At 33.1% G+C, this 57,671-nt stretch carries 52 protein-coding genes and 3 pseudogenes (2 of these 55 cut by a window edge); 46 read left to right on the plus strand and 9 right to left on the minus strand.

Features of this window, described 5'->3' with window-relative positions:
- The 4 genes from B6K90_RS05890 to B6K90_RS05905 form a co-directional block, all read left to right on the plus strand.
- Positions 1-567, plus strand: the 3' portion of a protein-coding gene (locus B6K90_RS05890; protein WP_088011804.1) for a glycosyltransferase family 2 protein. It extends 138 nt beyond the left edge of the window; 567 of the gene's 705 nt are visible here — the last part of the coding sequence; the start codon falls outside the window, past its left edge; its stop codon occupies positions 565-567.
- Positions 568-643: 76 nt separating this feature from the next.
- Positions 644-952 (plus strand): lipid-A-disaccharide synthase N-terminal domain-containing protein, encoded by a 309-nt coding sequence (locus B6K90_RS05895; RefSeq protein ID WP_088011805.1) that lies wholly within the window; start codon positions 644-646, stop codon positions 950-952.
- Between the two features lie 249 nt (positions 953-1,201).
- Complete coding sequence (locus B6K90_RS05900; protein ID WP_088011806.1) at positions 1,202-2,521, plus strand: UDP-glucose dehydrogenase family protein; 1,320 nt, start codon at positions 1,202-1,204, stop codon at positions 2,519-2,521.
- A gap of 426 nt (positions 2,522-2,947) precedes the next feature.
- Positions 2,948-3,499: an NADPH-dependent FMN reductase gene (locus B6K90_RS05905; RefSeq protein ID WP_088011807.1), complete on the plus strand. Its 552-nt coding sequence runs from the start codon at positions 2,948-2,950 to the stop codon at positions 3,497-3,499.
- A gap of 66 nt (positions 3,500-3,565) precedes the next feature.
- On the opposite strand, the gene B6K90_RS05910 is transcribed toward B6K90_RS05905, so the two are convergent.
- Complete coding sequence (locus tag B6K90_RS05910; RefSeq protein ID WP_088011808.1) at positions 3,566-4,192, minus strand: trimeric intracellular cation channel family protein; 627 nt, start codon at positions 4,190-4,192, stop codon at positions 3,566-3,568.
- Between the two features lie 174 nt (positions 4,193-4,366).
- On the opposite strand from B6K90_RS05910, the gene B6K90_RS05915 reads away from it, so the two are divergent.
- The 7 genes from B6K90_RS05915 (at position 4,367) to B6K90_RS05945 (ending at position 10,935) form a co-directional block, all read left to right on the plus strand.
- Positions 4,367-5,578 carry a serine hydrolase domain-containing protein gene (locus B6K90_RS05915; RefSeq protein WP_088011809.1) on the plus strand — a complete coding sequence of 404 codons (1,212 nt, stop codon included), beginning with the start codon at positions 4,367-4,369 and terminating at the stop codon, positions 5,576-5,578.
- Between the two features lie 221 nt (positions 5,579-5,799).
- Positions 5,800-6,405 (plus strand): undecaprenyl-diphosphatase, encoded by a 606-nt coding sequence (locus tag B6K90_RS05920; RefSeq protein ID WP_088011810.1) that lies wholly within the window; start codon positions 5,800-5,802, stop codon positions 6,403-6,405.
- Positions 6,402-7,076, plus strand: a complete 675-nt coding sequence (locus tag B6K90_RS05925) for a response regulator transcription factor (RefSeq protein ID WP_088011811.1) — start codon at positions 6,402-6,404, stop codon at positions 7,074-7,076. The genes B6K90_RS05920 and B6K90_RS05925 overlap by 4 nt, the downstream gene beginning before the upstream one ends.
- A gap of 100 nt (positions 7,077-7,176) precedes the next feature.
- Positions 7,177-8,406 (plus strand): sensor histidine kinase, encoded by a 1,230-nt coding sequence (locus tag B6K90_RS05930; RefSeq protein ID WP_167555287.1) that lies wholly within the window; start codon positions 7,177-7,179, stop codon positions 8,404-8,406.
- Between the two features lie 28 nt (positions 8,407-8,434).
- The gene (locus B6K90_RS05935; RefSeq protein WP_088011813.1) at positions 8,435-9,085 is read left to right on the plus strand and encodes a VTT domain-containing protein; all 651 of its coding nucleotides are present in this window, start codon (positions 8,435-8,437) and stop codon (positions 9,083-9,085) included.
- Positions 9,086-9,227: 142 nt separating this feature from the next.
- Positions 9,228-9,800, plus strand: a complete 573-nt coding sequence (locus B6K90_RS05940; RefSeq protein WP_088011814.1) for a hypothetical protein — start codon at positions 9,228-9,230, stop codon at positions 9,798-9,800.
- Between the two features lie 31 nt (positions 9,801-9,831).
- A complete protein-coding gene (locus B6K90_RS05945; RefSeq protein ID WP_088011815.1) occupies positions 9,832-10,935 on the plus strand; it encodes an MGDG synthase family glycosyltransferase in 1,104 nt (367 codons plus the stop codon).
- A gap of 64 nt (positions 10,936-10,999) precedes the next feature.
- Here B6K90_RS05945 and B6K90_RS05950 read toward each other — a convergent pair whose 3' ends face one another.
- Positions 11,000-11,701 carry a polysaccharide deacetylase family protein gene (locus tag B6K90_RS05950; protein WP_088011816.1) on the minus strand — a complete coding sequence of 234 codons (702 nt, stop codon included), beginning with the start codon at positions 11,699-11,701 and terminating at the stop codon, positions 11,000-11,002.
- 140 nt (positions 11,702-11,841) lie between these two features.
- Between B6K90_RS05950 and B6K90_RS23340 the strand changes: the two are divergent.
- From B6K90_RS23340 to B6K90_RS05980, 7 genes and pseudogenes are all read left to right on the plus strand, one after another.
- Positions 11,842-11,955, plus strand: a pseudogene (locus tag B6K90_RS23340) (ATP-binding protein); the annotation flags it as partial.
- A 312-nt stretch (positions 11,956-12,267) separates the two neighbouring features.
- Positions 12,268-12,588, plus strand: coding sequence for a YbjQ family protein (locus B6K90_RS05955; RefSeq protein ID WP_088011817.1), 321 nt, complete (start codon positions 12,268-12,270; stop codon positions 12,586-12,588).
- 1,048 nt (positions 12,589-13,636) lie between these two features.
- Positions 13,637-13,969: a sugar-binding domain-containing protein gene (locus tag B6K90_RS24065; protein ID WP_328588105.1), complete on the plus strand. Its 333-nt coding sequence runs from the start codon at positions 13,637-13,639 to the stop codon at positions 13,967-13,969.
- Positions 13,970-13,973: 4 nt separating this feature from the next.
- On the plus strand, positions 13,974-15,536 hold the full coding sequence (gene lsrK, locus B6K90_RS05965; RefSeq protein ID WP_088011818.1) for an autoinducer-2 kinase: 1,563 nt from the start codon (positions 13,974-13,976) through the stop codon (positions 15,534-15,536).
- Between the two features lie 19 nt (positions 15,537-15,555).
- Entirely contained in the window at positions 15,556-15,924 is a 369-nt protein-coding gene (locus B6K90_RS05970; RefSeq protein WP_088011819.1) for a cupin domain-containing protein, read from the plus strand.
- A 3-nt stretch (positions 15,925-15,927) separates the two neighbouring features.
- Entirely contained in the window at positions 15,928-16,719 is a 792-nt protein-coding gene (gene lsrF, locus B6K90_RS05975) for a 3-hydroxy-5-phosphonooxypentane-2,4-dione thiolase (RefSeq protein WP_088011820.1), read from the plus strand.
- 1,170 nt (positions 16,720-17,889) lie between these two features.
- Positions 17,890-18,084: a DUF2187 family protein gene (locus B6K90_RS05980; protein ID WP_088011821.1), complete on the plus strand. Its 195-nt coding sequence runs from the start codon at positions 17,890-17,892 to the stop codon at positions 18,082-18,084.
- Between the two features lie 376 nt (positions 18,085-18,460).
- Here the strand turns inward: B6K90_RS05980 and B6K90_RS05985 are convergent.
- Positions 18,461-19,506, minus strand: a pseudogene (locus B6K90_RS05985) (FUSC family protein).
- Between the two features lie 388 nt (positions 19,507-19,894).
- Entirely contained in the window at positions 19,895-20,467 is a 573-nt protein-coding gene (locus tag B6K90_RS05990; RefSeq protein WP_088011822.1) for a hypothetical protein, read from the minus strand.
- A gap of 516 nt (positions 20,468-20,983) precedes the next feature.
- Between B6K90_RS05990 and B6K90_RS05995 the strand changes: the two genes are divergently transcribed.
- The 15 genes from B6K90_RS05995 (at position 20,984) to B6K90_RS06065 (ending at position 42,684) form a co-directional block, all read left to right on the plus strand.
- The gene (locus B6K90_RS05995) at positions 20,984-23,932 is read left to right on the plus strand and encodes a fibronectin type III domain-containing protein (RefSeq protein WP_088011823.1); all 2,949 of its coding nucleotides are present in this window, start codon (positions 20,984-20,986) and stop codon (positions 23,930-23,932) included.
- Between the two features lie 266 nt (positions 23,933-24,198).
- Positions 24,199-25,554 carry a glycoside hydrolase family 28 protein gene (locus tag B6K90_RS06000; protein WP_088011824.1) on the plus strand — a complete coding sequence of 452 codons (1,356 nt, stop codon included), beginning with the start codon at positions 24,199-24,201 and terminating at the stop codon, positions 25,552-25,554.
- 295 nt (positions 25,555-25,849) lie between these two features.
- Positions 25,850-26,797 carry a carbohydrate ABC transporter permease gene (locus B6K90_RS06005; protein ID WP_088011825.1) on the plus strand — a complete coding sequence of 316 codons (948 nt, stop codon included), beginning with the start codon at positions 25,850-25,852 and terminating at the stop codon, positions 26,795-26,797.
- On the plus strand, positions 26,778-27,632 hold the full coding sequence (locus B6K90_RS06010) for a carbohydrate ABC transporter permease (RefSeq protein WP_235821727.1): 855 nt from the start codon (positions 26,778-26,780) through the stop codon (positions 27,630-27,632). The genes B6K90_RS06005 and B6K90_RS06010 overlap by 20 nt, the downstream gene beginning before the upstream one ends.
- Positions 27,633-27,672: 40 nt before the next feature.
- Positions 27,673-29,010 carry an ABC transporter substrate-binding protein gene (locus B6K90_RS06015; protein ID WP_235821728.1) on the plus strand — a complete coding sequence of 446 codons (1,338 nt, stop codon included), beginning with the start codon at positions 27,673-27,675 and terminating at the stop codon, positions 29,008-29,010.
- 144 nt (positions 29,011-29,154) lie between these two features.
- Positions 29,155-30,273 carry a glycoside hydrolase family 88/105 protein gene (locus B6K90_RS06020; protein WP_088011828.1) on the plus strand — a complete coding sequence of 373 codons (1,119 nt, stop codon included), beginning with the start codon at positions 29,155-29,157 and terminating at the stop codon, positions 30,271-30,273.
- A gap of 480 nt (positions 30,274-30,753) precedes the next feature.
- Positions 30,754-32,322, plus strand: coding sequence for a sensor histidine kinase (locus B6K90_RS06025; protein WP_167555288.1), 1,569 nt, complete (start codon positions 30,754-30,756; stop codon positions 32,320-32,322).
- A 4-nt stretch (positions 32,323-32,326) separates the two neighbouring features.
- Positions 32,327-33,907: a response regulator gene (locus B6K90_RS06030; RefSeq protein WP_088011830.1), complete on the plus strand. Its 1,581-nt coding sequence runs from the start codon at positions 32,327-32,329 to the stop codon at positions 33,905-33,907.
- An 84-nt stretch (positions 33,908-33,991) separates the two neighbouring features.
- Complete coding sequence (locus tag B6K90_RS06035; RefSeq protein ID WP_088011831.1) at positions 33,992-35,308, plus strand: MATE family efflux transporter; 1,317 nt, start codon at positions 33,992-33,994, stop codon at positions 35,306-35,308.
- A gap of 132 nt (positions 35,309-35,440) precedes the next feature.
- A complete protein-coding gene (uxaC, locus tag B6K90_RS06040; RefSeq protein WP_088011939.1) occupies positions 35,441-36,913 on the plus strand; it encodes a glucuronate isomerase in 1,473 nt (490 codons plus the stop codon).
- Between the two features lie 36 nt (positions 36,914-36,949).
- A complete protein-coding gene (locus tag B6K90_RS06045) occupies positions 36,950-37,948 on the plus strand; it encodes a LacI family DNA-binding transcriptional regulator (RefSeq protein WP_088011832.1) in 999 nt (332 codons plus the stop codon).
- A 72-nt stretch (positions 37,949-38,020) separates the two neighbouring features.
- Positions 38,021-39,490: a tagaturonate reductase gene (locus B6K90_RS06050; protein WP_088011833.1), complete on the plus strand. Its 1,470-nt coding sequence runs from the start codon at positions 38,021-38,023 to the stop codon at positions 39,488-39,490.
- Between the two features lie 15 nt (positions 39,491-39,505).
- A complete protein-coding gene (locus tag B6K90_RS06055) occupies positions 39,506-40,999 on the plus strand; it encodes a UxaA family hydrolase (protein WP_088011834.1) in 1,494 nt (497 codons plus the stop codon).
- Positions 41,000-41,229: 230 nt separating this feature from the next.
- Positions 41,230-42,054, plus strand: a complete 825-nt coding sequence (locus B6K90_RS06060) for a sugar phosphate isomerase/epimerase family protein (protein ID WP_088011835.1) — start codon at positions 41,230-41,232, stop codon at positions 42,052-42,054.
- Positions 42,055-42,453: 399 nt separating this feature from the next.
- A complete protein-coding gene (locus B6K90_RS06065) occupies positions 42,454-42,684 on the plus strand; it encodes a hypothetical protein (RefSeq protein ID WP_170927388.1) in 231 nt (76 codons plus the stop codon).
- Between the two features lie 51 nt (positions 42,685-42,735).
- Here B6K90_RS06065 and B6K90_RS06070 read toward each other — a convergent pair whose 3' ends face one another.
- A complete protein-coding gene (locus B6K90_RS06070) occupies positions 42,736-43,803 on the minus strand; it encodes a pyruvate kinase (RefSeq protein ID WP_088011837.1) in 1,068 nt (355 codons plus the stop codon).
- Between the two features lie 215 nt (positions 43,804-44,018).
- Here B6K90_RS06070 and B6K90_RS06075 point away from each other — a divergent pair, with 215 nt between their 5' ends.
- Positions 44,019-44,579: a class I SAM-dependent methyltransferase gene (locus tag B6K90_RS06075; RefSeq protein ID WP_088011838.1), complete on the plus strand. Its 561-nt coding sequence runs from the start codon at positions 44,019-44,021 to the stop codon at positions 44,577-44,579.
- 74 nt (positions 44,580-44,653) lie between these two features.
- Here B6K90_RS06075 and B6K90_RS06080 read toward each other — a convergent pair whose 3' ends face one another.
- Positions 44,654-45,070 carry a hypothetical protein gene (locus tag B6K90_RS06080; RefSeq protein ID WP_088011839.1) on the minus strand — a complete coding sequence of 139 codons (417 nt, stop codon included), beginning with the start codon at positions 45,068-45,070 and terminating at the stop codon, positions 44,654-44,656.
- Positions 45,071-45,247: 177 nt separating this feature from the next.
- Here B6K90_RS06080 and B6K90_RS06085 point away from each other — a divergent pair, with 177 nt between their 5' ends.
- The 5 genes from B6K90_RS06085 to B6K90_RS06105 all read left to right on the plus strand — a co-directional run bounded on the left by B6K90_RS06085 (position 45,248) and on the right by B6K90_RS06105 (position 49,590).
- On the plus strand, positions 45,248-45,793 hold the full coding sequence (locus tag B6K90_RS06085) for a GNAT family N-acetyltransferase (RefSeq protein ID WP_088011840.1): 546 nt from the start codon (positions 45,248-45,250) through the stop codon (positions 45,791-45,793).
- Between the two features lie 435 nt (positions 45,794-46,228).
- Positions 46,229-46,651, plus strand: a complete 423-nt coding sequence (locus tag B6K90_RS06090) for a VOC family protein (protein WP_088011841.1) — start codon at positions 46,229-46,231, stop codon at positions 46,649-46,651.
- A gap of 12 nt (positions 46,652-46,663) precedes the next feature.
- Positions 46,664-47,158 carry an arsenate reductase/protein-tyrosine-phosphatase family protein gene (locus tag B6K90_RS06095; protein WP_088011842.1) on the plus strand — a complete coding sequence of 165 codons (495 nt, stop codon included), beginning with the start codon at positions 46,664-46,666 and terminating at the stop codon, positions 47,156-47,158.
- Positions 47,159-47,179: 21 nt separating this feature from the next.
- Positions 47,180-47,749 carry a GNAT family N-acetyltransferase gene (locus B6K90_RS06100; protein ID WP_088011843.1) on the plus strand — a complete coding sequence of 190 codons (570 nt, stop codon included), beginning with the start codon at positions 47,180-47,182 and terminating at the stop codon, positions 47,747-47,749.
- A 395-nt stretch (positions 47,750-48,144) separates the two neighbouring features.
- On the plus strand, positions 48,145-49,590 hold the full coding sequence (locus B6K90_RS06105) for a DEAD/DEAH box helicase (protein WP_088011844.1): 1,446 nt from the start codon (positions 48,145-48,147) through the stop codon (positions 49,588-49,590).
- Positions 49,591-49,701: 111 nt separating this feature from the next.
- Here the strand turns inward: B6K90_RS06105 and deoD are convergent, their stop codons facing one another.
- Positions 49,702-50,412: a purine-nucleoside phosphorylase gene (gene deoD / locus B6K90_RS06110; RefSeq protein WP_088011845.1), complete on the minus strand. Its 711-nt coding sequence runs from the start codon at positions 50,410-50,412 to the stop codon at positions 49,702-49,704.
- A gap of 387 nt (positions 50,413-50,799) precedes the next feature.
- On the opposite strand from deoD, the gene B6K90_RS06115 reads away from it, so the two are divergent.
- Together B6K90_RS06115 and gpmA are read left to right on the plus strand one after the other, a co-directional pair.
- Positions 50,800-51,534: a GntR family transcriptional regulator gene (locus B6K90_RS06115; protein ID WP_088011846.1), complete on the plus strand. Its 735-nt coding sequence runs from the start codon at positions 50,800-50,802 to the stop codon at positions 51,532-51,534.
- A 108-nt stretch (positions 51,535-51,642) separates the two neighbouring features.
- Positions 51,643-52,434, plus strand: a complete 792-nt coding sequence (gene gpmA / locus B6K90_RS06120) for a 2,3-diphosphoglycerate-dependent phosphoglycerate mutase (protein WP_088011847.1) — start codon at positions 51,643-51,645, stop codon at positions 52,432-52,434.
- A 49-nt stretch (positions 52,435-52,483) separates the two neighbouring features.
- On the opposite strand, the gene B6K90_RS06125 is transcribed toward gpmA, so the two are convergent.
- On the minus strand, positions 52,484-53,833 hold the full coding sequence (locus B6K90_RS06125; RefSeq protein WP_088011848.1) for an MATE family efflux transporter: 1,350 nt from the start codon (positions 53,831-53,833) through the stop codon (positions 52,484-52,486).
- A 107-nt stretch (positions 53,834-53,940) separates the two neighbouring features.
- Between B6K90_RS06125 and B6K90_RS06130 the strand changes: the two genes are divergently transcribed.
- The 5 genes from B6K90_RS06130 (at position 53,941) to B6K90_RS06145 (ending at position 57,592) form a co-directional block, all read left to right on the plus strand.
- Positions 53,941-54,633, plus strand: a complete 693-nt coding sequence (locus B6K90_RS06130) for an SDR family oxidoreductase (RefSeq protein ID WP_088011849.1) — start codon at positions 53,941-53,943, stop codon at positions 54,631-54,633.
- A gap of 68 nt (positions 54,634-54,701) precedes the next feature.
- Positions 54,702-54,863, plus strand: coding sequence for a hypothetical protein (locus B6K90_RS23620; RefSeq protein ID WP_167555289.1), 162 nt, complete (start codon positions 54,702-54,704; stop codon positions 54,861-54,863).
- Between the two features lie 268 nt (positions 54,864-55,131).
- Positions 55,132-56,064, plus strand: coding sequence for a manganese-dependent inorganic pyrophosphatase (locus tag B6K90_RS06135; RefSeq protein ID WP_088011850.1), 933 nt, complete (start codon positions 55,132-55,134; stop codon positions 56,062-56,064).
- 79 nt (positions 56,065-56,143) lie between these two features.
- Positions 56,144-56,659, plus strand: a complete 516-nt coding sequence (locus B6K90_RS06140) for a YfiT family bacillithiol transferase (RefSeq protein WP_088011851.1) — start codon at positions 56,144-56,146, stop codon at positions 56,657-56,659.
- A 237-nt stretch (positions 56,660-56,896) separates the two neighbouring features.
- Positions 56,897-57,592 carry a helix-turn-helix transcriptional regulator gene (locus B6K90_RS06145; RefSeq protein WP_088011852.1) on the plus strand — a complete coding sequence of 232 codons (696 nt, stop codon included), beginning with the start codon at positions 56,897-56,899 and terminating at the stop codon, positions 57,590-57,592.
- Positions 57,593-57,650: 58 nt separating this feature from the next.
- On the opposite strand, the pseudogene B6K90_RS06150 reads toward B6K90_RS06145, so the two are convergent.
- A pseudogene (locus B6K90_RS06150) lies at positions 57,651-57,671 on the minus strand (LysE/ArgO family amino acid transporter) (it continues 592 nt past the right edge of the window).

A 57,671-nucleotide genomic window follows, 5' to 3' on the forward strand; every position in this document is an offset into this window, starting at 1 on the left:
AACAGTGCAAAACTAATTAATCAGTTAGCACAAGCAGATCCCCATGTCAAAGCCGTATATTTTAAAGATAATTGTGGTCAGACGGCTGCACTTTGGGCAGGAATGAGGGAAGCTAGTGGTGAGTATATTTCATTAATTGATGCAGATCTTCAAACGGATCCTCGTGATATATTCACTTTAATGCCTTATATGGAAGATTATGATTTCGCGAATGGGATGAGGGTTAGAAGACAGGATACATATATAAAAAAGATCTCCTCTCGAATTGGAAATGGCGTGCGAAATAAATTAACGAACGATACAATCTATGATACTGGTTGTCCAATGAAATTAATGAAACGAGAAGTTGCACAAAGCTATTATTTACATGAGGGAATGCATCGTTTTTTACCAACTTTAGCTAAAATGAATGGGTTTAAAGTCATTGAAGTTGCAGTAAACCATAAAGAAAGAGAATTTGGAGTTTCAAAATATGGTGTTTTTGATAGAGCATTTGTCGGACTTATGGATGCAATTGTAATAGGTTGGTTAAAAAAACGGGTGATTAAATACAAGATGAAGTCATAAAATATTATTTCATTCTCCGTAGCATCATCAAGAATGCAGTAGGTAAAATATAAAAGATAGGAGAGTGTAATATTAAATGGCTATTCCAATTAGAGAATTAATTTGGATTACTTTTGGATTTATAGGTCAAGCCTTATTTTCCTTACGATTTTTGACTCAATGGTTGGCTAGTGAAAAGGCTAAACAGACAATCATTCCATTTTCATTTTGGGTATATAGTATTCTAGGTTCAATCATTCTTTCTATTTATGCCATTTATCGTAAGGACCCGGTATTTATTCTCGGGCAACTGCCTAGTGTGTTTGTATATATTAGAAATGTTATGATTTATCGTAATAATAATAAAAAGAATAAAGAAAATGAAGAATCAACTCTTAGTGGCTAACAATCTTCCTCTCAATTATACGGGAGCAGATTTTTTATTAGGATTTATACAATGGAAACTCCCTAGAGGTCTATTGGTAGTGAAATAAAATAAATGATTCCGTTTTAAGACCTTCAAATCAGTTTGACAAAAAAGACGACAAGTAGGTTCCATGAAATAAAATTTTTATAAAAAATAAATCTTAATTAGACTTTTGATCTTAAAAGTGATTTGGAGCCATATTCTAAAGAAGATAAGGGTGAAAAATTTATGAAAATTGCCGTTGTCGGAGTTGGATACGTTGGATTGGTAACAGGTGTTTGTCTAGCAGAAAAAGGACATACTGTCTCTTGTGTAGATATAGATGATAGAAAAGTATCCTTATTAAAATCTGGAGTTTCACCAATTTACGAACCTTATTTAGAGGATTTAATGGTAAAAAATATGGTGAGGTTAAACTTTACTACAAATCATAAGGAAGCTTTTAAAGATGCTGATGTCATATTCATCGGGGTAGGAACTCCAGAAAATCATGATGGATCCGCTAATTTAAGCTACATTAGTGAAGTAGCTATCCAAATTGCTCAATTTGTTGAAAAAGACTGTATTGTTGTAATCAAATCAACTGTACCAATTGGAACAAATGATATGATTGATGAATTAATTAAAACGAACCTATTTAATAATGTTAATGTTAGAATTGCTTCAAATCCAGAGTTTTTGTCTCAAGGTACAGCAGTTCAGGATACCTTAAATCCTTCAAGAATCGTTATTGGAGTAGAGGAAAAAATTGCTGGAGATATTTTAAATGAAGTCTATAAGGATTTTGGTGCTCCAATAATCGTTACAAATCGTAAAAGTGCTGAGATGATTAAATATGCATCAAATGATTTTTTGGCCCTAAAAATTTCCTATATTAATGAAATAGCTAATCTTTGTGAAATCACAGGAGCAAATATTGATGATGTTTCGCTTGGTATGGGTCTTGATAGTAGGATAGGAAATAAATTCTTAAATGCTGGTATAGGGTACGGTGGATCCTGTTTTGCAAAAGATACAAAAGCTTTATACTGGTTAGCTAATTTTTATGATTATGAATTAAAAACGATAAAAGCTGCTATAGAAGTAAACGAAAATCAAAAACTAAAATTAATAACTAAATCAAGAAATTATTTTGATAGCTTAAGAGGATTAGAGGTTGCTGTACTTGGACTTACTTTTAAACCTGGTACGGATGATTTAAGAGAATCCCCATCCTTAATCAATATTCCAATTATGCTTAACGAGGGAGCAAATGTTAGGGCATGGGATCCTGTGGGAGTTAATAATTTTCAAAAATTATACGATGAACACATAAATTATTATAGTACAATTGAAGAAACGATTAGAGGTGCAGATATTTGTTTCATACTTACTGAGTGGGATGAAGTAAAAAAATTTGACTTATTAAAATACAAGGAATTAATGAAAAGTCCAATTATTCTAGATGGAAGAAACTGCTATGAACTTACTAATACTAAAAAGGCTAACATCATTTACGACTCTATTGGAAGACAGTTAACCACTCCTACTTCATTAAAAACGTTTTAGAGCAATCCTACTCATTTTGGAATCAATTAAATGCCTTTCATAATTGTGCTTATTGAAACATTATCATAGTATACTCTATTTGTGAGATGCTCTAATGTTATTATTTCCAAGTCTATCGGTACAATGATTTCGAAGATTTTTAATTATAATAAAATGAGGCTTATTCAAAAAAACGTTGAACAATCAAGCGATTTTTTTGAATAAGCCTCATTCTTTATATTATATTTTTATTCTTTAAATGGAGAAAGAGATACCGTAAAGTCTTGCTAATACCTACTCTAAAATAATTAAGTTTTCTTTAAATTCAGTTTAAAATAATAGGCAAATAAATAGTTTTCATTTATACTATAATTTGAAGTTTTAAAGTATTATTAGTAAAAATTGTCAATTAAGTGACAACAATTTTATATTGTGAGGGGAATTTAAATGAATATCGTCGTAGTAAATGGTTCACCAAGAGCAAATGGTCGAACTAGATTCTTAGCTAAACAAATCGCAGAGTCTAATAATTATACAAATTTAGATTTAGCATTTGAACAAGTTCCTCTTTATAACGGGGAACCTGAACAAAAAGAAATAGAAGCAGTTAAAGCAATTAGAGAATTATTAGTTAAAGCTGATGGAATCGTCCTTTGTACACCAGAGTACAATAATGCGATGAGTGGAGCTTTAAAAAACCTAGTTGAATTATTAGGCTCTGAGCCATTCAAGAAAAAGCCAATTTCTTTATTAGCAGTAGCTGGTGGCGGAAAAGGCGGTATTAACGCTTTAAATAGTATGAGAACAGTTATACGTGGTGTATATGGTAATGCATTACCGAAACAACTTGTTTTAGACCCAGTTGATTTTGAAAATGATACAGTTGTGAAGCCTGAAGCATTTTCAAAAGTAACTGAAGTAATTGATGAACTAAAAGAATATGTACAAAAAGAAATTTTATATAAAGAATACATAGAATCAAGTAGTGTTTCTAAGTAATAAATTAATGGTCCTAATCAATTATTGATTGGGACCATTAAAAATAGCTTAACATTTTTGTTAAGCTTAAAGTAAAAACGATTTATCATTCACATTTCGAATCGGAAAGTTTACTTTGTATCGTACAGCGATCATTCTAATTGCAGTTGTAATTAGAAAGCAAATATACAAAGATTGAAGTTTAGTAAATTCATTATGTGTAAACAAAATTGTTATAGAGCCAATAATTGCTGCAATTGCATATATTTCTTTTCGGAATACAAATGGAATTTCTCGTGCGAATACATCACGCATAATTCCACCACCAATTCCAGTAATTAAACCCATTGAAATAATTAAAAACGAACCTTTTAAACCGTGATCAATCGCCGAATATGAACCAACTGCTGTAAAAACACCTAGACCAATTGCATCAGTAATGATTAAGGTTGATTGGAACTGCATTGTTCGTTGATAAAATAACCATGTTACGATGGAAACTACTGTACTTACGATAAAGTATTGAGGTTTTGCAAAAGCATTCGGTACCGTTTGACCTAAAATAATATCACGAATTAACCCTCCGCCAAGCGCAGTACAAGCTGCTAAAAAAACAACACCAAATAAGTCTAATTTCTTTTGAATACCAACCAAAGTACCCGAAATGCTAGCAGCGATAATTCCTGCATAAACAAAAACCTCGATCAAAATCATCCCATTCTATCCCCTTAATTCCATTTTCCTATGATTCATTTTAGCAACAGGTAGGGACTATTACAATATTAAAATAACTTTGAAAACGCTTCACTTAAAAAAATTTTTTTATATAAAAAATTTACAGTATTTTACATAAAATTCACTTGAAATTTATAGATTGGAGAGGTTAAAATGCAAAAAAATATTGAACTTCAAAAAAATAAACTAGTCACGAAAGAAATCCAATTAATAATGGACAAATTTAATATTGTCGGCTGTCAAGCAGCAGCGGTTTTAAAAGATAAACTAATTTGGTCTGATGCTTATGGATTTCGGAATTTAGAAACAAGAGACTTAGTTACGGAAAATACGATGTTTCGTATTGCTTCTATTTCAAAACTTTTTACTGCCACAGCAATCATGCAATTAGTCGAAAAAAAATTAATTGAGTTAGATAATGATATTAGTCATTATTTAGGATTTAAAGTAAGAAATCCTAAATTCCCAAACATTTACATTACTTTGAGACAAATTTTAACTCATACATCTTCACTAAACTCAGACGATGCATCAAATAGTGTTTATGCAAAGTTTATTAGAGAAGGACATTCAAATTTTTCTTTAAAACTTGAAGATTTAGTAGTTGTAAATGGAAAGTATTTTACAAATGAAACATGGGGGGACTGTAAACCAGGGGATCATTGGATGTATTCAAATATTGGTGCTATCATATGTGGTTCAATTATTGAAAAAGTCACTAATTTACGCTATGACGAGTATATCAAACAAAATATATTTGAACCTTTAGAAATGAAGAATGTAGCTTTTTCATATTCAAATATTAAAAATATCCATGAACTTGCAAACCTATATGAAAAAAATAAAGAGACAAACGAATATAAAGTAACGATTGATGATGTTAAGCAAAGAGAATATTCGAAAACTCATTGGGATCAATACATCATAGGTAATCACGGTGGATTATTTGAACCTCAAGGTGGACTAAGGACATCAGCAGTTGAATTAAGTAAGTTTTTACGAGCACATATGTTAAACGGGAGTCTATATGGACAACAATTTCTTGAACAAAAAACTTCAAAATTAATGAAATCAATTCAATGGTCTAGAGAAGAAAGTAATCATTTCTTTAGTAAAATGGGTCTTGGTTTTCATATTAGCCACGACTTCTTACCGGATTATAAAGAAATGATTGGACATGCGGGTGAAGCATACGGATTAATCAGTAATTTATATTGGCAAGAAGAAAAACAATTTGGCATCATCTTTATATTAAACGGAAGTCAATTCGATTTATCCGAAAATTCAAGATTCGAAGTAGAGAAAGAATTAGCAGAAGTTATTTATAAACATGTTATTGAAGAAAAATTATTGAAACAGACTTAATGTAAATAATGAAAAAATATTGAATCATAACCTTAACCTGTAAATTAAATTACTCACTTTAGCAAACAGTACTCTTATTGTTTGTGCAATTTCAGTAAAAAGGAGCTATTTTTAAAATAGATCTTTTTTTATTTGAACAACAAGTTCACAACTGAATTTTCATCAATTTTTCATAAAACTTTTATATAATAATTTCCAATCAAAAAACGGAGGAAATTTTAATGAACTACTCAATTTTTAAATTAATAAATAGTTTTGCTGGTAAATGGCCAGCATTAGATAATTTAATGATATTTTTATCTAAATCAGCCATTTTAATCGTAATAGGAATTTTATGCTATTTATGGTTTCAAAAAGGTAACGAACGTAAGCATACTGCTTTTTATATCGTTTTAACACTTATTTTAGCACTAGGCAGTAACTTTATAATCCATCAATTTTATTACCACGCACGTCCATTTGTTGATCACCATGTGACGAAACTAATTTCACATTCATCCGATTCATCTTTTGTAAGTGATCACGGAACATTAGTATTTTCAACAGCTCTTATTTTATTGCTTAGAAAAGATCGTTTAGGTATTTTTTCACTTGTATGGGCAATATTAGTTGGCGTTTCACGAATTTATGTTGGGGTACATTATCCCTTTGATATTATTGGTGCATTTATTTTGGCTAGTATAGTCGCGATTGGTGTTTTAAAAACTTCATCATTAACAGAACCATTAATGAAAATATACGAAAGAATAATCAATAAGCTACCTTTTAATACGAGAAAAAAATTAAATTCTACTGAACAAGAACTTAATAGAGGAGACATCTTTTGAAAATTTTATTTGCTGAAGACGATCAGAAATTAGGAAAAATGACAACCCATTTGCTAAAAACGCAAACTCCATTTCAAATCGAATGGACTACTAATGGAAAGCAAGCTTTAGAATTAGCTACTCACTATGATTTTGATTTAATTATTTTAGATTGGATGTTACCTGAAATTAGTGGTTTAGAAATATGCAAAAAGTTAAGAAAAGATGGATTTAAAGGACCTATTTTAATGTTAACTGCGAGAGATAGTATTAACTATCGTGTTGAAGGATTAGAAGCTGGAGCGGATGACTATTTAATCAAACCATTTGATTTTAGTGAACTTGCCGCAAGAATTAAAGTACTCAATCGTAGGAATTTTGCGCCACTTCAAGATGAAATAATCTCCATCGAAGACTTAACATATAATCGGACAAATTTTAATTTATATAGAGGAAATGAACAAATAATTTTAACTCAAAGAGAATTACAATTATTTGATTTATTAGTAAAAAATAGAGGAATTGTGCTCACTAGAGAAGTTATTTTTGAAAGAGTTTGGGGAATTGAATCAGAGGTAACAAGCAATGCTGTTGAAGCGTATGTAAAAAATTTAAGAAAAAAAATTGATGTACCAAATCAGAAAACTTATATAAAGAGTGTTAGAGGTGTTGGATATACAATCGAAAAATGAGATCTCCTTATTTCAGCAAATTAGCAAGCGATTAACATTTTTCAATCTTAGAATTTTAATGATTTTCATTCTATTATTTAATATTTCTGTAGGAATTGTATTGTCGTTTTACATTTATTTAGACCAAAAGAGTGATCTAATTACAGTATTAAAGGAAGAAATAAAGGAAGTAAAAATGAATGCTGCCTCTCTTGGTCCAAATGATGACAATATTCAAAGAAAACATAAACGTAAAAATGTTTATTTTAATTATTTTTTAAATAAAAATAATGGATTTGAGATCTATGATGAAACAGCTCCCGGGTATACAAAGGATATAGAAAAAGTTTTAAAGCAGGTTAGTCCCAATCAAAATAAAGTAGTTATTAAACGAATAGTTCCTCATCATAAAGAAGAACTAAATTTAATGATTGCTGCAGAAAAGGTGTATGATTCATCAAATAATTACCTCGGTACGATTTACAGTGGTAAAGACTTATCATCAGTAATTTATTTAATAAAGCAGTTTATTAGTATCTCATTTTTACTCTCCATTATCTTTTGTTTTATGGCGTACTATTTCGGCAAAAAAATAACAAATCAGGCAATGGAACCGATTATTGCATCTTATAAAGAGCAGCAGGAATTTGTAGAAAATGCTTCACACGAATTAAGAACACCGTTGTCTGTATTACAGGCAGGTATTGATGTATTAAGCGTTGAGCAAAATCGCCTCTCTGAATTTGGAAAAGAAACCTTATCCGACTTAAAGAAGGAATTAAGCGATACCCGTAATCTAGTCCATCAATTACTGTTTCTAGCAAGACTTGATCATAAACAAATCGCCAAAGTTAATTTAGAAGAATTTAGAATCGATGTCTTTTCTGAGCAAATTCAAAAAGCATGGCAATATAAAGCAATAGAGAAAAAACAAAAAATACAGCTAATGAATAAAGAGGAATTTATTGTTAAAACAAATCAAGAGAGTCTAAAACAATTGATTAATATCTTTGTTGATAATGCGATTAAATACTCACTTGAGGATTGTACAATATCACTAAATTACTACGTAAGATCAGAAAAAAAAGCAAACTATTTCTATTATGAAATAAGTGATAATGGAATTGGTATTGCAAAAGAACTACAAGACAAAATATTTAATCGGTTTTATCGAATCGAAGAGCATAGGTCAAGAGATGAGGGGAATACGGGGCTCGGGTTATCAATCGCAAAATCGATTATCGAATCTTTCAATGGCGAAATCATTGTTAATAGTGAATTTGGAAAAGGAAGCACTTTTAAAATTAAAATTCCTCTTTCATATTTGTTTCAAATTTATAAAAACAGTTAGAGAAAATTTTAGGAAGAGCTAGATTTACATGGAGATTATAAAAAATTTTGTTGATCTCATATTGCATTTAGATCAACATTTATTAACTTTTGTACACAATTATGGATCAATAACCTATTTCATCTTATTTTTCATTATTTTATTGGAAACTGGACTTGTTGTGACACCATTTTTACCAGGAGATTCATTAATTTTTACTGCAGGTGCACTTGCATCCTTACATTTATTAACCTTTTTTGGATTATTAATCCTTTTCATTATCGCAGCTAGTTTAGGTGATACTTTAAATTATTTTATAGGTAGGAAATTCGGAAGAAAATTTAGTCAGACTAAAATAATAAATTTAAAATACATTCATGAAACCGAAAACTTTTACAATCAAAAAGGTCCTAAATTTATTGTATTAGCAAGGTTTATTCCGATTGTTAGGACATTTGCTCCATTTGTAGCTGGGATTGGTGAAATGAATTATTCAAAATTTATCTCATATAACGTTTTCGGAGCGACACTTTGGGTTGGACTAATGATGTCGGTTGGTTTCTTTTTTGGTAATATTCCAATTGTTAAAAATCATTTTGGTCTATTAACTATTGGAATCATCTTTGTTTCAATCATTCCAATCATAATCGATGTACTAAAAAAAATAAGTAAGAAAAGAAGATTAAAACAAAAAGTCTAAATTTCACTAAAACATAATTCTATTTTCATTAAATTTTCACTTTTATTTTGTACATTTTTTATATAAAAAAGGAAGGGAAAATTCTTGAGTAGGGGTTATGAATTTTCAATAATCCTTCAATATTTGAAAGGATCGAATCAAAATGATTAGAAATTGGATAAAAAATAAATCTGAGAGAAAATTAATTTATATAGCAGTATTAATCTCCATCATTATTTTCATCATTGCATGGTGGAAAGTCATGCATCGAACTGAATTATTAACAAATATAGGACCCCATATACAAAATGGAATACAACATGGATTTCATAAAATGAATCCTTTGAAATATTACGCGAAAGATAAGGGATCCCTTGGTAGATTAGGTGTATTTGCGGCATTTATTCTCTTTCCACTTTATTTTTTGATTAGATTAAAAAAATTAAATGACAAAAAGCAATTCAAGAAATACTTGAGTAAATTATTGAAATGGTGCAAGTTAATACATGTCCCGATTTCGTTAATTACTTTTGCTTTGATTACAGTACACTCTGTGATTATGACTTTTTTTGAATGGAAAACAGATGCTGTTTATATTTCAGGTGTAATAACTTATTTGCTATTACTTCCATTAGGAATCTTTGGGTTTTTAAGATATAAACGCAAAGATAAAAACTGGCATTACTATCTATCATTTGCAGTTGTAATCTCAATGTTATTTCATACATTTGTTTAATTAATTTGTCTATTCTGAGAGGTTGATCAGTATGGTATTGAAGCCTAAAATACTTGTTGTTACATCCAGTTTTGGAAATGGGCATAAAGAAGTCTCAAAAGCGTTAAAAAGTGAGTTTGAACATATAAACTTTAACGATGTAACAATTATTGATATATATGAAGAAGCATATCCGACAATAAATGTATTCGCTAAAAGTATACATTTGCAATTATTCCAACATGCTCAAACAATTTATAAATGGTTCTTCTATGGGACTGAGAAATTATTTAGCACAGTCATTTTTGACAGGCTATTAGAAATATGTGGCAAGAATATAAAAAGCATACTTCAAAAAGAAAAACCAGATATTATCATTACCACATTTCCAGTTGGATCTGTAGCGAAATGGAAAAAGTATTCATCACATCCTTGTAAACTATATACAGTTGTAACCGATTATTATATCCACCGCTCTTGGATTCATAAGGAAATCGATCGCTACTATATAGCGACGGAAGGATTAATACATCAGATGATAAATCTAGGCGTTTCTTTATCGAAAATATTTGTAAGTGGTATACCGCTTAGACAAGAATTTAAAGAAATAGATTATTTAAAAGAAGGAACAAGCAAATCGAAATCAAACGATCAAATCTTAATAGTTGCTGGGGCAGTTGGAATATTAAAGGACGTAGAAAAAATGGCCAAGCAGTTACTTGCTGAAACAAAACTTAATGTAGCAGTTGTTTGTGGCTATAATCACATCCTTTATAATAAATTAAGCAAGTTGAAAGAAGAATACGAAGACCGCCTACAAGTATTTGGATACGTAAATAATATACGTAATTTATATAAAAAATCTGACCTGTTAATAACAAAGCCTGGTGGTATTACATTATCGGAATGTATTGCATGTAGTTTACCAACAATCCTATATAAACCAACGCCAGGTCAAGAAAAAGAGAATTCTCTATTATTTGAAAGTGCAGGTGCTTCAGTTACAGTAAAGTCTTTGAATGAATTAACATATTATATTAATCGAGTTTTGTTCAAATCAAATCATTTAGAACAAATGAAAACTTCTTTAACTGCATTAAATAAAGGTTTTAGCTCACAATTAATTGTAAATGATATTTTTAGTTCAATTTCATAGATGAATACGTAAATAAACCACAAGGTATAAATGTATCCTTGTGGTTTTTGGTTTGAATTAAAAACTAATCATCAATCCTAACAAATTGATATTGGTTTTGAAAACAATGTTCAATAAATCTTTCTAAAGCTTTTATTGTATGAATAGGTGCATCTTCATCTGCACCTAATGTATCTCCATTATCATGTAATAAAATAATTGATCCTGGTTTCGTTTGACTTATCAAACGAGTATAAATGCCTTCACTTCCTTTTTTACTACTCCAATCATTTGCCATTACAGACCATAAAATAATTTTGAGTTTCTTTTGAAATAGTAGAGGGAGTGACACTAATCCCCAAGGTGGTCGATAATACAGTGGATCATTGTTCGTTAATTCCCTAATAATACTAGCTGTCTTTTCTATTTGATTTTTTAATTTTTTTGGACTGAGAAACCAATTGCATTTATGTTTATAATTATGTATTCCTATTAAGTGACCGTCTTCATGTATTTTTTTAATAATCGTTGGATACTTTTCTGCCTCTGAACCTAATACAAAAAAAGTTGCTTTAATGGAATGCCTTCGGAGTAAATCTAAAAGTAAGGTCGTATAAACTGGATGTGGGCCATCGTCAAAAGTTAATGCTATGCGTTTTTGACTATTATTTGAAACTTGATGGATTGAAACTATTTTAAATAAACGCGTAAGTAAACTAGGTATTGGTCCATAAAGAATAAATAATAGTAAAAGTAAACCCCCGATTATGATGAAAATTGTAAGCATAAATTCTCCTTAACTAACTCGTTAAATAAAAATGATAGTATAACATTATTATAATCGAAAATGCTAATTGTTGGTAATTAAGTGAGGATAATATTATGATGAAATAAGATCGTACTAGCGATAAGTAGGTAGATGATAAAATAAGAAAGATTATTTCGATTCAAGGCGGAATGGCTAGTGGAAAAACAACACTTGCGAAACGATTAGAAAATCTATTAAAAAATTTCCAAGTATTATTTGAAAATCCTTATCCAAGAAGTTCATTTGATTAAAATATGAAAAAGTTTGGTATAAGCATTTTAAGACTATGATAATTGATGTAAATGAAAAGACCCCAAATGAAGTAGAAAAATCAGTTCTGCAAATATTAATTAATAATAATTTTCTATAAAATTGAAATTCACTATAATAAAAAGGGATTAAGTATATTACATAGAATTATTACAATATACGTTTCGAATTTTCCATTTTTAACTATTGAAGTATAAAAATGGTATTGAAATACATATACAAATTTGGATAAATATGATATTTGTGTAAAAAATAAAAAATTTGAGGTGAATAATATGATCGTAGTTACAACTGAAAATATTGAAGGGTATAAACTAGTTGAAGTAAAAGGACCTGTATTTGGAGTAATTGTCCGTAGTAGAGGATTAGGTGGCGATATTTTAGCTGGTCTAAAAAGTCTTGTTGGTGGAGAAATCAAACAATACACTGCTATGCTTGAGGATGCAAGAAAAGAAGCGATGGATCGAATGACTAAAAACGCAAGTGAAATGGATGCAAACGCAATTATCATGATGCGCTTTGATTCAGGTGAAATTGGGCAAAATATGAGTGAAATTGTTGCATATGGAACTGCAGTAGTAGTAGAGAAAATATAATGAAAAAACCTTGAAATTTCAAGGTTTTTTTAAATTTAATTTTTTATAGAGTTAAATATAAATAACAAAAGTGCGGACAATTCCACGGATAAGTTTCCACTCAATTGACTTTATATTACATTTAAGCTCTACAATTGTAATTAATATATTGCTATTTTTATGGACCTTAGTGGTCATCCCGGATTAACAAGTATCTCTTTTATGGTACGTTGTAATGCCCAGTAATGTTTTCAATAAAGTCGATTTTTCTCCTCATTTCCACCTACAATTGCGTGAATCTCCCCTTTTTGTACGGACATGGTCCCCCTTAAAACATTAATTCCAGAGATTGCTTCCATACCTGATGTATTTCTAGTAGAGTTCGTTACGATTCATTGGACTTTTGTCACTGCCCCAATAAAAAGTTCAGAAACACTTACAAACTGTCCAAAAAAATTTACCATATAATTCTTCTGTACATGGAGACAACAGTAGTTAATTATTACAGAAAAAAGTTAGAAAAATATTACCAGTCTGAAATAAATTTTGAATGTCCGGAAACTTATTTTGTAAGGTCTTATTATTAAAATTATGGATATATTTCTAATAAGCAGGCGAACATTTTTTTCGTGGGAAATTTCGTTAAGGGGTGTAGTAGCTGAGCCAAGAAAATATGCTGATGAAAGTAGCTTGGTACTACTATAAAGTGAACTTAATTCAAAATGAATTATACCAACCCCTCTAAAAAAATGGATGTGAGCGATTCTTAATCAAAGGCAGCTGCTCAGTATTTACAGAAAAAACTGCAGCCGAATGAAATGGTTGGCATTGGTTGGGGGAAGAGCCGTTCTAAAACGATTTAATGCTTAACAATTTTGTGATCTTAACAGGAGTAGTTCATTACTAACTCCATAATCGTCGTCAAAAAAAGGGTGGTTTGGAAAAGTTTCTGGAAATACATGTAACTCCTGCTCCATTTTTGACTTCAACCGAAGAAATGGCAGGAAAATTCTGATCTGAACCTTTAATAAAGGACATTCTCGAGCTGGCTAAATAAACAAAATATATCATTGTTGGTATTGGAGGTATTTATCCCGATGCCACGTTTATTCAGGAAGAAAAAATGACCATGAACGAACTGACATTTATTAAACATCAGTATGCAGTCGGCGATATTTTAGGTCAATTTTATGATCAAAATGGTAAAATTATTGATTTGCCTCACCATAAAAAGCTAATCGGAACGGACTTGAAGAGTCTAAGGTCCTTAAATGTGATAGCTGTGGCTGCTGGTGAGAAAAAAATTGATGCCATTTACGGAGCTTTAAAAGGTAAGGATATTACGACGTTAATAACAGATGAAGCTACAGCTATTTCATTACTCAATATGGAGGTGAAATAAATTAATGGCGTACATTCTGGCATTTGATGCTGGTACAGGTAGTATTCGCGCTGTTTTGTTTGATCAATTAGGAAATCAAGTTGGGTTTTCACAAATAGAATGGAACCATTTATCAAAAGAGAAGTATCCAGGATCTATGGATTTTGACTGGGAGACAAACTGGAAGTTAGTCGTTCAGTGTGTAAAGTCTGTTATTGAAGAAACAGGAGTTGACGCAAAAAATATAAAAGCGATAAGTGCCACGAGTATGAGGGAAGGAATTGTCCTTTATGATAAAAAGGGTAAGGAAATTTGGGCTTGTGCAAATGTAGATGCTCGAGCTTCGGATGAAGTCAAAGCATTAAAGGAATTAGATCCTAAATTAGAATACAAGATTTATAGGTTATCAGGTCAAATGTTTGCATTAGGAGCACTGCCTAGGCTTTTGTGGATAAAAAATCATTTACCAGGGATTTATGAAAAAGCCACTGATATGACTATGATTAATGATTGGATTCTTTATAAATTGTCAGGGAAACTACAAGTGGATCCTTCAAATGGGTGTACTACAGGGATATTTGATATTGAGAAAAGGAATTGGGAAAGTGATGTTGTAAAAATGTGCGGACTAAAAAATAATTTATTTCCACCGGTAAATGAAGCTGGTACCGTTATCGGTTACGTGATAGATGAAGTAGCCGCGTATACAGGTTTGAAAACAGGAACTCCGGTTATTAGTGGAGGTGGAGATGCTCAAATGGCTTCTGTTGGTGTCGGTGCGGTAAAAGCGGGGCAAGCCGTAGTATCAGGTGGATCATTTTGGCAACAGGAAGTCAATGTGAGACAGCCGTTAGCTGACAAAAGTGGCCGTATCCGGGTTAACTGCCATGCCGTGCCTGAATTATGGCAGCTAGAAACCATTGCTTTTTTCCCCGGGCTTGTAATGAGATGGTTTCGTGATGCATTTTGTGATTTGGAAAAAACAGAAGCAAAAGTGACCGGTAGAGACCCGTATGAAATTTTAGAAGAAAAGTCAAAAAATGTTCCGATAGGGGCAAATGGGATTATTCCTATCTTTTCAGATACGATGAATTATAGCGCTTGGCGCCATGCATCTCCATCATTTATTAATCTCACTCTAGATCCTCTAAAGACTGGAAAAAAAGAAATGTTTAAATCGATTCAAGAAAATGCTGCGCTTATCACACTTGGAAACTTAAAGATTATAGAAGAAGAAACTGGTTATTATCCAAGTGAAGTTATTTTTACAGGTGGTGCTGCGAAAGGAAAACTTTGGAGTCAAACCCTTGCAGATGTCCTTGGAGTACCAGTGAAAGTTCCTGTAGTTAAAGAAGCAGCAGCACTAGGCACCGCATTATTTGCGGGGATTGGCATAGGAATTTATGAGAATATCCATCAAGCAGTTAATCAAGTTGTAAAGTGGGAGAGGACACATATACCTAATAATGAAAACCATGACAAATACCTAGAAATCTATGAAAAATGGAGAAGTGTATATTTAGAACAGCTTCAACTTGCTGATCGTGGTTTAACCACTCATATGTGGAAGGCACCTGGTTTGGAATAATGTGAACGGGGGTGAAGGGATGAAGAAAGTTCACGAAAATGACTTCGATTATCGGTTTGGCGACAACGGGCCGAAATATTTAACAAAAGGTCCGAACATAGATATTGGTGTGGTTGTATTGAAACCAGGTCAAGACTTCCAAAACCATTATCATACAGTTTGTGAAGAAATTTTCTATATCCTAGAAGGGCAGATAGATTTCTATATAAATGGTAATAAAGTTCCTACAATACCAGGTGATATGATTCAATGCCACCCAGGCGATGCTCATTACCTTATCAATCAAACTGACAAAACCTTTAAAGCCCTCTTCATTAAATCTCCGCATATTTTGGAAAGAGATGTTGTGAATATAAAGAATCCAGAAATTAAGTTAAGGAGTGAATAGATAGTGAGCTGGGGATTTCAAAACCGATTAAACAAAATATTACCAAATAAGAGGGCAGTAATGCTCGCGATAGATCATGGCTATTTCTTAGGGCCAATAAGAGGTTTAGAAAGGCCAGAGGAAACTGTCAAAGATTTACTTCCATACACGGATTCGCTATATTTAACAAGAGGTACACTTGCAGCATGTATTCCGAAAAACACGGAAAAACCAATGGTTCTTCGTGTTTCGGGCGGTCCTACAACGTTAGGGAAGGATTTAGCGAATGAAAGGATTGTTACTTCAATAAAAGAAGCAATTCGCCATAATGTTGTTGGTGTAGGGGTTTCGGTTTTTATCGGATCTGACTATGAAACTCAAACAGTAACAAATCTAGCTCAGGTTGTAACTGATGCTCATGATTATGGAATACCTGTACTTGGAATTACTGCAGTTGGAAAAGAACTTGAAAAAAGGGATGCCAGGTTCTTAGCATTAGCTTCAAGAGTTCTTGCTGAAATGGGTACCGATATTGTGAAGACTTATTACTGCGACAACTTTGAACAGGTAACTAGTAAGTGCCCGGTTCCTATAGTTATTGCAGGTGGCCCAAAATTTGATACAATTCGTGAAGCACTAGAAATTACGTATAATGCTATGGAGCAAGGTGCAGCTGGTGTGGATATGGGAAGAAATATTTGGCAATCTCAGCATCCTCTTGCAATGATCCAAGCGATACATTCCATCGTTCATAAAAGATTCACAGTAAATGAAGCGGTAGATTTATATGAATCTTCCTCAAAAGTAAAAGCTTAATATATGTCAAAAAAGATAGATTTTACAATAACACCCTTAAGGTACAGAGACAGTATCAGCAGAAGTGGTTAGTAAACAAGGTTTTTAAGTTACAACAAGTCCAAAAACAATAAAAGTATCATGAAAATTAATCTATTAAGAAAAGTGTAGGGATGTAAAAATTTCTTGCACTTTTTTATTAGTTTAAAAGATTGTTAGTTTTAATAAGTGAAAATTGATACGAGCAACGTGTTTTCCCAGTTTATATAATAGCTCGAAAATGCAATTACACTACAGATAGTCCCAGTGCTTTTAAAAAAGAGACTGGTCTTTATTGTAGTTTATAGTAATCTTTCAATAAGCCATATGTTCGAGTTAAAAAAAAAGACGATACCCTAAGATGCCGTCGTTTCATTTTCTTAAATACTTAGATTGGTGAGAAGCTGTTTTCATACAAGGTAGTGATTTGCTTTCCGAAAAAGCTTTATCGAATATTTACTAAAAGCATCTTTTCATGTTTTTCCTCTGCCTTTTGTTCATACCCCTTTAATGCCTTTTCTACTCTAAAATTAACCTGATTCCTCGTTAGCCCAGATTGAATTTCATAATCCCCTATGTCTTTATGAGTTGGTAAATTTGATTGTCGAAGAACCATTTTAGCTTTTTTTAAGTGTCAAACCGTCATGTTTTTTATATTCAAGCATATTTTCAATGGCCAGAAGGTTATGAGTTGAAAAAGTTCTATGTTTCTTTACTATTCCCTCGATGTCAAAACCTTCATTTTCTAAGATACTTACACAATGTCTAAAAGTACTTTCTTTAAGGTAAAAAATGAAAAGACGATGCTACACTCCTAAAATTTAATTATTCAATATAAATACTATATTTATTTCTGAAATTTTGGTAATATAATAAAAAAGTAGTTTGAAAGAAATAGTAATTAAAATAATTACTTCTTAATTTTTCATCATTGTATGAAAAGAATAAAAAAATGTCCACTAGGTTATTTGTATAAGATAGAATTACAAAAAGGATTTAGTCGTATTATTCATTAAGGGTCTAGCTAACTTGGTACGAATTAATGTTCATGTACATATTGATGAAGACGTTTTCAATTGTGATTAAGAAAAATCAAAATATAACAACAAAGTAAAACTAAGAAAAATAATGATGATGATTGGGGAGAAGAAGATGAAATTCAAGGCAAAAAAGATAGCAGGCTTAAGGGATCGTGTCTTTTTTAAGAATGGAATTAAAGGGATTGTTGAAAAGGTCAATGAAAATACAGTTATTGTAAATATAATTGATAATAAAACGGAATTGGTGTTTGAAGGAAACAGAACAGTTGTAGCACATAAAAATTACAAAGTGATTGATGGTGTATGAAGGAAAAGAAAAGTCAGTAATTCTTGAGTTATTAAAATATATCTAATTAATATTCTAAAAATTGAAAATGTAAGCGTTTTCTGTAATACTAAATAGTAGGTTGGATGGCATGTGTGGCTATCATCGTATTTGGCGTAGGTGGGGCCAATACAAGGGACTAAAGAAATAGTATATGTGATGTAAATTGTTAATGCTTTTGAAAATGTAATGACTTGATAAAAAGTAATAAGAGTAATAATGTAATTGGATAAAAAGAAAGTACTGGATAGTTTTAAGAGGCTATCCAGTTTTATAGAACCCTAGGCTAGGCCTAGGGTTCTATAAAACTGGAAAAGATACCCGAAATATTAAAGCATCTTTTGCTAGATAACCACCTTTACACTGATTTCGCCATCGCTCTACTGAATATCAAGTTCACTGTAATCACGAGGACTGCACCGATAAGGGTTGCAAATACACGGTCGAACAGAATAATAAACTGGAACGGCTTGCCGGCTTCCATGATCAAAATAATTAGTGGGATCATGGTTGCAGAGTATACAAGATAATTTCGAACCTTTAGAAGAGGTCGAACACCTGCGAAGAGCCCAATACTTATAACTACCCCCAAATTGGTAGCCTAGTTGCCAGAAGCAAGCTCGCAACAATTACGCCGATTACTGTACCATGCACTCGTTGTGTTGTTTTGATTGGAAAGAGTTCTATTTTCCACTGAGTAAGGATCGCTACGGTAATTGCGACCCAATAGAAGTGGTGCTCTGGCCAAAGTATTCGTAATCCCTCAGTTATACCTAGACATAATGCGAGCCTGATTGGGAATTGCCAACCGGATAGGTGTGCAAGTGAATTCCGACATAGAATGATTTTTTTCGATGTTAGCCCTTTCACAGCTCCTTCCAGCGAGGATTTAAAACAACTGTGTACCCAGATGCCTAGCACCAAGCTGAAACTGACGGTCCAAAACGCCCCTGCTAAGATTGAAAAAATTAGTTCCATCCGGTACTCAGTCTGGTCGACCATGTTGAGGATGATAATCAGAAATACGACAAAGCGTGTTGTTGCCACCGACAAGGCACGATTATATCCGCCGATTAACGCAGCAAGGCTTACCAGCAGGATTAAGACTCCAAATGTCAGGTAGCCGTGTCCGAAACAGAGAACAGCAGCAATCGCAGCCAGCACTACTGATATCAGCGCTGATGCCAATTTTTTCCCGTGATTTATAAAACTCGAACCGACTTTCACGCTACTAACTGCCAAACTGCCGACCGATGCAGCGAAACCAAGAGCGGGATAACCTAAAACTGTGGCGAACAGAACAGGTCCGGCCATACCTATGCCGGCGGAAATGAGTTCTACTATTTCTACTTTGGCCTCCTTAGACCAAGAAAACACTTGAGCCCTATATGTCTTTCCATTCATCTATAGCACCTCTTCCAACCCAAAGAGTAGGGTACATTTTAATAATAGGCCCTTTCTTTAATCCCTGGACATGTGGTGATACCTATGTTTATCAGGCTAATATTTTGAAGAATCCCCTAAAATAAAATTTTATCTTTCCAGAGTTATTTTAAATACCCAGGATTGTACCTATATTAGTTAGGGGAAAGAAACCTTTTGTTCGGCTATTCGGCATTTCACCATTTCGTTTAGATTGGTTCTTCTTCATTCATAAAAGCTTCTTTTTAAATATCACCCATAAGAAGAAGGCAACCGGGAGTGGCTGCCTTCTTCATGAGGGGGCTTGAGCTGTAACTTACATTCTTAATAAAACTAATTGAACCGAAAAATGCAAACTTGTATAAAAAAATCAATTTTTCGTTCTTAAATTATCCGATAAGCCATTGTCATTAATGATTTTGATTACCGAGATTTTTCCTTTTTCTTTTGAATAGAAGTAGACTTTACCTTCTACATTTGCAGTTTTTTCTTCTTTATTTTTCTGATAGGTGACTTCTGCTATGAAGGTATAACGAGATGAATCAGTATCATTTTGCTTAATTGAAATCTTCTTAAGACTTAACTTATATCCATTATCGTAAGCAAAATTTGTATATTTACTAAGAATAGTTGAAACGAAGGGATCGAGATAAGAATCTGAAATGTATGGTCCGTATATCTTTGCTACATATTTATCGAACGTTGGGTTTTCTTCTTTATTATTTACAACAGTCCTATATTTAGGATTCCACATTAGATCAATAAGCTTCTTATCTGGACCAGTAAAAAGGTTCTCAAGAACTTTTTTTATTGCTTTCTTAGATGTTTCAAAAGATGACGCTTCGGTAGATTGTTCATTTTTTTGTTTTGTTGTATTGCTAGAATCAGAACAGGCAGTAAGCATCATTGCAGCAATAAGTAGAATAGATAATTTCTTAATCATAGTTTATTCTCCTTTTAATTAAAACTTAATTCATTTTATCTTAGCATGATAATAAATATAAATTTGTCGATAGAAGTAGAAAGAAAGTAAAAGATAAATATAATACTAAAAATAACTCTTACATTCATTTTTAAAAATGATAAAAACAAAGTTTCAACTGGAAAATGTGATTAATCCAGTAAATATACCAATTCTTAAAGCAATCATTTTTTTTGTTCAATTTAAAAAATATGATTTTGTTGGTTGCTAAATGAAAACAAAATTTACAGGAATAACCAAATAAAGTTAAGTACTGGCCCTCTTACGAAGATATATAGCAGTTAAAGGGGGCTTTTTTATTTTGAACAAAGATTAAAAAACAAAAAGAGTGTAGTATTTTAAAAATACATAAAGATTTTTGATAAAAATCTAAAAATATTGAATTATTTCAGAAAACGTTTTCACCTATAATTAATTTCCAAAGGGGGGAGAAAGGTATTTGTTTTTCAAAAGAATATAAGAAAGGTGGAGACATAGTTGAAGAGATTTAAAATTTGTAACTCTATCATTTTGGCATTTATACTAGTATTCAGCCAACTTGGTGCAACAGCTCACGCTTATAAACATTCCGCTCCAAACGCTCCTGCATCGCCAGTAAACTTACAGATTCCAAAGCTTGCAATTGACGAAGATAGCATAACACTTGTTTGGGAAAAGCCTAAGAACTATAGTGACATCGTGGATTTTAATGTCTATATGAATGGGAAGAAAATCGGCAGCGCTTCAAAGGATAACAGCGGCCCTGCAAAAGCTTATATCGATAATTTCTATAAAAATATTGATAAAGATAACTTCCACATGGATATTCTTATTCATAATTTTAAGGTTGAAAACCTTAAACCAAACAAATCTTATGAATTCTATGTAACTTCAGTTAATGCAGACGGTGTCGAGTCTCCTCATTCTAATAAGGTTGTTGGAAAAACAACCGCAGTACCTGAGGTTTTCAATATTGTTGATTTTGGTGCAACACCAAATGATAAAACAAAAGATACAAAAGCCATTCAAGCCGCGATTGATGCAGCTACACCAGGAGCAAAAGTGTTAATTCCAGAAGGTCAATTTATTTCTGGGGAATTATGGCTTAAATCTGATATGACGTTACAGATAGATGGGTATTTACAGGGTTCTTCAGATCCTGAAGACTATAGCAAGAATTTCTGGGTGTACGACTACTCTACTGATGAGCGCTCTTACTCGCTAATAAATGCTCATACATACGATTACGGTAGTTTAAAAAATATTCGAATCGTAGGAAAAGGAACTATTGATGGGAACGGCTGGAAAAAAGATAAAAATAATCCTACCATAGACGAACTAGGCAATGAACTTCCCCGCTTAGCTGCAGGAAATAACTCAAATGTAACTGGGAATGTAAAAGTAATCAATGGAAGAATGAGTCCTTTAGAACTTGATGCAGAGAACACCCTCGGAATCTTGGCTGCAAAGCAATCTTATGCTGCTCAAGTGTTAGGTATGGACGAAAAATCCGCTTATAATGCCCGTTCAAATTTAATTACGATACGTGGTGTAAACGGTATGTATTACGAAGGTATCACGCAGGTTAATCCTTCCTTCCACGGAATTGTAAACCTTCACAGCAAAAATATTGTTGTAAATGGAACGATTTCAAAAACCTATGATGGAAATAATGCTGATGGATATGAGTTTGGTGACTCCCAGAAAATTATAGTCTTCAATAATTTTGTTGATACAGGAGACGACGCCATTAACTTTGCGGCAGGTATGGGACAAGCCGCAGCTGGTGAAGATCCTACCGGAAATGCCTGGATTTTTAATAACTATATTCGCGAAGGACATGGCGGTGTGGTAACAGGTAGTCATACGGGGAGCTGGATTCAGGACTTGGTTGTGGAAGATAACATAATGTATAAAACTGATGTTGGTTTACGCAGTAAAACGAATACCCCGATGGGTGGTGGCGCTAAAAATATTCTTTTCAGAGACAATGCGTTAGAAGGTATTGATGGGGATGGTCCATTCGTATTTACTTCTGCATATACGGATGCAAATGCGTCTATTCTTTATGAACCAACCCAAGACATCTCGCATTTTAAGGACATCGAAATTCTCAATACAACCGTTCGTAACCAAGGAGGTAGTAATAAACAATCGATCCTTGTGACTGGGAATAATGACGCAGGAGAAGTATATCATGAAAATATTATATTTAAGAATGTGAAATTTGATAATGTCTATTCAGTTAATATGGATTATGCAAAAGATTTTAAATTTATTGATGTATCCTTTACAAATGTTAAAGATAATAATGGAAATCCTTGGAGAATCAAAAACTCTACAGGCCTTGTTTTTGAAAATACAACGGCGGCTCCTGAAGATACTGCTCAAAAACCGGTCTGGTCAGAAAATTCTGCAGTTAAGGCAGTATCTTCAGCTGATGGAAAGAGTGTGGACATAACTTGGAATGCAGCCAGCGATAATAAAGGTGTTACTGGTTACACCATCTATAAAGATGGCGTAAAAGTCGGTGCTAACTATACAACAACCAATAAAACAAGTTTTACATTAACCGGGTTAACTCCGGAAAAAGAGTATACGATTAAAGTTGAAGCTGCCGATGCAACAGGAAATCGTACTTCGAATGGTCCAGAAATTAAGGTTAGAACAAATGGAGAAGCTGACAAAACAGCCCCTTTACTTCCAGCTAATACAGAAATCAAACAACCAACAACGACGATCCCTGCTAGTGATACATTTAGTGGGAATGAAATAAACGCTGTGTATCCCGGCTTTACATGGGCTTCAATTGCCTGGGAAGCAGCAATTGATGAAACTGGAATTGCAGGTTATAACGTGTATGCAAATGGGAAACTCCATGGATTTGCGACTTCTAACAAGTATACTCTGGATAATCTTCAACCAGGCAAAAAGTATAAAGTAGAAGTGGAAGCAGTGGATTTAGCAGGAAATAAGACTCCTTATAACCGTTTACTCGAAATCGAAACAGCTGCTCCGTACGCAATTGGTGCTCCATCAATTACTGGCAAGCTAAAAGCTCAGATTGGATTAGATGGGACTAGTGTTTCCCTCTCCTGGAACAAGGCAACCGCCATTAATCAAGATGTAATTGGATACCGTGTTTATGTAAACGGAAAACCTAGCAATCCCAAAGGAGCTGAATTTACACCAATTAATGCAGAAATGACAACAGCTAAAACATATTATAGAGTGACTGGCCTTAAAAAAGGTCAACAATATACTTTTAAAGTGGAAGCAGTCGGACAGGGAATTAAATATTCGAAAAGAGAACGACTATCCGATGTAATTCCAAACGGTCTTACAAAGGTTTTAGGATATCGCTGGAGTGGCTTTGGGCCCAGCGAAACAGTTCATTTATCATTAGGAAGGCACAAAAGTGAACAGCCTAATCAGAGAATTTTTTAGAGTTATTATTATAAAAAAAATGGTAAGAAACAAGAAACACCTCCCGTTTGTGTTAATGCTTGGAATCATGTGAACTTTCCGAATGGAGTTAGGGAACGTAAACATTTTCATAAACATGTGTGAAAGAATTAGCTTGTCTAGTTCTTGAAGGATTTGTATTTATTACAGTTAAGTATTCGTATTTAAAATAAGGTATGTTTAGCGCAGTAAAAATCGTATTAATTTTTCAAAAAAGTTTTTGTAGCTAATAAAAAGGTAGGTGAAAAATGTTTAGTTCAACGACATCAAGTATTTATAATATCAAACATTTTGGAGCAATCAGCGATGGAGTAACCAATAATACTAAAGCTATTACTCTGGCGATTGAAACATGCGCAGAAGCAGGCGGAGGGACTGTCTATGTACCCGCTGGACAATTTCTAACTGGAGCTGTCATTTTAAGAAGCAATGTTCATTTTTATTTAGAGGCTGGTTCTATTTTAGTATTTAACCCAGATAAAACTGATTACCCAATCGTACATTCTAGTTGGGAGGGAGTATCAAAAGAAGTCTATTCCTCCTGTATTTATGCCGAAAATGCAGAAAATATTTCGGTAACCGGTTATGGTACGTTGGACGGTAGCGGGTATTACTGGTGGAACATCGTTCGGAGAAAAGAAAATCAATACCCGAGGCCGAAGCTAATTAGTTTCGACCATTGTAAAAATGTCTTGATTTCAGGAGTGAAGCTAACGAACTCCCCGAGCTGGACCGTTCATCCTTTCTGCAGTGAAGACGTCACAATCCACAATATTCGGATTGAAAATCCCAGCGACTCTCCAAATACGGATGGGATTAATCCGGAATCCAGCAGAAACGTTCGTATTTCTGATTGCCATATTGACGTCGGTGATGATTGTATTGCGATTAAGTCAGGTACTGAGGAAACAAAGGAGCGTATTCCTTGTGAAAATATTACCATTACCAATTGTACAATGATTCATGGCCATGGTGGTATTGTGTTTGGCAGCGAGATGAGCGGAGATATCCGAAATGTTACAATAAGCAATTGTATTTTTGAGGGTACAGACCGCGGCATCCGAATGAAATCAAGAAGAGGCAGAGGCGGTGTGATTGAAGATGTGCGTATCAATAATATAATCATGAAAGGTGTCATCTGTCCTTTTATTGCTAATTTATATTACAACTGTGGTCCAAATGGCGAGGAAAAATATGTGTGGGATAAAAATCCCTACCCAATTACAAAAGGAACACCTGTGTTTAGAAGGATCCATTTTGCCAATATTACTGCAAGTGACGTTAGCGCCGCAGCAGGTTTCTTATATGGTCTTGCCGAAATGCACGTGGAGGATTTCACGTTTGAAAATGTTTCGGTATCAATGGCTCAAGATGCACAACCTGGAATGCCTGCGATGATGGCGGGAATTGAACCAATGAAGCAAAGAGGTTTTTATTGCTGCAATGTTTCTGATATTCGATTCCAAAGGGTAACAGTCAGTAATCATAATGGACCGGCTTTCTATATTGAAAACGGTAATGTGATTGAAATAGATGATTGCAAGTCCAAAAGTACTCAGTCTACTGCCCCACTTTATATATTTAATAATGTACGTAATATTTGATAGTGAAATAGAATTTTTCTCAATTGCCTGTCCCAATAACAAAAAGCAGGTAACGTTACGCTATTAAAATATTAAATTCTGATTCTATAAAATGATTAAATAAGGGTAAAATAGTTGAAGTAGAAGAATAATGTATTGAAGGCAGCTGCTCACAGCTGTCTTCTTTATTTTCAAAAATCAAATAGTATAAAAAATTATGAGCACATAAAAAAATCAAACAAACGTCTAAAGATATTGGATTCTTCGTGTAAGCGTTTTCTATTAAAATGAAAAATAAGAAAGGAGGATCCATTCAATGAATCTAAGACAAGCGTTGGAAGCATCAGTAGTTTCTACTGAAAAAAAGAAATCAACAAAAAAATTTAAATTACAAAAGTGGATACCTTATTTGTTTATTTTGCCATCAACACTAATGATTGTAATCTTTTTGTTTTATCCGATTGGGACGGTGTTCTACTACAGCCTTCAAAATTATGATTTATCCGCTCCCTTCTATAACGGTTTTGCTGGGTTAGACAATTTCAAGAAAATTTTTACGGGAGATAAATTATTTCTTCCTAGTTTGCTAACCTCTTTTAAATGGGTGGTTTCTCAAGTAGGACTACAGCTAATTTTTGGTTTATTTGCAGCACTTCTTCTCAATCAAAAGTTTAAGTTTAGAGGGATGGTAAGGGCAGCTGCCTTTATTCCATGGGCAATTTCGGGTGTGTTAGCCTCGGTAATGTGGTCTCTTATGTTTAATGAACATATGGGGGTAATCAATGATCTATTCATCAGATTAGGGTTTATCAGTGAAAATAAGGCATGGCTTGCTGATAGTTCTACTGCTTTTACATCGGTCGTTATAGCTGAATTATGGAGAGGGATTCCTTTCTTTGCCATTACTTTACTCGCTTCACTTCAAAGTATTCCAGAAGAACTGTATGAGGCGGCAAAGATGGATGGTGCAGGAAGAGTGAAATCTTTCTTATATGTGACACTGCCGTCTTTGAAAAATACAATTGTCCTGACAACTTTACTACGTGTAATTTGGGAGTTTAATAACGTCGATCTTCTTTTCAACCTCACTGGAGGAGGTCCAGCACACAGTACCACAACTTTGACAATGTACATTGCTGAACAGGCAGTTCACGGATCAAATTTTGGATATGGGTCAGCACTAACTGTAGTTGCTTTTTGTATATTACTACTTTTTGCCATTATCTATTTATTAATAACGAGATATGATAGGGAGGGGAACTAACATGAATAAACAAAATAAAATTGACCGGCTACTGACATTTAATCTACCGCTACTGGTTATGCTCGCTTTTACTCTCTTTCCGTTATATTGGACTATTAATACGGCCTTAAAGCACGAAGGAGATATCGTCAAGCGGCCCCTTGGATACATACCAGCTTCTCCGACAATCGATAACTTTGTAACAGCATGGACTAATGTAGGGTTTTCAACCTACTTTAAAAATAGTTTAATAGTTGGTGTATGTACGGTTTTGATAGTATTAATACTATCAACATTATCAGGTTATGCATTAAGCAGATACAAGTTTAAGGGTAAGCGAGCATTCCTTCTTATGCTTTTATGCACTCAATTTATTCCAAGGTCCATGTTGATTATTCCTTTGTTTATTATTTTTAAACACTTGGGGCTAATCAGTAACCCACTTTCATTAATTATTACCTATGCGGCTGTTGAGATCCCATTTACGACAGTATTAATGAATGGTTTTATATCAAGTGTTCCACGAGAACTTGAGGAAGCAGCCATGGTAGATGGTTGTAACAAGTTACAGGCAATTCGCTATGTAATTTTCCCACTCTTAGTTCCGGGAATCGTAGCGACGAGTGTATTTACCTTCATTTACACTTGGAATGAATTCCTGATTTCTTTAATGCTCACAAATCAACAGGGGAAATTTACACTCCCAGTCGGTCTTAGCTATATGATGGGGGAATTCAATATAAACTATGGCGCTTTGGCAGCTGGAAGTGTAATCGCTTTAATTCCAGCAGTACTTATGTTTGCTTATGCCCAGAAGCATTTGGTTAATGGTATGGGTGGAAGTGTTAAAGGTTGATACAAGGTCTAATATATTTCAAAAAAAGAGGAGGATTTTTGTGCACAAAAAGTTTTGGAAAACAGTTGCAACTACATCGATGACTGCTTCATTACTTTTAGCAGGATGTAGTTCAAGTGCTAATAATGAAGCTAGCGTTAAGGGCAAGAAAACAGATTCAAATGAAAAAATTACGCTAACGTTCTGGGATGAAAATGCCGGACCGCAGCGTACACCAATCTGGGAAGAATTAATAAAGCGATTTGAAGAGAAAAACCCTAACATTGACGTTGAATATGTTGGGCTGCCAAAGGACTCTGCAAAAGCGAAATACGATGCATCCATTGCGGCTGAGGATACTCCTGACGTGGGTAGTGTGCAGACAAGCTGGCTTCCAGAGTTTGCACTCAGAGACGCATTGCTGCCATTAGATCCTTATTTCAATAAATGGGAGGATAAAGACAAGATTAATAAAGGAGCAATCGATTTCAACAAAGAAATCGTTGCAGACCACAAGTTATATGGAATTCCATATACACAAAATCTTGATATTCTTTGGGTTCGTACTGATTGGTTCAAAGAAAAAGGGACAAAAGTTCCCGAGACATGGGATGACTTCTTTAATGCCGTTAAAATTCAATCAAACAAAGCCAATAACCGCTTTGGTTATACGATACGAGGTGGAGCAGGCGGATCTTTCCAATTACAGCGTTTAATGTTTGCAAACTCTGGTGAAGAAGATTACATAAAAAATGGTAAAAGTACCATTAACAGCAAAAAAAATATTGAGTTTTTGAAGAAGTATTTCGGATTGTATAAAAAATATACTCCTCAAAGTGATATCACAAATGGATATAAAGAAATGATTGCTGGATTTGACACAGGTGCAGTAGCAATGGTTCAACATAACATTGGTTCTTATGGCGAACATAAAGAGGCATTAAAGTCAGATCAGTTCCAGGCTATTCCACTTCCAAAAACGGCTGATGGAAAATATGTAGCAGAAGGCGGAAATACGATCGGAATCAGTGTATTCAAAGGGACGAAACACCCAGAAGCATCATGGAAATTTGCAGCATTCCTGAATTCAAAGGACAGCCAATCTTATTGGAACCAGCAGGTTGGACAGATTCCTACGAACTCAGACGTATTAGGTGAGCAATGGATTAAGGATTCACCACATATTCAAACAGCATTCAAAGTTTATGATGATCCAAATACCATTCTTTACAAGCCACCTTTCTATCTGCCTGAATATCGATCCATTCTTGATACAATCGTTGATCCAGGGACACAGGCAGTTATGAGTGGGAAAATGACGGTAGAAGAGTTCCTTGACGAGTGGGCAAAAGCGATTGAAGACGCTCAAAAGAAATACGATGAGCATTTCAAAAAATAAACATTCAAAAGAAAGCCGTCTAGATACTTGTTTCGAGACGGCTTTGTCTCTTCATAGGAAGCAAATAGGGTTATATATATATTCCCCCTTTTACACCCCAACGAGACTATTTTCTTAAATTTTCGGAAAACAGGAGGTATATTTATGAATTATTCTGAAACTAAAACTGTAAATGTAACGGCAGAAATAGCGTTAGAGATGGCTGAAAAAGCATCGAGAACATTAATGAAAACTTTTAAACCAAAAGAACTTCCTCCAGCAAATGTGTGGCATTATCATCAGGGGGTATACCTTTATGGAATGCAACGTGTTTGGGAGCTAACTAAAAACCAAGAGTATTTTGACTATCTTAAAAGCTATATTGATAATCTCCTAGATTCAGAAGGCAATTTCATGTTCGAGAGGGATCAACTCGACTCGATTCAGGTAGGTATTTTGTTATTTCCATTAATGAATGGGGCGAAGGATCAACGTTATAGGAAAGCTGCCGGAAAATTAAGACATTTATATGATACATTGAATAAGACAAAGGAAGGTGGTTTCTGGCATAAAGACAAGTATCCATATCAAATGTGGCTTGATGGTTTGTATATGGCTGGACCTTTTGCTTTAATGTATCAAAACACCTTTAATGAACAAGGGTTAGATGACATGGTCTTATATCAAGAAAAGCTAATGAGGAAAAATATGAAAGATGAATGTTCAGGTCTTTTTTATCACGCTTATGATGAAAGCAAAAAGATGCCTTGGGCAAATCCTAAGACAGGTTGCTCCCCAGAATTCTGGGGGCGTTCGGTTGGCTGGTATGGCACTGCACTAATTGATATCCTCGACTATCTTTCAAAGAACCATATCGGAAGAGGAGAATTAATCGAGGCACTGCAAAGTCTTATTAAAAGCCTTGTCAGCTATCAGGACGAAAAAACGGGATTATGGTATCAAATCATAGACAAAGGAAGTCAAGAAGATAACTGGCTCGAATCTTCTTGCTCCAGTCTTTTCATATACACAATTGCCAGAGCGGTTCAACAAGGATATGTAGGTAAAGAATACATTGAAGTCGCTATCAAAGGATACAACGGTTTATTAAATGAGATGATAGAAGTCGATGGTGATTCATTGACGATGAAAGGAATCTGTATTGGAACTTCTGCAGGCGTATATGACTACTACGTTTCCCGTCCAGTGTCCGAAAATGACCTTCATGGAGTAGGTGCCTTTATTTTAGCCAGTGTGGCATTAGTGAATATGATTAAAAAATAAATTAATGTTTTTTACCATAATCCATTTGACTAAAGTCAGACTCTGCACTGGTAAACGCTAAGGTGGTACAGATAAACAAAAAAAGCTATAAAGAAACCCATAAAACTTTATGGGTTTCAGCCATTTCGTTATGGAAGTTTTTGGATGCGAGTGAAGATTCATTTACCAGTCGTGAAAAATAATGTATTTTTAATATTAAGATTTATAGTAGTAAAGGAATGGAGTGGAAGTTGAAGATTTATCTACGCTTCCTATTTATCTATGAGAAATAAATTCATCGTATTTATTAAAAAATATTTTTTATATTCATTAAGATCCACAATCATTTCGTTATTTTTGCCAGTTATCATCTTTTTTATTGCATTTACAGGATGGATCTCCTACCATCTGGCTGTGACCCAACTGGAGGAAAACGCTTATAAAAATGTAGATGATACAATATTCCAAACCAAATCCTATTTAGAAAACAGACTCTATGATGTGTTCGAACAATTAGTTGCTTTCTCGAACGATCCAAAGACATTGGACTTAATAGATTCTGAATTTTCTGAGGTCGATCCTAATGATTACATTCAAATGAACAATTCATTGAAAGTGATCCATTTAACTTATAACACGATAATTGAATCAATTTATGTTGATATGCATAATGGGAAATTTTCTTTATATCGAAGTGATTTCCGGAAAAATTTTAATCAATTTCCCTATAAGAAATATAATGAAGAATATCGTGGCAGCAAGGAAGGATTTTACTGGCATAATGAGCATCTCGATGATATATTTGCCAGTAAATCAGATGTGGTAAGTGTGTTTAAGTTGATTGGTAACGAGCACACTAAAGCCAATGGTATTTTGCTTTTTAATTTACGAAAGAGTTTTTTTGAAAACGTCTTAAACAAATCATTGATCGGGGATCATGGCTATCTAACTCTTGTCAGCCGGGATGGAACGTTTAATTCAAAAACAGTTTCAGACAAATACCGTTTGAGCTCAAAGGAATTAAGCTTTCTGCAGTCATTACAGGATGAAAAAGGGAGATATGAGTTTCAAAATGCATTTGGAAAAAACATGACGATTATTTACGATACAATCGGTGTGAATAAGTGGAAAGTAGCTGCTGTTTTCCCAACGGATGAGATTTTAAAGAAAGTCAATTATATAAAATTTGTAACGGTTATTATTATTTTACTGTTAACAACAATTGCTATTTTAATTGCAAATTTTTTAGCTAAATACATTACAAATCCAGTCTCTACCCTAGTCGATCAAACAAAGAAAATTAATGAAAATAATTTAAATATTACCTTTTCGCATAAAGGTCCTAGAGAAATAGGAATTATGAAAACAGCATTAGATGATTTATTGGTTAAAATTAAAACGCTTTTGGAGCAAATTAGATTAGAACAAGATGAAAAGCGGCAACTTGAGTTCTCAATCATGCATGCACAAATTAATCCTCATTTTCTATATAATACACTTTACTCGATAAAAGGCCTATCCGATATGGGAATGAATAGAGAAGCCAGTAGTATGATAACAGCACTTTCTAACTTTTTTCGGATTAGTATCAGCAGAGGGAAGGAAATTATTAGTTTAGAGGAAGAAATTGCTCATATCGAGAATTATCTAATCATTCAGGAAATGAGATATGGAGATGATTTTTCTTATGAAATTACCTTCAATCCAAATCTATTAAACTTTAAAATTGTTAAACTAACTTTACAGCCTTTGATTGAAAATGCCATTTATCACGGAGTAAAGCAAAAAAGGGGTAAAGGAAAGATTATAATTAATGCATATGAAATAAACGATATCTTATGCCTTGAAGTAATCGATAATGGCTCGGGGATTGACTGTGACAAATTAAGAATTATAAATGAAGAACTACATAGTAAAAAGAGCAATTCTTCGACAATTGGAATTGGTATTAGAAGTGTACATGAAAGGATCAAACTTCATTTTGGGGAAGCTTATGGGTTATCAATTGAAAGTGCAAAAGGAGTTGGTACAAAGTCTATGGTAAGAATCCCAAAATCGCGGGGGGACTAAACAAATGTATAAGGTAGCAATAGTAGATGACGACCGCATTATCCGACAAGGGTTGACTAGCGTTATACCTTGGATGGAACACGGATTTGAATTAGTTGGTGTAGGTGCGGATGGTGAGCAAGGACTGGAAATCATTAAAGAACATGATCCGCATATTGTTATCTCAGATATTCAAATGCCTTTTATGGATGGGCTAGAAATGACTAAGGCCATTAAAGAATTTAATCCCAAAACAAAAGTCATCTTGTTAACTGGCTATGATGATTTTAAATATGCTCATGAGGCAATAAAATTAAAGGCTTATGATTATCTTCTAAAACCAGTAGAAACGAATGAATTAATTGAAAAACTTAAACAGGCATCATTAGAATTAGAGGTTGAACTGCAAAAGGAAAATCAAATCAGCGATAGTCAATATTATATCCAGCAACAGTTCCTTAAAAGGTTAAGCCTTAATGTATTTAATAATGAAGAAATAGCTAGAGAGTTTAATAAACTAGGTATAAAACCGAGATGTACACATTTGGCTGCATTGTATGTCAAAATGGACCAAATTGATTTTATTCCTCAGATAGGGATTGAAACAGTGAAAGAAAGGATTATGGTGCATTGCAGTAAAATACTTGACTTATTAAAACTGCAAGGATGTGTTGTAAATGCTGAATCCGAGCATTTTGCCATTTTTCTGTTTGGGTCGGATTTATCGGAAGAGGATTTTGCTAGTGACATTTCTACCGTAACACGCGAATTCCTTTCTACTGTACAAAAAGAGTTTCATACGACAATTACTATTACAAGTGGAAGAATTTATGATGAAATGGCAGACATTATCTATTCCTATCAAGAGGCATTAAAAGCGATGGAATTTCGTCACATAGTCGGAATAAATCAGGTTTTTTCTATTGAAGTAATTGAAGCGTTACAGAAAGAGGAAGTGGCTGATTCTTTAAAAATCGAAGAAGATTTATTTCGGTATATTTCATTTGGTCTTCCGGAAAAAGTAACTGATCTGCTAGAGAATGTTAAAAATGATCTATCGACAAATAAAAGAGTAACATTGCAGGAAATAGTTTTATTTGCTGTTAGAGTCATTAGTTTAATATTTTATGAATCTTCAAAAATAGCAAAAAAATGGGACGATACGAGGTTTGAAAACGTTGAGAAAAAAGTAGTGACATTGCAAACAATTGATGAGATCTTTTCGGAAATAAGAATAATTTCTGTCGATTTAGCCGAGTTTGTAAAGCAATTAAATAGAAATCAAAAGCATACACTTGTTGATAAGGCAATTGATTTCATTCATGAAAATTATCACATCTCCAATTTAAGTTTACAAACAGTTTCAGAAAAAGTTCATGTGAGTTCAGCCTATCTTAGTAATCTTTTTAAAGTTGAAAAAGGATTTAACTTTGGTGATGTTCTACTTGAAACGAGGATGAAAAAGGCTATGGAGCTTTTTCAGAAAACAGATTTGAAGACTTATGAGGTCGCTGAAAAGGTAGGTTACTCAAATCCACAATATTTCAGCAGTAGTTTTAAAAAATATACGGGGTATTCGCCAATCGAATTTAAAAGGCTGAAATAGTCATATTATTTAAGTTAATGAGAGTAAAATAAATGCCCCAACAAATTAACTGATAGGTAATTGAAAAGGGGTGGGAAGTTTACTTTGTCAAAGTTTTTTAAGAATTCTACGATTTTTAAAATATTGATATTTTTTATTCCATTAGCTGTATCTGCAAGCCTTACATCCATTTCGCATGTAATTATCAATGGGACATTGAGCCGAACCAATCATGCTGAAGTTATTATTGCCAATTATGCGATCGCTTTCTCTTTATTTGGGATTCTAGAACGGCCGGTTTTGGTTTTTAGGCAAACGATTTCAGCCTTGGCAATTGGAAAAGCTTCCTTTAACAAAATTGCAACCTTTTTCATAAAGGTGTCGCTTGTCATAACAGCTTTATGTTCATTAATCGGTCTTACTCGGCTTGGGGACTTAGTGTTTAAGTATGGTTTTAATGCGGAAGCTGATACGATGGCTTCCTTGAAGATTACATTTCTTGTTCTTTCAGGCGTCATTTTATTTTCCGGGCTCCGGTGCTTATATCAAGGAATGATTATTAATAAGTTGGAAACAAAATGGTTAACCATAGGCGTTATTTTTCGTTTAGTAGGCATGTTTGCTGTAGCACTATATATGAACTTAGCTAATCATGCAAATAGTAGTATTGCAGGAGCAATTATCTTTTTGACTGGAATGTGTATCGAATGCTTAATTAGTGTCTGGAGAGGAAATTTAATTGTTAAAGAAAACAAAAAGGAAACTGAAAAAAATTTGAGACAAAAAGAAATTTATGCTTTTTATTTTCCTTTAGTTTTTTATTTGTCGTTTCAAACCATCTTAATCCCGATTATTTATGCGTTTCTTGGCAAAATTCAAGATGTACATATGGGGATTGCTTCCTTCGCGCTGGCTTTTAGCATTACGAATTTGATACTAAGCTTTTTTATGTACACTCATCAAATTGTCCTGCAATTCTATGAAAAAAATAAACGAACGGTTATGAATTGTGTAATAATTTTCAGTATTGTTCCATCTGTCTTTCTGGCTATTCTATGTTTTACATCTGCTGGTCCTTGGTTTATGAGAACAGTATTAGGTGTTGACTTGGAATTAGCAGCTGAAAGTCTGGATGTATTAAAATTTTTCATTATTAAAACCTTAGTTTTCCCATGGGTGGATTACTTCGGAGGCATTCTCATGCTTCAAAAAAGTACAAAATCACTCTTAAAACCGCAAATTTTTAATATGATTGCTGTGGTCTTAGTCATAATCCCATTAGTATATTTGAAACCGGAACTAAATGGTAAATCCGGTGCTATTGCAGCTTCAACAGGTGAACTAATCGGCTTGCTTGGAGTTTATTCTGTTGTAACCCGTACGCAAAAGATCAATCAAGTAGCAGAACAGAAAACGATTTAATATATTTATACAATAAATGTTAACGTTAACATTTTGTGTTTTCATAGGTTGTTTAATTGTTAGACTGAAAGTATAGAAAAATGTTAACGTTCACAATATTAATGTTGGAAGGTGTTATATGTGGAAAAATTCATGGGACCAAATTTTTTATTAAAAAATGAAATTGCTATCTCTTTATATCATGATGTTGCGAAGAAAATGCCAATTATTGATTATCATTGCCACTTAAGCCCAAAAGAAATCTATGAAAATAAGAAATTTAAAAATATTACAGAAGCATGGCTTTATGGTGATCATTATAAATGGCGCGCTATGAGAGCAAATGGCATATCCGAAGAATTTATAACTGGTAACGCAAGCGACTATGAGAAGTTTCTGGCGTGGGCAAAAACTATTCCAATGACAATTGGTAACCCACTATATAACTGGACGCATTTAGAACTTCAACGATATTTTGGTATTCAAGATGTGCTAAACGAACAGAGTGCGCCAGAAATATGGGAGAAGGTAAATAGATTACTAAATGGGGAAGGATACTCGGTCCGTGAATTAATCGTAAAGTCTAATGTACGAGTAATTTGTACTACAGATGACCCGGTTGACAACTTGGAATACCATAAATTATTAAAGAATGCTAGAGACTTCCCAGTAAGTGTTGTACCTGGATTCAGACCTGATAAAGGACTGGAAATAAATCGTGAAGGTTTTCTTGATTGGGTCGAAAAACTGAAGGAAGCTTCTAATCTTCAAATTGAAACGTTTGAAGATTATCTTGCAGCGTTAGAAGCCAGAGTTAAGTACTTCCATGAATGGGGTAGCACTGTATCTGATCATGCTTTAGATTCCATAGTGTATGAAGAAGCTTCGTTTGATGAAGTTTCGCTTATTTTTGAACAAAGGTTATCTGGCAACGATATTTCACAGGAAGCTGAAAGGAAATTTAAGACATACACACTTATCTACCTTTGTAAGCTGTACGCAAACCTAGGCTGGGCGATGCAATTCCATATCAATGCTCATCGAAATAACAATACGAAAAAATTTCTCCAACTTGGAGCTGATACAGGTTATGATTCAATCAATGATGATCAAATTGCCAAACCACTAGTAAGGATTCTTGATGCCTTAGATCAAGAAGGTAAGCTTCCTAAAACGATCATCTATTCGTTAAATCCTAATGATAACTATGTGATAGCTAGCATAATTAATAGTTTTCAAGATGGAATCACTCCTGGGAAAATTCAATTCGGCACAGCTTGGTGGTTCAATGATACTAAAGATGGTATGCTTGATCAGATGAAGGCATTGTCTAATGTAGGCCTCTTTAGCAAGTTCATTGGTATGCTTACAGATTCTAGAAGCTTTTTATCCTACAATAGACATGAATATTTCCGAAGATTGGTATGTAACTTAATTGGAGAATGGGTAGAAAATGGTGAAGTCCCTTATGATTTGGAATTGCTGGGCAAAATTGTCCAAGGTATCTGTTATGATAATGCGAAGGACTACTTTAATTTTAAAATCGTAGAACCAAGCTCGGAACTTAATTTAAATAATTATAATGATTTTTTGCTAAAAAGGTGGAGTAAGGCTGGAGAGGCTTAATTAATGGGTAGATGTTCAAAAAGGAAGGTAAGATAAATGGTTACAATAAAAGATATTGCTAAGTTAGCCAATGTATCACATACAACAGTGTCTAGGGCCCTTAACAACAGCCCTTTAATTAAAGAACCAACGAAAAGAAAAATTCTTGAGATTGCCTATCAGCTAAACTATACACCAAATTTTAATGCGAAAAGTTTAGTGATGCAGAAATCCTATACAATTGGATTATTTTTAACAAGTATCAGTAAGGGTACATCTGCAAGTTTTCTGGCTGATACGATTAAGGGTGTCAATAGCATTATAAACCAGGATTATAACTTGTACATTCGTGGTATCGATGATTATCAAGATTATTCCAGTATAAATTCTCAAAGGTTTGATGGAATTATCTTAATGAGCCAAAGCGTCTATGACAACACATTTATCTATCATGTATTGCAAAAAGGAATTCCTCTAGTTGTCCTAAATAGAAAAGTTGAAGAAGAAAATCTTATTAACATCTTAAGTAATGATACAGAAGGATCACGTAAGGCAGTAAATTACTTGATAGAAAATGGACATCGTGAAATAGCGATTATCGAAGGAACATCAAGTTTTAAATCATCACAAAAGCGAAAAGAAGGTTACATGAAAGCATTAATTGAAAATAACATTCCCATAAAAATTGAATATTCAGTTCAGGGAAATTATGATATGGAAAGTGGATACAAGGCTATGGGAAACTTATTGGCTTTGAAGAACCCCCCAACTGCGGTATTTTGTTCAAATGATGACATGGCTATTGGAGCAATGAACGCAGTATTTGCAAAAGGGTTTAAAGTTCCTGATGATATTTCGGTGATTGGTTTTGATGATATTGGGTTCTCACAATATACCACGCCAAGACTAACGACTGTAAAGCGTCCTTTAGAACAAATTAGCATTCTTGGTGCAAAAAAAATACTTTCGCTTATCCTTGGAGATGAGCAAGAAGCTGAAAAAATATTATTAAAAACTGAACTAATCATAAGAAATTCAGTAAAGAAATTCATATAGCTTACCCCTAAATTTATAGCGGGGTATATTCAAAAATGTTAACGTGTGCATAAAAAGTTAGGAGTGTTGACTATGCAAAAGTTAAATCGAGAGAATTATAAAGGAACCCGTATCTACCCTGAAAAGATTCTTCAATTTGGAGAAGGGAACTTTTTAAGAGCCTTTGTTGATTGGCAAGTACAGGTCTTGAACGAAAAAACCGACTTTAATGGAAGTATCGTTGTACTTCAGCCCAAAAGCTTTGAAATGATTGAAAAGCTAAAACGACAAGATGGATTATTTACCCTTTTTTTACAGGGGATCAAAGATGGTTGCCATGTAAATGAACATATGGTCATTGATTCAATCAATCGTGGAATAAACCTTTTTACTGAATATCAAGCGTATATAGAGCTGGCCGCTAAGGAGGAACTTCGATTTATCATAAGCAATACGACTGAGGCAGGCATTGCTTATGATCCTAAGGATAAATTAAACGATCAGCCTCAGAATAGTTTTCCCGGAAAATTAACTGCCTTCCTATTTCATCGATTCCAGGCTTTTTCCGGAGACCCAAAACGAGGCTGTATCATTATTCCTTGTGAACTAATTGAAAATAACGGGATGAAACTGAAGGAACTAGTACTAAAATATGCGCAAAACTGGAACCTTGGAAGTGGGTTTATCAATTGGATCGAGCAGGCAAATACATTTTGTTCAAGTCTTGTTGATCGAATTGTTCCTGGATTTCCTTCGGATACCTTCAGTGAAAAAACGGAGATGCTTGGCTATCAGGATGAATTAATGGTGGTAGGTGAACAGTATCATCTCTGGGTAATTGAAGGGCCGGAGTGGATTAAACACGAGCTTCCCTTTAGTGGAACGGGACTAAATACGATAATTGTAAAGGATTTAACCCCTTTCCGAACTCGTAAAGTTAGGATTCTTAATGGGGCTCACACAGCAATGACACCTATCGCGTATTTATCCGGATTAGAAACTGTTGAAGAAGCAGTGAGTGACAAAGAAGTAGGATCCTTTATCAGAGAAATGATAAGCGAGGAAATTATACCTACTTTAAAAGGAAATACTGCGGACCTTGAAAACTATGCTGAGGAAATCTTAATTCGGTTTGCTAATCCATTTATTAGGCATTATTTAATGAGTATTTCCTTAAATTCAATTTCTAAGTTTATTACAAGAAATTTACCTACTCTTATTGATTACATAAAGAAAACTAACGTACTTCCGACGAGGATGGTTTTTGCTTTGAGCTGCCTTATCTACTTTTACCGAGGAAAACGGGGAGAAGAAAATATTAGTTTGCAAGATCGAACTGAGACACTGGAATTCTTTCAATCTACTTGGGAAATGTACGAAAATAAGAAAATAAACTTAAACTTACTGGCAGAAAGAGTACTTTGTGAAACGAAGATTTGGGAAATGAATTTAAATACGATTTCAAATCTAACAGACACCGTAACAAAACACCTCAGACTTATCGAAAAACTGGGAGTAAGGAATGCGTTAATAGAATTATCTCTAACATCGACTCATAAATAAGGAGGACTAGGATAGATGAGAGATTTCCTTAAAATTAATGGTAACGATAATATCATACTTGCTTTAAAAGATTTTAAAAAGGGCGAACAATTAAATGTTAATGGCGTATCGATACAACTAAAAGAAGTGATTTATAGAGGCCATAAGGTAGCCACTAAAGAAATATTAGAAAATGAAGATATCATAAAGTACGGGTACCCGATAGGGCATGCCTTAACTAGGATTGCACCTGGTGAACTCGTCCATACTCATAATACAAAAACCAATTTATCAGGCACTGAAGAATACAACTACAATCCAGTTCAAACCACAAATCAATATAATAATGAAAATAGGACATTTAAGGGCTATCGACGGGAAAATGGGTCAATAGGGATTCGAAATGAACTTTGGATTGTACCGACAGTAGGCTGTGTAAATGGAATTGCTGAAAAAATTATTAAACGTTTCGAGAAATATATAGGGGATTATACACCTTTTGATAATGTCTTAGTTTTGAAGCATAGTTATGGATGTTCCCAGCTGGGTGATGACCATCAAAATACGAAACAAATTTTAGTGAATGCGGTCAACCATCCAAATGCAGGAGGGATCCTAGTTTTGGGGCTTGGATGCGAAAACAATGAACTACCGGAATTTAAAAAAGCTCTAGGTAATGTGAATGGAAATAGAGTTAAATTTTTAATTTCACAGGCTGTTACGGATGAAATTGAAGAAGGCTTTAAGTTAGTATTGGAACTCTATGAAGCAGCAAAACAAGATAAAAGGGAGGATATTCCACTTTCAGAATTAAAAGTAGGTTTAAAATGCGGCGGTTCTGATGGTTTCTCTGGCATCACAGCTAATCCACTACTCGGCAGATTTTCTGACTACCTCATTGCTCAAGGCGGTACAACGGTTCTTACCGAAGTTCCAGAAATGTTTGGCGCAGAAAAAATTTTAATGGAACGTGCAGCCAGTGAGGAGGTATTTCATAAAATAGTCGTTTTAATTAATGATTTTAAAGACTATTTCCTACAACATAATCAGCCAATTTATGAAAACCCTTCACCTGGAAATAAGGCAGGAGGAATCACAACTCTTGAGGATAAATCACTTGGTTGTACTCAAAAGGCAGGAACGTCAATCGTTGTCGATGTCTTGAAGTATGGGGAGGTCCTTAAAACAAAAGGTCTAAATCTACTTAGCGCACCAGGAAATGATTTAATTGCTTCTACAGCTCTTGCTGCGGCAGGATGTCAAATGGTTCTGTTTACAACAGGTAGGGGAACACCTTTTGGAACCTTTGTTCCGACAGTTAAAATTTCTACAAATTCCCAGATTTATGAATCAAAACCTCATTGGATTGATTTTAATGCCGGAACCTTATTGGAAGATCATTTCTCGGCTGAGCAAGTCCTAAGTGATTTTGTTGATTATATCGTCAAAGTGGCCAGTGGTGAAATGGTTAATAACGAAAAGAATGACTTTCGTGAAATCTCTATTTTCAAAAGCGGAGTGACATTATAATTCTTGGTTACTCATTTACAATGAAACTAGAATTCTTGTAAAAAAACATACAGATTTAGTGTAGTTGCCTTTGTTAGAGCAGATTCAAAAGAAGAAGCTATACAAATCTCTGTAGCATATGTTGATGGAAGTTGGCTTGCCAGATAACACGGAAGAACAAGCTTAAAACAAAAGCACCGTACCAAATTTTTTGGTACGGCTTCTTAATAGAACGAAAGAGGTGTTTCTTTGTGAATTTAGGGATCAGAGCCCATGATATCGATACAAATGATTTAGAAAAACTCGTAAATGAAATAGCAGCTAAAGGATTGACCAGAGTTCAGCTTGCTCTAAGCAAGTCTTTGCCGGCATTTTATTCAGGAGTTGGCAGTCTTTCATCTGATATTGCCCAACATATTGGAAATGCCTTTTCTGACAAAGGGATTCAAATTGTCGTTTTGGGCTGTTATTTTAATATGATTCATCCAGATCCGATAGAGAGAAGAAAAGGGATGGATCGTTTCAAAGAGCATCTAAGATACTCAAAGGATTTTGGCTGCAGCATTGTGGCAACAGAAACGGGTAATGTCAATGCAGAAATTATATATACAGAAGAAAACTTTAAAGAAAAACCTTTTTTGGCAGTAGTTGAAAGTGTTTCAGAACTTGTTAAAGAGGCTGAAAAATATGGTGTCATTGTTGGAATCGAAGCGGGAGTAAATCATCCGATTTATTCTGTAACAACTATGAAGCGTCTTTTAGATATGATTGACTCTCCTAATCTCCAAGTGATTTTTGATCCGGTTAATCTATTGACCATTAAAAACTATATAAATCAGGAGGAGATTTTTGAAAAGGCATTTGAAATATTAGGAGACAAAATGATTATTTTCCATGCGAAAGATTTTATTATCGAGAGTGGTTCATTAAAACAAGTACCAGTAGGGCAAGGTTTGTTAAATTACAATAAGCTATTTGGTTTAATTAAGGAAAAAAAGCCAAATATAAATATTTTAATAGAAGGAACAAAAGAACCGTTTATAGATAAAAGCATTGCCTATTTGAGAGGTAAATAAGAATATATATAAGTTCACATTCGTGGTATTTTCTTTATTTCCCCAATATCCATATATATAATTAAATGGTAATACACTCTATATGACCCTTAACACCTTGTAAAATTATCAAGACGAACCATTATTAAAATCTTACGGAACTTTAACCCTCACGTAGACCTAAAAAAATAAACTTGATATAATCAAATTAATGATGTGATAAGGCAATTTTGGAGGAAGAAATTAAACTTGCTTGATAGATTACTGCATGGTCTTTAAAGTTATGATTTCGAACGTTCAAAATGATGTACATATATTAGTTAGTGTAATATCAATTACTTATAGGAGGTCTGTTTACATGAAGTACAATATGAGTGACATTGTAGCATATGGAACGTCTATAGGAGTCGGGAAAATATAGTGAAAACATTTATTTTCGGTTTTTATGGTATCCAAATATTATTTCTCATTATTTGTTTAATTCTTGGTTATTTTATATTCGATAAACGATTTAATCGAAATCATGGAAACCATATACCAGAGGGTTTTGAACGAACTAGTGAAGTGAATATTGATCCAGTAACTGGGGAGAAAACAAGAGTTTACTATAATCCAGATACAGGTGAACGATTTTATAAAAAAGAAAAGTGAATGCAAGTATTTTAAAAACGCCCTTTAAGTAAGGGCGTTTTAGTTTGTAAGTTATTTGATAGTTGAATTGATCAATTCAAGCATATCATCAAAATCAAACGGAGATTTCGATTTAACGGTCTCCGCAAATTGAGATACAAGCTTTAATGTTTCAATGCTTTCAATCGGATGATGGCCAGCAGCACTTTCAGCCGATAGCATTACGGCATTCGTACCATCCATCACAGCTTGAAATACATCAGTTACTTCAGCTCTTGTAGGTAATGAATTATCTACCATTGATTGTAGCATTTGAGTTGCTGTGATCACATATGTCCCATTTGAATTACACTCATGAATCATTGCTCTTTGTAAGAGAGGAATACATTGATAGGGTAGTTCAACACCTAAATCACCACGAGCAATCATTAATGCATCCGTTTCTTTATTAATTTCCTGGAAATTTTTTATTGCTTCTATCGTTTCAATTTTTGCTATTAATTGAGGTGTTTTATCACTTTTTGAATTCATAAAACTTCTGATTTCTTGTAAATGCGATGCTCGTCGAATAAAGGAGCATGCAATATAATCTAAACCTTCTTGCAAAATGAATTCGATGTCTTTTCGGTCTTTTTCAGTAATAGCAGGCAAACTTGTAACGACTCCAGGTAAATTAACCCCTTTATGTGAAGAAATTTCGCCACCAGTTTTCACAGATGTGACAATCTTATTTTGTTCGATATTTTCAACTAATAACTCCACTGCACCATCATTAATTAATATACGATCTCCTCGCTTTACATCGTTTATTAACCCTTTATAATCAACACTGGCTTGATTACGATCACCTGTAATCTCATCAATTACGAGTGTAAAAGTTTGATTAGGTTCAAGATTTATTTTTTCACCTTCAATTTTTCCTAATCGAATTTTTGGACCTTGGAGGTCTCCTAATATCTTGATTTCTTTTCCTGTCTCTTTTCTTATTGATTTTATTAGTTCAATGACATTTTGATGACTTTCATGTGTTCCGTGTGAAAAATTGAGTCTTGCAATCGTCATGCCGTGTTCAATCAATTCAGACAATATTTTTTTATCAAAACTTGCTGGTCCAATCGTACAAATTCGATCAATAGTCATTTGATATCGCCTCCATTTACTGGAATTATTATACCCAAGATAAAGTATAAGAATCTAAATGATTTTTGAAATGGATTTATGGAATCCTGATAGAAGAATATCTCAAATAATATTCACTTCTAAATTTTGACATTTTTCTACGTTTTATAGAAGGAATTCATGTAAGTTTTGCAGAAGATAATTAATCGGTCAAAATATAATATGAGGTGAATCTATTGGTGATTAAACAAGATGAATTAAAAGTTGTAATTGGAGCTGGAGAATATAACAATAATCCAACATGGATTCAAACTCAGGAGGAAGAACTTAATTTATTAGTTAAGTCAACTTGGGAAAATAAATTTGAGAAAAATTCAATTACTGCTATTTTAGCTGAACATGTATGGGAACATCTTACATATGAAGAAGGTTTAGAAGCCGCTAAAGTTTGTTATGAATATTTAAAACCATCAGGTTACATTCGTTGTGCTGTACCAGATGGTTTTTTTCAAGACGAAACGTATCAAAGTATTGTTAAAGTTGGTGGACCTGGCCCAAAAGATCATCCTGCTGCAAGCCACAAAATTGTATATAATTATAAAACACTAGTTAACATGTTTAAAACAGCGGGTTTTGAAGTTACACTGCTAGAATACTATGATGAAGAAGGAATTTTTCATTTTAAAGAATGGGATGGCAAGGATGGTGTTATTTTCCGATCAAAAAAATATGATCCTAGAAATCACGGGGAAAAAGTCCTGTTTCCTTCCATCATTGTCGATGCAGTTAAGCTTTAATTTAACAAAAAGATCATTTACTTGAATACAGAAAGAACTGAAGCTTCACTTCAGTTCTTTTAATTAGATTAAATTTAGTAGATCATTATATCTCTGATTTCTTTCGTTATTCGTTCGATTTGACCTTGAAACATCATAGATGGGATGAAAATAGATTCTTCGGGATGGTTAATTACTAGATAAGCACTATGTGAAGGTGTCTCTTTATAACGATATTGTAAATTTACACGTGTAATATGATGAGCAGGAATCGTTCGCTTAAAACCCCAATGTTCGTATGTAACACCGTAATCGTTTATCCTGATCACCATACTACGAATATAACCGATATAAGCTAAGAAGGTGAAGCCTACGATTGTTATTATCAAATATGACTTAATCGTATTAGGAAAACCATGCTTTTGTACATAAAAGATGAATGTAATCATGCAAATCGTGAACAGTATTGAAACTAAAAAATTAGAAAGCCTTCCACTACTTCTAAATTCCACTTTGATACACCTCTTTCATATTAATATAGTTTAGTTTAAAAACTTTTAATATTAACATTAGGATGATCTCTTTTAGTATGAATATTTATTAATGAGGCTTATCCACTCTAATTGAAGAAGTACACAAATAATCAATCTTTTTAATAAAATTAAGAATACCAGTGTAAGGAGTATATGATGAAAATACAACCTCAGAAATTTACGATAAAAAACCTTCAATATATTATTAGACATGCAGTACTTACTGACGCGAAACAATTATCTAGTTTGAGGGTACTGATAGATGGCGAGACAGAAAATTTAGACCGAGAAGCAGGAGAAGCATTTATCGATCCAAAAGGCTTTGAACAAATAATTATCTGTGATACAGAAACTATAAATAATTTATTTTTAGTAGCTAAGGTTGAAAATAGAATAGTTGGTTTTGCTAGATGTGAAGGTAGTCAATTAAAAAGACTTTCTCATAAAGTAGAATTTGGCGTCTGTGTCTTAAAAGAATTTTGGGGATACGGCATCGGTAAAAATCTTTTAAAACAAGCAATTTCTTGGGCAGACGCAAATCATATTCACAAAATAAATTTGAGTGTTCTAGAAACAAATGAAAAAGCAATTAAACTATATGAAAAGTTAGGCTTTGAAGTTGAAGGAGTATTAAAAAAAGATAAGGTACTTTCTAACGGGAGATATTATAATACGATTTTAATGGGTAGATTTAAAGAATAAATGTTAATAAAAAAGAGTCAATTTAATTGGCACATTTTTACAATCATTTGATTTATTAAATTCAGATTTCCTAAAATAAGAAAGCAATAATAAGAGGGGCCATTCAAAAAATACATTTTTAATATTATAAAATGAATTTTCTGAAAAATCCAGTCTTTGAATTAATAATAGTTTGAATAATACGTTCTGTTAAAAAGTAGATTGTTGATTTTCTTTTTAATCTAAATGCACATATAGATTAATAACCGTTTTTTACTTTTAACGAATTCATTAATGCATTTAAATCAGGGCTAAAATTGAAGGAATGAAGAACTTAAAGTAGAAATTATAAAATTGGGAACTTAATCGTGACGACCCTGCAAAGCTAAAGTAGATCACATTAAAAGCTAAGAAGATGAAGAGATTAGATTAAAATTTTAAATAAAGGTGTTTTTTATGATTTTAGTTATCAATCCTTATCTAATATTGAATGGAAATGGGCAGGAAGCTGTTTCATTTTATGAACATGCATTCAATACAAAGACCCTTATTCTTCAAAGATTTGGCGACATGCCTGGGGAAGAATATACAAACCTATCTGATGAAGAAAAAAATCGTATCTTACATGCACATCTCAAAGTTGGTTCAACAGATTTAATGATTTCTGATCCATTTACAGGTCTACCATATCAAATTGGCGATCAAACCACTTTAGCTATATTAATTAATGACGTTGAAACAACAAGAGAAGTATTTGGTAAATTACAAGATGGTGGAAAAGTGATTATATCTTTACACGAAACTTTTTGGAGTCCTTTATACGGACAAGGATCTTATTATACAATAAAAGTTTTAGGTAGATCCATTAATAGATTATAGAGGGAGATAGCAATGAACATTCTTTTTGTTTGCACCGATAATTTTACTAGAAGTGTAATTGCTGAATTTTGTATGAAGGATTATCTACAAAAGACAAATAATACGACAGTTAAAGTGGCATCTGCGGGCATTAGGGCTAATAGTGATATTCGTAAATACTCTACAATTCATTTTAATATAATGAATGAATTTGGTATTGATACTTCTGGATTCGAACGAAAACAATTTGATGATTCTTGCTTTAATAAGTATGAACTTATTATTGGGATGAGTGAATTACATAAAGAATTCATTAAGCAACAATATAATCGAGATATTCGATTATTCAACGAGGTTTACAATGGACAACAAACAGCAGTAAATATAGGCGAACCTAATAATGAACATTTTTTTGAACAAATGAAACAATTAGTACATTACATTAATAAAGCGATTCCAACTATATTTAACAATGTTGAATTGTCAAATAAAAATCTTGTTAAGCTAACGCATGAAGTAGTTCAATAGTGATAAATGGAGGAGTAATATTTGTATAATGATTTGTTGCTACGAATTAGACCAATAAATGAAGAAGACTTATATTCACTTTGGACTTTGATGTATAAAGAGAGTTCACCAGAGTGGAAAAAATGGGATGCACCATATTTTGAACATAAAGCTATTACTTTTGAGGACTATTTAAAAACTAAGGATACTGTTGTAAACCAAGAAAATATATGGATTATTGATGTAGATGTAAAAATCATTGGCACAGTTAGCTACTATTGGGAACATAAACCTTCTAATTGGCTTGAGATTGGAATAGGTATTTATGATCCCCAATATTGGAGTGGAGGTTTTGGTACAAGAGCTTTAAAACTTTGGATTAATCATTTATTTAATACATTACCTCTTGTACGGGTGGGTTATACAACATGGTCTGGAAATCATCGTATGATTAAAGTTGGAGAAAAATTAGGAATGACAATGGAAGCTAGGTTAAGAAAATGTCGTTTCTATGATGGAACATATTATGACTCGATTCGCATGGGGATATTACGAGAAGAGTGGAACGAATACATAGATACAGTTGGATTAAACGAAGTTCAAAAAATATGACAGTAAAATATACTAATGCATGAATTAGTAAAACTATGTAAAGGAGCTGATGATTATATCATTCAGCTCCTTTTTTCGCCGATTATTTTTAATAAAGGTGAATACGAAAAATTAGTTCAAAGTACACATTTGAAAACAGCTGAAACAATTAAAAATAAATCTAGTACTGATAAGTCCATGTTTGGTTTACGCACAATAAACTCAACCCAGTCTTTCTCGAAAATAGAATTCTTTAAATTCCTGTCAATTCTATCTATTACTTTTTAAATTTGAAAATAAAAACCTGTTTGTCTTGCATTTTTCAAGTATAATGAATCATATTCAATTAATGAATATGATTTTTCTTACGGAGAATTCTATCCATATATCGAAAAAACAAAAAACGAGGTTAAGAAATGAATAAAAGAAGTTTTGCGGACTATCATGTAAGCGAGGAAATTAAAAGAGCATTAGCTGTATTAAAATACGAAACTCCAACTGAAGTTCAAAGTAAGGTCATTCCATTAGCAATGGAAAATGAAGATCTAGTCGTAAAATCTCAAACTGGGAGCGGCAAGACTGCCTCATATAGTATTCCTGTTTGCGAAATGATCGAATGGGAGGAAAAAAAACCACAGGCTTTAATTCTTACACCAACTAGGGAGCTTGCAGCTCAAGTCCGTGAAGATATTACGAATATTGGAAGATTTAAACGCATAAAAGCGGTGGCCGTTTATGGAAAAGAACCTTTTTCTAAACAAAAGGTAGAATTGGAACAAAAAACACATGTAGTCGTTGGTACACCTGGACGGGTCATGGACCATCTTGAACGAGAAACTCTGGATATAGATCAAATAAAGTATCTTATTATAGATGAAGCTGATGAGATGCTTAATAGAGGTTTTATCGACGAAGTAGAAGCAATTATCAACCGGCTACCTTTAAACAGGGTAACGATGGTTTTTTCAGCAACCTTACCTAATGATGTTGAAAATCTATGTCATAAATATATGAAAGATCCTATTCATATTGAGATTGAATCAACTGGTGTAACGGCCGATACCATTGAACATTTTTTAATTGAAGTGAAAGAAGAAGAAAAGATTTCACTTCTTAAAGACGTCACAGTTGTAGAAAACCCAGACAGCTGCTTAATTTTCTGCCGGACTAAAGAACACGTTGATGCTGTGTATAATGAACTGGAAAAAGCTAATTATTCATGTGAAAGACTCCATGGGGGAATGGAACAAGAAGACCGGTTTACTGTAATGGAAGGCTTTAAACTGGGGAACTTCCGCTATCTGGTAGCAACCGATGTAGCTGCAAGAGGTATTGATATTGATAATGTAACCCTAGTCATCAACTATGATGTTCCTATGGAAAAAGAGAGCTATGTACACAGAACCGGGAGAACTGGACGTGCAGGAAATAAAGGAAAAGCAATTACGTTTTCGACACGTTTTGAAGGAAAGTTCGTTAAAGCAATTGAAAATTACATCGGCTTCGAGATACCTACTAAAGAAGCTCCTAGACATCAAGACGTCGTTGCTGGAAAAGCTACTTTTGAGGAAAAGCTTAACAGCAGGCGAGTTGTAAGAAATAATAAAACAGCCCGAATTAATCAAGATATTATGAAACTCCATTTCAGTGGCGGAAAAAAGAAGAAAATCCGAGCTGTTGATTTTGTTGGAACAATCGCAAAAATCCCTGGAGTGACAGCGGATGATATTGGCATTATAACCATTCAGGATAATATGTCATATGTTGATATTCTGAATGGAAAAGGATCACTAGTATTACAAGCAATGGAGAATACAACGATTAAAGGTAAAAAGTTAAAAGTGAGTAAAGCAATTAAATAAAGAAGTATTCTCGCATACTTAAGTTACACAAGAACAAAAAAGACGATATCCTAAAACGGAAATCGTCTTTTTTGTTTTTCACTAACTTTCTTTAATAGAAGGGAGTTTATTTTACAAACAAGCTTCTAATGAAAGTTTCATCATTTTATCAAATGATGTTTGTCTTGCTTCAGCACTAATCTCTTCATGAGTAACTAAAGAATCTGAAATAGTAAGTAAACATGCTGCTTTCTTTCCTAATACTTTCGCATTATGGAATAGTGCATAGCTTTCCATTTCTGTGCAAATACACTCATGGTCTTTATAAAAATCAACAAAATTTGGAACTGAACTTTCGTAATAGAATACATCACTAGAATGTATTCTTCCTTTAACAATAGGAGTATTAATTTGCTTTGCAGTATCTTCAATTTTGTTTGTTAAAGATTCACAAGGGTACTGAATGTCACCTTCTACGCCTGCTTGAGTTTTTGCAAAAGTTGATTGACTCCAAGCACTTTCTACAAGCACTATATCATGAATGTTTAGTTTATCTGTATAAGCTCCGGCACTACCAACACGGATAATATTTTCTACATCATAAAATTTATATAATTCGTATGAATAAATTCCTATACTTGGCATACCCATACCAGATCCCATTACAGATATTTGTTTCCCTTTATAAGTTCCTGTATAGCCAAACATATTACGTACAGTATTAAATTGTACTGGATTTTCTAGATATGTTTCCGCAATGTATTTTGCACGTAATGGATCTCCTGGCATTAAAACTGTTTTTGCAATATCTCCTGGTTTGGCTGTATTATGTGGCGTTGTCATATTATTATCTCTCCTGTTCAATTTTTTACATTTACTTAATTAACAAACCTATACAACTAATATTCTTTCACATTTCACATGTTTATTTATCTTTAAGTTATCATTCTTACCTAAAATGTTTCCGTTTACAAAATAAAATAACGTAACAAGTTCAAAATGATAAATTCATACTATGAAGTATAGTTGTATACATCGTTGTCTATTATGTTTCAACTAAATTATATTTCAACATAATATATAAATCAATAGCAACTTTTTCTCACACAATATTTTTAAAAATTTTTTAACTTGGTTTAAAAGAATAATGATTGTGTTTGTGATTTTCACTTAACCGACAAGTTTGCGAATAATTCATAACTCGTTATAATATTTGTAAGGAGTGTTGTTATGTCCGTTGAAAATAAAAAAAAATTACCTCTTTACGTAGGGGTTTATGAAAAATTATTTAAACTAATTAATGAGGGAGTTTATCCGATTGGAAGTAAGCTACCTCCAGAACCTGAACTTTCTAAGATGATGAATGTTAGTAGAATGACCTTAAGACAAGGATTGGGTTTACTAAAAGAGGACGGTTATATTGAAACAGTCCATGGGCAAGGTAACTTTATAAAACAAAATGTGAATTTAAGAAGTGTTGGTTTAGAAAAAATAGATAATTCTATTTTTCAATGTTGTACAGAAACCATTGATGATGTAGATGCTTATTTAGAAGTTAGTTTTTCGGATGATTATGAATACGTTAAAAAGATATTTAATCAAGATTCAGCAGTGATGATTAGGTTTAATAGATGGTACAAGTCTAAAAATAAAATTGTCGCTCATGCTTATACAATGTTTCCAAGTGAGACAGCTTCCCAATATCAAATGAATCTAAGCGACCAGCAGAGTCTACTAAAAATACTTGAAGAAGATATTTATAAGTTAATCCATTCATCCACTATCGAAATAAAATTTACAGAATCAGTCCTTCCTTCTTCAAACTATGAATTACGTTCAAATAATAATTTATTCGTATTACTAATTGAAAATCTATATGACTCAATGGGGAATATCGTCCTTAAAAATAAAATTTATATCCCAATCGAACTTAGTTCAATAAAAATTAATCGAATAAACAAATAGTGTATTATTCTAAATACATAAGATTTTGCTCTTCTAATCAATTCTGAATCAAATTATGAACATTTCAGCAAACTATATCATATTTAATTGATTTTAAAGGAGAGCAATATGATTAAACTTGTATTAATCAGACATGGACAGAGTTTATGGAATGTTGAAAATCGGTTCACAGGTTGGACAGATGTAGACTTAACAAAGAGTGGACTTTCCGAGGCAAGAGAAGCTGGTATTATTTTAAGGAAAAACGGATTTACATTTGATGTTGCCTATACATCAGTACTTAAGAGAGCAATCCGTACATTATGGATTATTTTAAACGAAATTGATATGATGTGGATTCCAGTTTATAAGACATGGAGATTAAATGAACGTCATTACGGTTCACTTCAAGGTTTGAATAAATCTGAAACAGCAAAAAAGTATGGGGAAGAACAGGTTAATATTTGGAGAAGATCGATGAATGTTAGACCACCTGCTCTAAAACCAGACGATCCAAGATATGAGATAAATGAACCTCGTTATAAAAACTTATTAAAAGATGAATTTCCACTAACTGAAAATTTAGAGGATACAGAAAAAAGAGTGTTGAAATATTGGGATGAAGAAATTGCACCAGCTTTGAAAGCAGGTAAAAAGGTTATTATATCTGCACATGGAAATACGTTAAGGGGGATTGTCCAATATTTAGATCAAGTCTCAGCTGACGGAATAGCTTCTCTTAATATTCCAACAAGTATTCCATTAGTTTATGAATTAAATGATGAACTGAAGCCTATACGACATTACTATTTAGGTGTGGGTGGTGAACTCCCACCAGATGTAATCCCAAAACATATCCCTAGCGAATTACTTGACCAATTGGATGATGATCATCCAAATATAACGATACAAGATGAGTAGAAATACAAAAAAAGGATGGGTGAGCAATTGTGCTTCCCATCCTTTTCATTTAAGCTTCAGATAGCTTTAGTTTTTTTATTTGTAGTTGTACTAATCGGAAAGATAATGTTAGTGCTGAAACTCCTAAACCAACAATTAATCCAACCCAATATCCTTTTGCACCAAGATTCGTATTAGAGAGTACATACCCGACTGGTAATGCTATTACCCAATAAGCTAAAATCATCATAATTAATGTGGCATTCACATCTTTATAACCTCTTAATGCACCTTGGATTGGCGCAGCAACGGCATCAAATAGCTGAAACATCACTGCGAAGATCAAGAATCCGCCTGCTAAAATTTGTACAGATGGATCATTCGTATACCATCCAGCTACATCATATCGGAATAAGTAGATGATGATACCAAAAAATGAAGCAATTGAAACTGCCATTACTAAACCAATTTTGCTATATTCTTTTGCATTTTGGAACTCTTTTGCACCAACTTCATATCCGACAGCAATTGTTAAAGCCATTGAAATACTTAATGGAACCATATAAAGAAGACTCGCAAAATTCATTGCCACTGTATGTGCTGCAATTGTTTCAGTATCAAACTCACTTAACAATAATGTTACGACTGAGAATACACTTACTTCAAAAAAGATACTAAGTCCAATTGGAACTCCTAATTTTAAAATACTTTTCCAAGTTGCAAATGAAATTGGAGGAAGTTTTTTAAATAGATTAAATGTGCTAAATGGCTTTTTAGTTTTAATAATGTATAAAGCAATTCCAAAAATAATCCAATACGTTATTGCAGACGCAACTCCAGAACCTACGCCACCTAAACGCGGAAGACCAGCTTTACCGAATATAAGAAAATAATTTAAAATCACGTTAACTGGTACTGAAATAACTGTAATAATCATAGTAGTTCTTGTTTTACCTAAACCATCAATAAACTGACGAATAACTGTATATAGAAATAATGGTAAAATTCCAAATGATAATGCAAATAAGAAATGAAGAGCAACACGATGAACTTTCGGATCAAGATTCATATGATTTAAGATCGGATGGATAGAAAAAATACCAATAATAATAATGATAATTGCAATAATCCCAGCCAAATAAATTGCCTGCATAACGAGAGGCGTTATTTTTTCATCCTGTTTTGCACCATTTAAATTGGCAACCATAGTCGTTATTGCGACTAAAATGCCAGTTAACCCTGTACTAATTGGAGTCCAAATACTTACACCGATCGCAACTCCTGCTAAATCCCCTGGACTACTATTTCCAGACATGATTGTATCAAAAAATGACATCGAAAATAATGTCACTTGAGTGATTAAAATCGGAAGTAATAGTTTAAAAAAGCGTGATATTTTATCCGTTTTAGTCGTATTCATTTTATCGACCTCCTAAACAAACACTTTTACAATTGTATCATGTTTTGGTTTAATAGCTATAATGAAATTATTCGGATTAATAATTAAAATAGAAAGTTGGTTTTAAATTGGGTAATCAAGTTATAATAATCACAGGCGCTGGTAGTGGTTTAGGAGCGTCATTAGCTAAAAAGTATTCTGAAAATGGAGCACACATTTGTTTGTTAGGAAGAACTGAAAATAAACTAAGAGAAATTGGCAAACAATTACCAAACAACTATTCAATACATACAGTTGATGTTTCAAAACATGAAGATGTAAAAAGAGTCTTCGATACAATTATTCAAACATACGGTAAAGTTGATTTATTATTTAATAATGCAGGTGTTGGAATTTTTGATATTGCAGAGGAATTAAATGAAGAAGCTGTACATAATATGATCGATATTAACCTTAAGGGAACCATTTTCTGCTCACAAGAAGTATTAAAACAAATGAAAAAACAAAATAGTGGAACAATCGTAAATATTGTTTCTACAGCAGGTTTAATTGGAAAAGCAACAGAATCGGTTTATTGCGCAAGTAAGTTCGGCGTTAAAGGATTTACCGAAAGTTTGGTTGTTGAATTAACAGGAACACCAATCTCGGTTTTTGCAGCTTATATGGGTGGAATGAATACAGACTTTTGGGCAGGTATTTTTGATGAAGATAAAACTTCAAAAATGATGAATCCAGAAGATATAGCTGAAATCATTATAGAAAATATAAAACCACGTAAAAATATAGCCATACCTGAAATTATCATAAAAAACATAAAATAAGTATTAACAAAGCCATCTTTTACACAAACTATAGCTAAATCCTTAAGGACTAAGTGAGGTATAAAATGATGAGTAAATCAAAAAAGAACAAATCAATTAATTCGAATCAAAATAATTTTGATGAATTATTACTTGAAGATTTAAAATCTGCAGATGATATACCAATTGATTGGTTACCAAAAAGTGAACCAATTACGGATACTATGTCATATAAAAATACTAAAAAATAATTAGACGGTAGATTGAAAAGACTTGTTTTTATTTGACTTACATTACAGCGGTATGAACAGGCTTAGTGACCCGAAAATTAAGCGCTTTCAATTAGTCAAATTGGCATGTTTTTTCGACTTTGCCTTCAAACTGTAAAGAATAGCCATTTTGGCTATTTTTTTTTATTTTGATATGGTATTATTATTGAAGCGTTTTATATTAAAGCCAATTCCTGGCATTAAAATACATAAAAAAATGAAAAACAAGATATAGTTAGGAGAATTTTTGATGGAAAAAGTACTAGTTTTTGGTCATAAGAACCCAGATACAGATACAATTTGCTCTGCAATTGCTTATGCAGAATTAAAAAAGGCATTAGGTGAAAATGCTGAAGCAATCCGTTTAGGTGACGTAAGTGCAGAAACTCAATTTGCACTTGATACATTTAAATCTGAAGCACCACGCTTAGTAGAAAAAGTTGCATCTGAAACAAATAATGTCATTTTAGTTGACCATAATGAGCGTCAACAAAGTGCTGATGATATCGAACAAGTTCGTGTACTTGAGGTTATTGATCATCACCGTATTGCTAATTTTGAAACTAGCGATCCTTTATACTATCGTTGTGAGCCAGTTGGATGTACAGCTACAATTTTAAACAAATTATATAAAGAAAATAATATCGAAATTAAGAAAGAAGTTGCTGGTCTAATGCTTTCAGCAATTATTTCTGATACTTTATTATTTAAATCTCCAACTTGTACTAATCAAGATGTTGCTGCTGCAAAAGAACTTGCTGAAATCGCTGGTGTAAATGCAGATGAATATGGTTTAGAAATGTTAAAAGCAGGTGCAAATCTTGCTGATAAATCGATTGAGTCTTTAGTTTCACTTGATGCTAAAGAATTCCAAATGGGTAACTATAAAGTAGAAATCGCACAAGTAAACGCAGTTGATACAAATGACGTACTTTCTCGTCAAGCTGAATTAGAAAATGTACTTGAAGGCATTGTTTCAAATAAAGGATTAGACCTATTCTTATTTGTTGTAACTGATATTTTAACAAATGACTCGATCGCAGTTGTAAAAGGAACTGCTACTAATGCAGTTGAAAAAGCATACAATGTGTCATTAGAAAACAATACTGCCTTATTAAAAGGTGTTGTATCTCGTAAAAAACAAATCGTTCCAGTATTAACTGAAACATTTAATACACTATAATTCGTAATTTAACAACAAAGTCTTATGAAAGGCTTTGTTGTTTTTTTATAAATAGCTACTAGTAAAAGGGGGATTTGAAATGGAAAATTTAAAATATCCGATTGGCAGATTTACCGTTCCATCAAACTACACTCAACTGAAACGTGAAGAATTTATTAAAGTACTAAAGGATGCTCCTAATAAATTTAAAGAGGCAATCACATCTCTTACAGACAATCAACTAAACACACCTTATCGTGAAGGTGGTTGGACACCAAAACAAGTAATACATCATGTTGCAGATAGTCATATGAATAGCCTAATAAGAGTCAAATTAGCTTTAACTGAAGAAAATCCAACAATCAAAGCGTATGATGAAAACGCATGGATTACATTAAGTGATTCAAATTTTGATTTTCATAGTTCTTTAAAAATACTAGAAGGAATCCACGAACGATACGTAGTTTTACTTGAATCACTTACAGAGGAACAGTTTAAACGAACATGTTTTCATCCTGAACTTAAAATCAATATTAGTATAGATTTCATATTAGCTTTATATGCCTGGCATAGCGAACATCATTTGGCTCACATTTATCTAGTGAAAAACAATTAATATTAAGGTTTTCGAAAATCTAAATTAATAATAATTTCATAAGTTTTTTAGAACCCATTCTTTTAAAAGAATGGGTTTAGTTCTTTTCGCCTACGGAACAATTCTGCTATCATTGAAATATAAGTACTTCCTCAAAAAAAATAATAATTTCCAAAATAATCCAATCTATAATAGTGTCAAAGTACATGTTGTACACATAAAAATAAACTAGAGTAAATTAAAGGAAATGATGTGAGCATGTATTACAAATTACTTAGGCAATATATAAAAAATTCAAATTTAAGTTTGACTGATATAGCAAAAGAATTAAATAAGTTAGGTTTTTCAAAAGATAAGAGCTATTTAAGCAAATTACAAAATGCGAAACTGACTCCACCTGAAGAAAAATTAACTAGAGCGATTGCAAAAGTTACTGGTGGAAATGCTGAAGAATTAATTTGGTGTGCTTATATTATTAATGCACCTGAAAGATTGAAAACACCTTTACGTAACATTTCAGAAGAAGTATTCAATCTTTCAAAGAAAGAAATGGATGGTAATCTAAAATTTGATGTGGTCTATAAGGATCAAAATATTGAGGATCGCTCAAAAATATTTGCTGAATTTATTAGACAGACACGATTACAAAAAAATCTATCAATAAAATACCTTGCAACAAAAGCAAATATATCCCATTCATATATTTCACAAATTGAAAATGGTAAAAGAGGTATTCCGTCACCAGAAATTATACGAAAGTTGGCAGAACCACTCGACGTTCCTGTTATTCAGTTGTTTCAATTAGCTGGATATGTACCAATTGGTGAAAATGATTGGATAGAAGGTATGAATCTCATACGTAAAGCTAATTCAATGCTAAACAATGAAGAAAAAGAGAAATTATTGAGGTTAATAGAAGCATTTCTTACATTATCTTCTTTACGCTTTTTCTAATAAAATGGAGAAAAATAAAAATGCAGGATTCAGGATAACACCTTTAACCTGCATTTTTCTATCTAGCTATTATTCCTTT

The sequence above is a fragment of the Gottfriedia acidiceleris genome (assembly GCF_002128425.1).
Lineage (GTDB): Bacteria > Bacillota > Bacilli > Bacillales > Bacillaceae_G > Gottfriedia > Gottfriedia acidiceleris.

Excerpts from the sequence above, each read along its gene's own strand:
- B6K90_RS05920 (WP_088011810.1), top strand. The coding sequence starts at position 5,800 with ATGAACTACTCAATTTTTAAATTAATAAATAGTTTTGCTGGTAAATGG.
- B6K90_RS05955 (WP_088011817.1), top strand. The coding sequence starts at position 12,268 with ATGATCGTAGTTACAACTGAAAATATTGAAGGGTATAAACTAGTTGAA.
- uxaC (WP_088011939.1), top strand. The coding sequence starts at position 35,441 with ATGGGACCAAATTTTTTATTAAAAAATGAAATTGCTATCTCTTTATAT.
- B6K90_RS05950 (WP_088011816.1), bottom strand. The coding sequence starts at position 11,701 with ATGCTTACAATTTTCATCATAATCGGGGGTTTACTTTTACTATTATTT.
- B6K90_RS06105 (WP_088011844.1), top strand. The coding sequence starts at position 48,145 with ATGAATAAAAGAAGTTTTGCGGACTATCATGTAAGCGAGGAAATTAAA.
- B6K90_RS06000 (WP_088011824.1), top strand. The coding sequence starts at position 24,199 with ATGTTTAGTTCAACGACATCAAGTATTTATAATATCAAACATTTTGGA.
- B6K90_RS05915 (WP_088011809.1), top strand. The coding sequence starts at position 4,367 with ATGCAAAAAAATATTGAACTTCAAAAAAATAAACTAGTCACGAAAGAA.
- B6K90_RS05905 (WP_088011807.1), top strand. The coding sequence starts at position 2,948 with ATGAATATCGTCGTAGTAAATGGTTCACCAAGAGCAAATGGTCGAACT.
- B6K90_RS06020 (WP_088011828.1), top strand. The coding sequence starts at position 29,155 with ATGAATTATTCTGAAACTAAAACTGTAAATGTAACGGCAGAAATAGCG.
- B6K90_RS06070 (WP_088011837.1), bottom strand. The coding sequence starts at position 43,803 with ATGACTATTGATCGAATTTGTACGATTGGACCAGCAAGTTTTGATAAA.
- gpmA (WP_088011847.1), top strand. The coding sequence starts at position 51,643 with ATGATTAAACTTGTATTAATCAGACATGGACAGAGTTTATGGAATGTT.
- B6K90_RS06115 (WP_088011846.1), top strand. The coding sequence starts at position 50,800 with ATGTCCGTTGAAAATAAAAAAAAATTACCTCTTTACGTAGGGGTTTAT.
- B6K90_RS05935 (WP_088011813.1), top strand. The coding sequence starts at position 8,435 with ATGGAGATTATAAAAAATTTTGTTGATCTCATATTGCATTTAGATCAA.
- B6K90_RS06055 (WP_088011834.1), top strand. The coding sequence starts at position 39,506 with ATGAGAGATTTCCTTAAAATTAATGGTAACGATAATATCATACTTGCT.
- B6K90_RS06050 (WP_088011833.1), top strand. The coding sequence starts at position 38,021 with ATGCAAAAGTTAAATCGAGAGAATTATAAAGGAACCCGTATCTACCCT.
- B6K90_RS06085 (WP_088011840.1), top strand. The coding sequence starts at position 45,248 with ATGAAAATACAACCTCAGAAATTTACGATAAAAAACCTTCAATATATT.
- B6K90_RS05940 (WP_088011814.1), top strand. The coding sequence starts at position 9,228 with ATGATTAGAAATTGGATAAAAAATAAATCTGAGAGAAAATTAATTTAT.
- B6K90_RS05980 (WP_088011821.1), top strand. The coding sequence starts at position 17,890 with ATGAAATTCAAGGCAAAAAAGATAGCAGGCTTAAGGGATCGTGTCTTT.
- B6K90_RS05970 (WP_088011819.1), top strand. The coding sequence starts at position 15,556 with ATGAAGAAAGTTCACGAAAATGACTTCGATTATCGGTTTGGCGACAAC.
- B6K90_RS06010 (WP_235821727.1), top strand. The coding sequence starts at position 26,778 with ATGATAGGGAGGGGAACTAACATGAATAAACAAAATAAAATTGACCGG.
- deoD (WP_088011845.1), bottom strand. The coding sequence starts at position 50,412 with ATGACAACGCCACATAATACAGCCAAACCAGGAGATATTGCAAAAACA.
- B6K90_RS23620 (WP_167555289.1), top strand. The coding sequence starts at position 54,702 with ATGAGTAAATCAAAAAAGAACAAATCAATTAATTCGAATCAAAATAAT.
- B6K90_RS05895 (WP_088011805.1), top strand. The coding sequence starts at position 644 with ATGGCTATTCCAATTAGAGAATTAATTTGGATTACTTTTGGATTTATA.
- B6K90_RS06125 (WP_088011848.1), bottom strand. The coding sequence starts at position 53,833 with ATGAATACGACTAAAACGGATAAAATATCACGCTTTTTTAAACTATTA.
- B6K90_RS05900 (WP_088011806.1), top strand. The coding sequence starts at position 1,202 with ATGAAAATTGCCGTTGTCGGAGTTGGATACGTTGGATTGGTAACAGGT.
- B6K90_RS06095 (WP_088011842.1), top strand. The coding sequence starts at position 46,664 with ATGAACATTCTTTTTGTTTGCACCGATAATTTTACTAGAAGTGTAATT.
- B6K90_RS06135 (WP_088011850.1), top strand. The coding sequence starts at position 55,132 with ATGGAAAAAGTACTAGTTTTTGGTCATAAGAACCCAGATACAGATACA.
- B6K90_RS06090 (WP_088011841.1), top strand. The coding sequence starts at position 46,229 with ATGATTTTAGTTATCAATCCTTATCTAATATTGAATGGAAATGGGCAG.
- B6K90_RS06005 (WP_088011825.1), top strand. The coding sequence starts at position 25,850 with ATGAATCTAAGACAAGCGTTGGAAGCATCAGTAGTTTCTACTGAAAAA.
- B6K90_RS06045 (WP_088011832.1), top strand. The coding sequence starts at position 36,950 with ATGGTTACAATAAAAGATATTGCTAAGTTAGCCAATGTATCACATACA.
- B6K90_RS05910 (WP_088011808.1), bottom strand. The coding sequence starts at position 4,192 with ATGATTTTGATCGAGGTTTTTGTTTATGCAGGAATTATCGCTGCTAGC.
- B6K90_RS05990 (WP_088011822.1), bottom strand. The coding sequence starts at position 20,467 with ATGATTAAGAAATTATCTATTCTACTTATTGCTGCAATGATGCTTACT.
- B6K90_RS06030 (WP_088011830.1), top strand. The coding sequence starts at position 32,327 with ATGTATAAGGTAGCAATAGTAGATGACGACCGCATTATCCGACAAGGG.
- B6K90_RS05945 (WP_088011815.1), top strand. The coding sequence starts at position 9,832 with ATGGTATTGAAGCCTAAAATACTTGTTGTTACATCCAGTTTTGGAAAT.
- B6K90_RS06140 (WP_088011851.1), top strand. The coding sequence starts at position 56,144 with ATGGAAAATTTAAAATATCCGATTGGCAGATTTACCGTTCCATCAAAC.
- lsrK (WP_088011818.1), top strand. The coding sequence starts at position 13,974 with ATGGCGTACATTCTGGCATTTGATGCTGGTACAGGTAGTATTCGCGCT.
- B6K90_RS06145 (WP_088011852.1), top strand. The coding sequence starts at position 56,897 with ATGTATTACAAATTACTTAGGCAATATATAAAAAATTCAAATTTAAGT.